The sequence below is a fragment of the Pseudomonas sp. F220 genome (genome assembly GCF_057813935.1).
The window spans coordinates 1-56,152 of sequence record NZ_JBVASJ010000021.1 but is presented as its reverse complement, the minus strand read 5'-3'; the positions used below and the strand labels follow the sequence as shown (position 1 = coordinate 56,152).

57 protein-coding genes and 2 pseudogenes (1 of these 59 cut by a window edge) are annotated in these 56,152 nt (G+C 58.4%); 23 read left to right on the top strand and 36 right to left on the bottom strand.

What is annotated here, in order from left to right; translation table 11 throughout:
• On the bottom strand, window positions 1–1,353 hold the 5' portion of the coding sequence (locus ACZYSM_RS18370) for a long-chain-acyl-CoA synthetase (protein WP_489073229.1). 486 nt of this gene lie to the left of the window's left edge; only the first 1,353 of its 1,839 coding nucleotides appear in the window; the start codon lies at window positions 1,351–1,353; the stop codon falls past the left edge of the window.
• A 408-nt stretch (window positions 1,354–1,761) separates the two neighbouring features.
• On the opposite strand from ACZYSM_RS18370, the gene ACZYSM_RS18365 reads away from it, so the two are divergent.
• Window positions 1,762–2,040, top strand: coding sequence for a DUF3509 domain-containing protein (locus ACZYSM_RS18365; RefSeq protein ID WP_489073227.1), 279 nt, complete (start codon window positions 1,762–1,764; stop codon window positions 2,038–2,040).
• Between the two features lie 235 nt (window positions 2,041–2,275).
• Here the strand turns inward: ACZYSM_RS18365 and mtnC are convergent, their stop codons facing one another.
• From mtnC to aroC, 5 genes are all read right to left on the bottom strand, one after another.
• Window positions 2,276–2,959, bottom strand: coding sequence for an acireductone synthase (mtnC, locus tag ACZYSM_RS18360; RefSeq protein WP_489073225.1), 684 nt, complete (start codon window positions 2,957–2,959; stop codon window positions 2,276–2,278).
• A 4-nt stretch (window positions 2,960–2,963) separates the two neighbouring features.
• Window positions 2,964–3,509, bottom strand: coding sequence for a 1,2-dihydroxy-3-keto-5-methylthiopentene dioxygenase (locus ACZYSM_RS18355; protein ID WP_489073223.1), 546 nt, complete (start codon window positions 3,507–3,509; stop codon window positions 2,964–2,966).
• A 99-nt stretch (window positions 3,510–3,608) separates the two neighbouring features.
• Window positions 3,609–4,229 (bottom strand): methylthioribulose 1-phosphate dehydratase, encoded by a 621-nt coding sequence (locus ACZYSM_RS18350; RefSeq protein ID WP_489073221.1) that lies wholly within the window; start codon window positions 4,227–4,229, stop codon window positions 3,609–3,611.
• The gene (locus tag ACZYSM_RS18345; RefSeq protein ID WP_489073219.1) at window positions 4,226–5,371 is read right to left on the bottom strand and encodes an MFS transporter; all 1,146 of its coding nucleotides are present in this window, start codon (window positions 5,369–5,371) and stop codon (window positions 4,226–4,228) included. The genes ACZYSM_RS18350 and ACZYSM_RS18345 overlap by 4 nt, the downstream gene beginning before the upstream one ends.
• Before the next feature lie 34 nt (window positions 5,372–5,405).
• Window positions 5,406–6,497 carry a chorismate synthase gene (gene aroC, locus ACZYSM_RS18340; protein WP_489073217.1) on the bottom strand — a complete coding sequence of 364 codons (1,092 nt, stop codon included), beginning with the start codon at window positions 6,495–6,497 and terminating at the stop codon, window positions 5,406–5,408.
• Window positions 6,498–6,859: 362 nt separating this feature from the next.
• Between aroC and ACZYSM_RS18335 the strand changes: the two genes are divergently transcribed.
• Entirely contained in the window at window positions 6,860–7,858 is a 999-nt protein-coding gene (locus ACZYSM_RS18335; RefSeq protein ID WP_489073295.1) for an alpha/beta hydrolase, read from the top strand.
• 99 nt (window positions 7,859–7,957) lie between these two features.
• Entirely contained in the window at window positions 7,958–8,749 is a 792-nt protein-coding gene (locus tag ACZYSM_RS18330; protein WP_489073215.1) for a hypothetical protein, read from the top strand.
• A 57-nt stretch (window positions 8,750–8,806) separates the two neighbouring features.
• Here ACZYSM_RS18330 and ACZYSM_RS18325 read toward each other — a convergent pair whose 3' ends face one another.
• From ACZYSM_RS18325 to ACZYSM_RS18305, 5 genes are all read right to left on the bottom strand, one after another.
• A complete protein-coding gene (locus tag ACZYSM_RS18325) occupies window positions 8,807–9,670 on the bottom strand; it encodes a DMT family transporter (protein ID WP_489073213.1) in 864 nt (287 codons plus the stop codon).
• 351 nt (window positions 9,671–10,021) lie between these two features.
• Window positions 10,022–10,960: an aspartyl/asparaginyl beta-hydroxylase domain-containing protein gene (locus ACZYSM_RS18320; RefSeq protein ID WP_489073211.1), complete on the bottom strand. Its 939-nt coding sequence runs from the start codon at window positions 10,958–10,960 to the stop codon at window positions 10,022–10,024.
• A gap of 267 nt (window positions 10,961–11,227) precedes the next feature.
• Window positions 11,228–12,202 (bottom strand): cysteine synthase A, encoded by a 975-nt coding sequence (gene cysK, locus ACZYSM_RS18315; RefSeq protein WP_489073209.1) that lies wholly within the window; start codon window positions 12,200–12,202, stop codon window positions 11,228–11,230.
• Between the two features lie 113 nt (window positions 12,203–12,315).
• The gene (locus tag ACZYSM_RS18310; RefSeq protein ID WP_489073207.1) at window positions 12,316–12,822 is read right to left on the bottom strand and encodes a DUF2442 domain-containing protein; all 507 of its coding nucleotides are present in this window, start codon (window positions 12,820–12,822) and stop codon (window positions 12,316–12,318) included.
• The gene (locus ACZYSM_RS18305; RefSeq protein WP_489073205.1) at window positions 12,810–13,040 is read right to left on the bottom strand and encodes a DUF4160 domain-containing protein; all 231 of its coding nucleotides are present in this window, start codon (window positions 13,038–13,040) and stop codon (window positions 12,810–12,812) included. The genes ACZYSM_RS18310 and ACZYSM_RS18305 overlap by 13 nt, the downstream gene beginning before the upstream one ends.
• 201 nt (window positions 13,041–13,241) lie before the next feature.
• Between ACZYSM_RS18305 and ACZYSM_RS18300 the strand changes: the two genes are divergently transcribed.
• Together ACZYSM_RS18300 and ACZYSM_RS18295 are read left to right on the top strand one after the other, a co-directional pair.
• Entirely contained in the window at window positions 13,242–14,087 is an 846-nt protein-coding gene (locus ACZYSM_RS18300) for an AAA family ATPase (protein ID WP_489073293.1), read from the top strand.
• A gap of 33 nt (window positions 14,088–14,120) precedes the next feature.
• Window positions 14,121–15,299 (top strand): vWA domain-containing protein, encoded by a 1,179-nt coding sequence (locus tag ACZYSM_RS18295; RefSeq protein WP_489073203.1) that lies wholly within the window; start codon window positions 14,121–14,123, stop codon window positions 15,297–15,299.
• 135 nt (window positions 15,300–15,434) lie between these two features.
• On the opposite strand, the gene ACZYSM_RS18290 is transcribed toward ACZYSM_RS18295, so the two are convergent.
• The 4 genes from ACZYSM_RS18290 to ACZYSM_RS18275 form a co-directional block, all read right to left on the bottom strand.
• Window positions 15,435–16,358: a 5-oxoprolinase subunit C family protein gene (locus ACZYSM_RS18290; protein ID WP_489073201.1), complete on the bottom strand. Its 924-nt coding sequence runs from the start codon at window positions 16,356–16,358 to the stop codon at window positions 15,435–15,437.
• Entirely contained in the window at window positions 16,355–17,059 is a 705-nt protein-coding gene (locus tag ACZYSM_RS18285) for a 5-oxoprolinase subunit B family protein (RefSeq protein ID WP_489073199.1), read from the bottom strand. Before ACZYSM_RS18285 ends, ACZYSM_RS18290 begins: the two co-directional genes overlap by 4 nt.
• Window positions 17,056–17,808, bottom strand: coding sequence for a 5-oxoprolinase subunit PxpA (locus ACZYSM_RS18280; RefSeq protein WP_489073197.1), 753 nt, complete (start codon window positions 17,806–17,808; stop codon window positions 17,056–17,058). Before ACZYSM_RS18280 ends, ACZYSM_RS18285 begins: the two co-directional genes overlap by 4 nt.
• A 70-nt stretch (window positions 17,809–17,878) precedes the next feature.
• On the bottom strand, window positions 17,879–19,177 hold the full coding sequence (locus ACZYSM_RS18275) for an MFS transporter (protein WP_489073195.1): 1,299 nt from the start codon (window positions 19,175–19,177) through the stop codon (window positions 17,879–17,881).
• Between the two features lie 143 nt (window positions 19,178–19,320).
• Here ACZYSM_RS18275 and ACZYSM_RS18270 point away from each other — a divergent pair, with 143 nt between their 5' ends.
• Window positions 19,321–20,235, top strand: a complete 915-nt coding sequence (locus ACZYSM_RS18270) for a LysR family transcriptional regulator (RefSeq protein ID WP_489073193.1) — start codon at window positions 19,321–19,323, stop codon at window positions 20,233–20,235.
• Window positions 20,236–20,411: 176 nt separating this feature from the next.
• Here the strand turns inward: ACZYSM_RS18270 and ACZYSM_RS18265 are convergent, their stop codons facing one another.
• The 3 genes from ACZYSM_RS18265 to ACZYSM_RS18255 are packed head-to-tail and all read right to left on the bottom strand — an operon-like array spanning window position 20,412 to window position 22,272.
• The gene (locus ACZYSM_RS18265; RefSeq protein ID WP_489073191.1) at window positions 20,412–20,954 is read right to left on the bottom strand and encodes a DUF2937 family protein; all 543 of its coding nucleotides are present in this window, start codon (window positions 20,952–20,954) and stop codon (window positions 20,412–20,414) included.
• Between the two features lie 11 nt (window positions 20,955–20,965).
• On the bottom strand, window positions 20,966–21,742 hold the full coding sequence (locus tag ACZYSM_RS18260) for a class II glutamine amidotransferase (RefSeq protein ID WP_489073189.1): 777 nt from the start codon (window positions 21,740–21,742) through the stop codon (window positions 20,966–20,968).
• Window positions 21,743–21,774: 32 nt separating this feature from the next.
• Window positions 21,775–22,272: an MFS transporter gene (locus tag ACZYSM_RS18255; protein ID WP_489073188.1), complete on the bottom strand. Its 498-nt coding sequence runs from the start codon at window positions 22,270–22,272 to the stop codon at window positions 21,775–21,777.
• A gap of 101 nt (window positions 22,273–22,373) precedes the next feature.
• On the opposite strand from ACZYSM_RS18255, the gene ACZYSM_RS18250 reads away from it, so the two are divergent.
• Together ACZYSM_RS18250 and ACZYSM_RS18245 are read left to right on the top strand one after the other, a co-directional pair.
• On the top strand, window positions 22,374–24,443 hold the full coding sequence (locus tag ACZYSM_RS18250; protein WP_489073186.1) for a S9 family peptidase: 2,070 nt from the start codon (window positions 22,374–22,376) through the stop codon (window positions 24,441–24,443).
• A 103-nt stretch (window positions 24,444–24,546) separates the two neighbouring features.
• Entirely contained in the window at window positions 24,547–25,020 is a 474-nt protein-coding gene (locus ACZYSM_RS18245; RefSeq protein WP_489073184.1) for a cyclic nucleotide-binding domain-containing protein, read from the top strand.
• Here ACZYSM_RS18245 and ACZYSM_RS18240 read toward each other — a convergent pair.
• Window positions 25,017–25,307 (bottom strand): hypothetical protein, encoded by a 291-nt coding sequence (locus ACZYSM_RS18240; RefSeq protein WP_489073182.1) that lies wholly within the window; start codon window positions 25,305–25,307, stop codon window positions 25,017–25,019. The two genes, ACZYSM_RS18245 and ACZYSM_RS18240, sit on opposite strands and share 4 nt — an antisense overlap.
• 98 nt (window positions 25,308–25,405) lie before the next feature.
• Here ACZYSM_RS18240 and ACZYSM_RS18235 point away from each other — a divergent pair, with 98 nt between their 5' ends.
• The 4 genes from ACZYSM_RS18235 (at window position 25,406) to ACZYSM_RS18220 (ending at window position 27,630) form a co-directional block, all read left to right on the top strand.
• Window positions 25,406–26,092, top strand: a complete 687-nt coding sequence (locus tag ACZYSM_RS18235) for a spermidine synthase (protein WP_489073180.1) — start codon at window positions 25,406–25,408, stop codon at window positions 26,090–26,092.
• Window positions 26,093–26,141: 49 nt separating this feature from the next.
• Window positions 26,142–26,516 (top strand): YajD family HNH nuclease, encoded by a 375-nt coding sequence (locus ACZYSM_RS18230; protein ID WP_489073178.1) that lies wholly within the window; start codon window positions 26,142–26,144, stop codon window positions 26,514–26,516.
• Window positions 26,517–26,703: 187 nt separating this feature from the next.
• Window positions 26,704–27,171: an RNA methyltransferase gene (locus tag ACZYSM_RS18225; protein ID WP_419115039.1), complete on the top strand. Its 468-nt coding sequence runs from the start codon at window positions 26,704–26,706 to the stop codon at window positions 27,169–27,171.
• Window positions 27,172–27,252: 81 nt separating this feature from the next.
• Complete coding sequence (locus ACZYSM_RS18220) at window positions 27,253–27,630, top strand: YgaP family membrane protein (RefSeq protein ID WP_489073176.1); 378 nt, start codon at window positions 27,253–27,255, stop codon at window positions 27,628–27,630.
• Window positions 27,631–27,753: 123 nt separating this feature from the next.
• On the opposite strand, the gene ACZYSM_RS18215 is transcribed toward ACZYSM_RS18220, so the two are convergent.
• Both ACZYSM_RS18215 and ACZYSM_RS18210 read right to left on the bottom strand, forming a co-directional pair.
• On the bottom strand, window positions 27,754–28,992 hold the full coding sequence (locus ACZYSM_RS18215) for a hypothetical protein (RefSeq protein ID WP_489073174.1): 1,239 nt from the start codon (window positions 28,990–28,992) through the stop codon (window positions 27,754–27,756).
• Between the two features lie 63 nt (window positions 28,993–29,055).
• Entirely contained in the window at window positions 29,056–29,505 is a 450-nt protein-coding gene (locus tag ACZYSM_RS18210) for a YcgN family cysteine cluster protein (RefSeq protein ID WP_489073172.1), read from the bottom strand.
• A gap of 279 nt (window positions 29,506–29,784) precedes the next feature.
• On the opposite strand from ACZYSM_RS18210, the gene ACZYSM_RS18205 reads away from it, so the two are divergent.
• Window positions 29,785–30,378: a nitroreductase family protein gene (locus tag ACZYSM_RS18205; protein ID WP_489073170.1), complete on the top strand. Its 594-nt coding sequence runs from the start codon at window positions 29,785–29,787 to the stop codon at window positions 30,376–30,378.
• Between the two features lie 138 nt (window positions 30,379–30,516).
• On the opposite strand, the gene ACZYSM_RS18200 is transcribed toward ACZYSM_RS18205, so the two are convergent.
• The 7 genes from ACZYSM_RS18200 to cynR all read right to left on the bottom strand — a co-directional run bounded on the left by ACZYSM_RS18200 (window position 30,517) and on the right by cynR (window position 38,350).
• The gene (locus ACZYSM_RS18200) at window positions 30,517–31,449 is read right to left on the bottom strand and encodes a D-2-hydroxyacid dehydrogenase (RefSeq protein WP_489073168.1); all 933 of its coding nucleotides are present in this window, start codon (window positions 31,447–31,449) and stop codon (window positions 30,517–30,519) included.
• Window positions 31,450–31,575: 126 nt separating this feature from the next.
• Window positions 31,576–31,869, bottom strand: coding sequence for a YcgL domain-containing protein (locus ACZYSM_RS18195; protein ID WP_489073166.1), 294 nt, complete (start codon window positions 31,867–31,869; stop codon window positions 31,576–31,578).
• A complete protein-coding gene (rnd, locus tag ACZYSM_RS18190; RefSeq protein WP_489073165.1) occupies window positions 31,866–32,999 on the bottom strand; it encodes a ribonuclease D in 1,134 nt (377 codons plus the stop codon). Before rnd ends, ACZYSM_RS18195 begins: the two co-directional genes overlap by 4 nt.
• Window positions 33,000–33,121: 122 nt before the next feature.
• On the bottom strand, window positions 33,122–33,808 hold the full coding sequence (locus ACZYSM_RS18185) for a class I SAM-dependent methyltransferase (protein ID WP_489073164.1): 687 nt from the start codon (window positions 33,806–33,808) through the stop codon (window positions 33,122–33,124).
• An 84-nt stretch (window positions 33,809–33,892) separates the two neighbouring features.
• Window positions 33,893–35,542, bottom strand: coding sequence for a phosphoethanolamine transferase (locus tag ACZYSM_RS18180; RefSeq protein WP_489073163.1), 1,650 nt, complete (start codon window positions 35,540–35,542; stop codon window positions 33,893–33,895).
• Between the two features lie 169 nt (window positions 35,543–35,711).
• On the bottom strand, window positions 35,712–37,094 hold the full coding sequence (locus ACZYSM_RS18175) for a glutamine synthetase family protein (RefSeq protein ID WP_489073162.1): 1,383 nt from the start codon (window positions 37,092–37,094) through the stop codon (window positions 35,712–35,714).
• Window positions 37,095–37,468: 374 nt separating this feature from the next.
• Window positions 37,469–38,350, bottom strand: coding sequence for a transcriptional regulator CynR (gene cynR, locus ACZYSM_RS18170; protein WP_489073161.1), 882 nt, complete (start codon window positions 38,348–38,350; stop codon window positions 37,469–37,471).
• Window positions 38,351–38,459: 109 nt separating this feature from the next.
• On the opposite strand from cynR, the gene ACZYSM_RS18165 reads away from it, so the two are divergent.
• From ACZYSM_RS18165 to ACZYSM_RS18155, 3 genes are all read left to right on the top strand, one after another.
• Complete coding sequence (locus ACZYSM_RS18165) at window positions 38,460–39,119, top strand: carbonic anhydrase (protein ID WP_489073159.1); 660 nt, start codon at window positions 38,460–38,462, stop codon at window positions 39,117–39,119.
• A gap of 35 nt (window positions 39,120–39,154) precedes the next feature.
• A complete protein-coding gene (cynS, locus tag ACZYSM_RS18160; protein WP_489073157.1) occupies window positions 39,155–39,625 on the top strand; it encodes a cyanase in 471 nt (156 codons plus the stop codon).
• A 261-nt stretch (window positions 39,626–39,886) separates the two neighbouring features.
• Complete coding sequence (locus tag ACZYSM_RS18155) at window positions 39,887–40,822, top strand: LysR family transcriptional regulator (protein ID WP_489073155.1); 936 nt, start codon at window positions 39,887–39,889, stop codon at window positions 40,820–40,822.
• A gap of 17 nt (window positions 40,823–40,839) precedes the next feature.
• Here the strand turns inward: ACZYSM_RS18155 and ACZYSM_RS18150 are convergent, their stop codons facing one another.
• From ACZYSM_RS18150 to ACZYSM_RS18125, 6 genes and pseudogenes are all read right to left on the bottom strand, one after another.
• Window positions 40,840–41,205, bottom strand: a complete 366-nt coding sequence (locus ACZYSM_RS18150; protein WP_489073153.1) for a 5-carboxymethyl-2-hydroxymuconate Delta-isomerase — start codon at window positions 41,203–41,205, stop codon at window positions 40,840–40,842.
• 71 nt (window positions 41,206–41,276) lie between these two features.
• The gene (locus ACZYSM_RS18145) at window positions 41,277–42,467 is read right to left on the bottom strand and encodes a low temperature requirement protein A (protein WP_489073151.1); all 1,191 of its coding nucleotides are present in this window, start codon (window positions 42,465–42,467) and stop codon (window positions 41,277–41,279) included.
• 97 nt (window positions 42,468–42,564) lie between these two features.
• Window positions 42,565–43,503 carry a LysR substrate-binding domain-containing protein gene (locus tag ACZYSM_RS18140; RefSeq protein ID WP_489073149.1) on the bottom strand — a complete coding sequence of 313 codons (939 nt, stop codon included), beginning with the start codon at window positions 43,501–43,503 and terminating at the stop codon, window positions 42,565–42,567.
• A gap of 234 nt (window positions 43,504–43,737) precedes the next feature.
• Window positions 43,738–44,133 (bottom strand): GtrA family protein, encoded by a 396-nt coding sequence (locus ACZYSM_RS18135; protein ID WP_489073147.1) that lies wholly within the window; start codon window positions 44,131–44,133, stop codon window positions 43,738–43,740.
• A 25-nt stretch (window positions 44,134–44,158) separates the two neighbouring features.
• Window positions 44,159–44,869 (bottom strand): class I SAM-dependent methyltransferase, encoded by a 711-nt coding sequence (locus tag ACZYSM_RS18130; RefSeq protein ID WP_489073145.1) that lies wholly within the window; start codon window positions 44,867–44,869, stop codon window positions 44,159–44,161.
• A 2-nt stretch (window positions 44,870–44,871) separates the two neighbouring features.
• A pseudogene (locus ACZYSM_RS18125) lies at window positions 44,872–45,095 on the bottom strand (glycosyltransferase); the annotation flags it as partial.
• Window positions 45,096–45,255: 160 nt separating this feature from the next.
• On the opposite strand from ACZYSM_RS18125, the gene ACZYSM_RS18120 reads away from it, so the two are divergent.
• The 7 genes and pseudogenes from ACZYSM_RS18120 to ACZYSM_RS18090 all read left to right on the top strand — a co-directional run bounded on the left by ACZYSM_RS18120 (window position 45,256) and on the right by ACZYSM_RS18090 (window position 54,088).
• Complete coding sequence (locus ACZYSM_RS18120; protein ID WP_489073143.1) at window positions 45,256–45,447, top strand: YegP family protein; 192 nt, start codon at window positions 45,256–45,258, stop codon at window positions 45,445–45,447.
• 424 nt (window positions 45,448–45,871) lie between these two features.
• Window positions 45,872–47,707 (top strand): DUF1302 domain-containing protein, encoded by a 1,836-nt coding sequence (locus ACZYSM_RS18115; RefSeq protein ID WP_489073141.1) that lies wholly within the window; start codon window positions 45,872–45,874, stop codon window positions 47,705–47,707.
• 24 nt (window positions 47,708–47,731) lie between these two features.
• Window positions 47,732–49,093, top strand: a complete 1,362-nt coding sequence (locus ACZYSM_RS18110) for a DUF1329 domain-containing protein (protein WP_489073139.1) — start codon at window positions 47,732–47,734, stop codon at window positions 49,091–49,093.
• A 161-nt stretch (window positions 49,094–49,254) separates the two neighbouring features.
• Entirely contained in the window at window positions 49,255–50,181 is a 927-nt protein-coding gene (locus ACZYSM_RS18105; RefSeq protein WP_489073137.1) for a LysR family transcriptional regulator, read from the top strand.
• 126 nt (window positions 50,182–50,307) lie between these two features.
• Entirely contained in the window at window positions 50,308–51,498 is a 1,191-nt protein-coding gene (locus ACZYSM_RS18100) for a M20 aminoacylase family protein (RefSeq protein ID WP_489073135.1), read from the top strand.
• A gap of 41 nt (window positions 51,499–51,539) precedes the next feature.
• A pseudogene (locus tag ACZYSM_RS18095) lies at window positions 51,540–52,835 on the top strand (MFS transporter).
• A gap of 143 nt (window positions 52,836–52,978) precedes the next feature.
• Complete coding sequence (locus tag ACZYSM_RS18090; RefSeq protein WP_489073133.1) at window positions 52,979–54,088, top strand: M14 family metallopeptidase; 1,110 nt, start codon at window positions 52,979–52,981, stop codon at window positions 54,086–54,088.
• Window positions 54,089–54,396: 308 nt separating this feature from the next.
• Here the strand turns inward: ACZYSM_RS18090 and ACZYSM_RS18085 are convergent, their stop codons facing one another.
• The gene (locus ACZYSM_RS18085; RefSeq protein WP_489073131.1) at window positions 54,397–55,737 is read right to left on the bottom strand and encodes an MFS transporter; all 1,341 of its coding nucleotides are present in this window, start codon (window positions 55,735–55,737) and stop codon (window positions 54,397–54,399) included.
• Window positions 55,734–56,024: a M20/M25/M40 family metallo-hydrolase gene (locus tag ACZYSM_RS18080; RefSeq protein ID WP_489073129.1), complete on the bottom strand. Its 291-nt coding sequence runs from the start codon at window positions 56,022–56,024 to the stop codon at window positions 55,734–55,736. Before ACZYSM_RS18080 ends, ACZYSM_RS18085 begins: the two co-directional genes overlap by 4 nt.
• Between the last annotated feature and the right edge of the window lie 128 nt (window positions 56,025–56,152).

The following is a 56,152-nucleotide window of genomic DNA, read 5'->3' as shown; positions in this document are numbered from 1 at the left end:
GAAGTAGCTATCGCCCTTCTTGAACACATCATGGAGAACGACCTTTTGGGTCTTCTCTGGATCGGTATAACCATCGAGCGGTGCCTTGTCATCAATCTTCGCCAGCAGCAGCCCCTGCCTGCCCTTGGCGACTTTTTGCATGAAGCCGGCCTCGTTTCGAATCGGCGCACAGCTGTCATGGGCATATTCCACCAGCGCCCAGGACATCAGGGAAAAACCGATGGTGTTGTCGAAGTTGAGAATGTTGGTGAAACCGATATTGCCGTCACTGGCGGCGTACAGCTCGCAGACGTGATTGACCGCAAAGCGCTTCTTGAACTCCCCCCACACGCCTGGGCGCAAACCGTTGCCGATCATTTTCACCACGCCGTTGCGGCTGTCGTCGGCGCTGGGTGGCTGGTCAATCAGGTAGCGGCACAATTCGCCGACATAACCGATGGTGGTGGCGTTGAATTTACGTGCGTCATTCCAGAACTGACTGGCGCTGAATTTGCGCCGAATGGCAAACCCTGACGCCCCGCAGATCGCTGAGCCCCAACACACGCAAAGCCCGGTAGCGTGGTACAGCGGCAAGGTGCAGTAGACGATATCCTTCGGGCTCATATCCAGGGCGATCATGCCGAAACTGACGGAGGTCTTCATCCAGCGTCCATGCTTGAAAACCCCGGCCTTGGGCAGCCCGGTGGTGCCTGAGGTGTAGATATAGAAGCAAGGGTCATCGAAATAGATCTGCTGGCTGCTCGCAGGGTTGTCTGTCGAGCAATCGGCACTGGCGGTCATCAGGTTGATAAAGCCTGCGGGTACCTCACCGGGGTCGCGAGAGGTATCCCGATCAGCAACACACCAGGTCCTGGCCTCATCGATCGCGACTTGCTCACGGACTGCCGAAAAAGTGCCGGCCAACTCCGCCCCAACCACGATCGCCAGCGGCTTCACCAGGTTCAGGCTGTGGACCAGCACATGCTGGGTTTGCGAGGTATTGAGCATGGCGCAGATACCGCCAACCTTGGCCACTGCCAACACCGTCACCAGCAACTCGGGACGGTTCTCGATGAAAATACCGACCACATCGCCCTTGCCGATACCTTGGGCAATCAGGTGATGGGCAATACGGTTGGCCCACTGGTTGACCTGTGCATAACTGAACGAGACATCGCCATAGAGCAGCGCCGGGCCTTGAGGATTTCGCAGTGTTGCTTGCTCGAAGGTCCAACCCAAGCCACAAGGCTGATCCGGTTTGTTGGCGTTGGCGATCTTGAGCCCCTTGACCACCCGTGGGATGGCTTTGGCAATGGACGGCAACTTACGGATCATCATGCCCCAGGTAATCATGTCGTTTGAGTTGCTGCTCATAGGTGAGGTCCTATTTTTTTATTATCGGGCGAACACAAACCCATCCGGCGGTGACGCAAAACCTATGGAGTTCCGTATACCGTTAAACACCAAAAAAACCCTGTTGGCATTCAACTAAATTGCTTAACAAGTCCGTTATGACAGGCTGGAAAATACGTCAGTCATTCTTGGGCTGTACATGGAGAATTTGAAAAGTTTTGTATCTATTGGCAGGACCACTGCCCTCCATGAAAACCACGCAAAATGCAGGATGCACGATGGCCATTCATGCAAATTGCACGAAATCGAGATTTCAAAAAAATAATAAGTTATTGATTTTAATAGATATTCAGTAAAACCAGATACTGGCACAATCACTGCAACTATCACTTCACGCTTGCCATTCAAGAGCTAACGGAGCTGATAGACATGAGCCTGATCCAGGAAAAATTCTCTTCTTTGTTCTCCAACTTCGAAGTCACCACCCAGGCCCGGCCTGACGGCGGTATTTTGCTCACGCTGTGCAGCAGCGACGGTCAACAGTTCAAACGATCGATCTCCTATGCGCAACTGCACGCCGGTGACCAACTTTCCTGGGTGATTAGCGCGATTCGCCGCGACCTGGCAAAGCAGGCCAGCGAACTGCCACAGATTTCGATGCTGCAAAGCCAACACCGCTTTGCGCTGCCGACCTATCATTCGGTCTGAATCATCACCTGCTTGAACTGATCAGGCCGTGAAGGCTTCAGGCTTCACGGCCTGATGTCGTTTAGGGGGCCGCTCAATAACCCCCGATAAACGACCTCACAAACAGCCATGACCTACAAATCAACACGCGTATTTCTACGCAATCTACAGAACACAACCTGGCCAGTTTTTAAAAGTCGACTGACGACTTACGCCGCGTGTAAGTCGTCAGCCGCTGTAACGTAGTCCCTTGAACTTAGAACTGTGACGGATCTATTTGCGCAAAACTGTTCACATTCAGATGCCCGGCCAGTTCACCGCCGTCGCGCACCAACCCGCAAGTCGCCATCCCCGCTTCTTGCGCCGCATCCAGCTCCTGGACGATATCGGACAAGAAAAGAATCTGCTCAGGCAGACAGCCTATCGCCTGGGTGATTCGCTGATAGGACTGCGCTTCGCGCTTGGGCCCCGACGTGGTGTCGAAGTAACCACTGAACAACGGCGACAAATCACCGGCGTCGGAACAACCGAAAATCAGCCGTTGAGCCTGGATAGACCCAGAGGAATAAACAAAGAGTTGATAACCTTCCCCATGCCAGCGTTTAAGCGCTTCTACGGCATCAGGATAAACGTGTCCCTTGAGCTGCCCGGCCTGATACCCCTGCTGCCAGACCATCCCTTGCAAGGCTTTGAGCGGCGTCGCCTTACGGTCTTCGGCGATCCAGTTCAAGAGGATCGCGATCACCCGTTCAACATCTGCTGTCAGCTCACCACTGTCCTGACGAACAGCCTGTAGTTGCTCAGCTACGTTGGGTTGTTCGGCATTCTGCCGGACAAACTCCGGAAGGTGCTTGGCGGCATAGGGAAACAGCACCTCAAACACGAAACTTACCGCGCTGGTGGTGCCTTCAATGTCGGTGAGAATGGCTTTGATCGACATCCGCTCAGTCCTCCAGGCCAGGAAAACGACTGGCAATGTCTTCGCCGGTGAATTTGGCCACCCAACCCTCAGGATTGTTGAACAGGCGGATCGCCACAAAGTGCGGGTTCTCGCCCATGTCGAACCAGTGCCGCGTACCGGCGGGAACCGAGATCAGGTCGTTTTTCTCACAGAGCACGGCGTACACGTAATCATCGATATGCAGGGTAAACAGGCCACGCCCGGCGACGAAAAACCGTACTTCGTCTTCGCCATGCTGGTGCTCATCAAGGAACTTGGCACGCAGTTCGGCTTTTTGCGGGTGATCGCTGTTGAGGCTGACGACATCGACCGTGATGTAACCGCGCTCGGTCATCAACTGGTCGATCTGCACCTGATAGGCGGCGATCACTTCTTCCTGAGTGGCCCCGGGCTGAATCTTTGTGGCTGCTTGCCAGCGGTCGAAACGCACGCCTTTTTCGGCCAGGGTCGAGGCAATGTCGTCGAAATGGGTCAGAACCTTGTTCGGCAGTTCCGGGCTGGATTCGTGGTAAACGGACAGGCTGCTCATGCTGGCAACTCCTCGGTATCAGCATCACCCGCAGGCTTTTACAGGCCGGTCAGGTGGTGCGATTCATCAGACAGTGGGCTATTTCAGAAGAAGTAAGCGTTAACGGTTAAGCACGGAGCGGGTCTTCAACTCGCACTCGAACAAAAACTCAAAGGCTTCGATCTGCCGCAGTGCATCACTCATTCGCGCGCCCCAGGTGTACAGACCGTGGCCGCGGATCAGGTAACCCACGCAATCGGGATGCGCCTCAAGCCAAGGCTGCACCTTGGCGGCCAGGCGAGCAATATCCTGATCGTTATCAAAGATCGGCACCCGCACGATGGACTCATGAGTGGAGATGCCACTGAAGGCCTTTTGCAATTCGTAGTCTTCGAACTCGATAAAGCCTTCAGCCGTCAGGCGCGACAGCACGGTGGCGTTCACCGAGTGCGTGTGCAACACCGCGCCGATCTCCGGGCGCCAGCTATAAAGCTGGGTGTGCAACAGGGTTTCGGCCGATGGTTTCTTGCCCGGTTCCAGGCTGTTACCAGACAGATCGGTGGCCAATACATCATCCAGCCCCAACTGACCTTTGTGCTTGCCGGAGACGGTCAGCAAGGCTTCGCTGGGCGACAGGCGGGTCGAGTAATTGCTGCTGGTGGCCGGCGACCAGCCACGACCATAGAGAAAACGCCCGGCGTCGATGATTTCCAGGGCTAGCTGTTCACGGGTAAGGCTCATGGCCTGTCCTCTTGCATTCGAGTGGCAATGATAACGGCTGCAGCCAGCGCCGCGAGGCTGGCAATACTAAAGGTCAACGTCGCCCCTAGGGCATTCCAGCTGTAACCGGAATACAACGCGCCCAGCGCGCCGCCGGTACCGGCCAGCGCAGCATAGAGCGCCTGACCCTGACCTTGCTGACGAGCACCGAAGCTACGTTGCACGAAATGGATGGCAGCCGCATGAAAGCTGCCGAAGGTGGCCGCGTGCAGCACTTGAGCAAACAGCAGCACCCATAGAAACTCAGCAAAGGAGCCCAGCAACAACCAGCGCAATGCGGCCAACAGGAAACTCGCCATCAGCACGCGGCGCACGGAGTACCGCGCCAGAATCTTGCTCATGGCCAAAAACATCAGTACTTCGGCGACTACGCCCAACGCCCAAAGCATGCCGATCACGCCACGGGTATAACCCAGTCGCTCGAGGTGCAGGGTCAGGAAGGTGTAATACGGCCCGTGACTCATCTGCATCAGCGCCACGCAGGCATAAAACGCCAATACGCCGGGGCTGCGCAATTGCTTGAGAAAGCCCTCGCCCGCCAGACGACTGCCCTGGACTGGCTGGGCATTCGGCACCCAGGCACTGCTGACGATGATCCCGGCCATGATCACCACTATCGTCACCGGGTAAATGTCCAGGCTCAGCCACTCGAACAAACGCCCAAGCACCACCACAGTGATGATAAAGCCGATTGAGCCCCATAGGCGGATCTGGCTGTAACGCGAGGTCTGGCCCTTCAAGTGCGCCAGGGTGATGACTTCAAATTGCGGCAACACCGCGTGCCAGAAAAACGCATGCAGGGCCATGACCATCGCCAGCCAGGCGTAGCTCTTGCTGACGAAGATCAGTGAAAAGGTCAGCAACGTGCAGACCGCGCCGAAGCGCACGATCGCCAGTCGGCGCCCGGTGTAATCACCGAGCCAGCCCCAGATATTCGGCGCCACACAACGCATCAGCATTGGGATCGCCACCAGCTCGCCGATGCGCGCGCTGGAAAAGCCCAGGTGATCGAAATACAACGCCAGAAACGGCGCCGTCGAACCGAGCAAGGCGAAATAGAACAGATAGAAACTGGATAACCGCCAGTACGGCAGCGCCGCCACGGCCGTCAGACCGTGGCGGCTTTAAGGTTTGCCATTACAGCTGGCCCAGCACCGGTGTGCTCACGCGCACGTCCGCGTTCTGCCCGCGATTGCGCAGCAAGTGGTCCATCAGCACGATAGCCATCATCGCTTCGGCGATCGGCGTGGCGCGGATGCCGACGCACGGGTCGTGGCGGCCCTTGGTGATGACCTCCACCGGGTTGCCGTGCACATCAATGGAGCGGCCCGGCGTGGTGATGCTCGAGGTCGGCTTGAGGGCCAGATGCGCAACGATCGGCTGACCCGAAGAGATGCCGCCGAGAATGCCGCCAGCGTTGTTGCTGAGGAAACCTTGCGGAGTCATCTCGTCACGGTGCTCGGTGCCACGCTGGGCGACACTGGCAAAACCAGCGCCGATTTCCACGCCTTTGACCGCGTTGATACTCATCAGTGCATGGGCCAGTTCGGCGTCGAGGCGGTCGAAAATCGGTTCACCCAGACCCGGTTTCACACCCTCGGCGACCACGGTTATCTTCGCGCCGACCGAGTCCTGATCACGGCGCAGCTGGTCCATGTAGGCTTCAAGTTCCGGCACTTTGTCCGGATCGGGGCAGAAGAATGCGTTCTCTTCCACCGAGTCCCACGTCTTGAACGGGATTTCGATCGGTCCGAGCTGGCTCATATAGCCACGGATAACGATGCCCTGGCTTGCCAGGAACTTCTTCGCAATCGCGCCGGCTGCCACGCGCATGGCGGTTTCCCGTGCCGAACTGCGACCACCGCCGCGATAATCACGTTCGCCGTATTTGTGGTGATAGGTGTAATCGGCATGAGCCGGACGGAACAGATCCTTGATCGCCGAGTAGTCCTTGGACTTCTGGTCGGTGTTGCGGATCAACAGACCGATCGGGCAACCGGTCGTGCGGCCTTCAAAAACCCCGGAGAGGATTTCGACTTCGTCGGCTTCCTGGCGCTGGGTAGTGTGGCGGCTGGTGCCGGGCTTGCGCCGGTCCAGATCGCGCTGCAGGTCGTCCAGCGACAGCTCAAGGCCCGGCGGGCAGCCGTCGACAATGGCGACCAACGCCGGACCATGGCTTTCGCCAGCGGTGGTGACAGTGAACAGCTTGCCGTAGGTATTGCCGGACATGCAGGGCGCTCCGCGAAATCAGCTTAAAAAACGTAGGGTTTGTTGACGTTTGGTGACGAACCGCGTTGCTGTGCCAACTTGTGCGAGGCAAGGCGCGGGATGCCGCCAATGGTTGTTCCCTTGGCAAATCCCGCAACGCAGCCTCGCGCAAGTTGGCGCGCAACCCGAAGGGACGGGACCCACTTGGCGCAGGGCTGCGTTGCTCGGAACTTATTTGGAACAACCAAACCACGTTCCTCGCGCCTTGCCCTGCGCCAAGTGGGCCGCCGTCGCGGTCGTCACCAAACGTCAACAGACCCTAGCCTGAATAACTAAGCGCGTCAGTATACGCAGGCTGCCAAAGTAGTTCATCCTCGAACCTTATCGGTGCCTGCGAGTCCAACCGGCACCTAGTTCATGATGGCGCGATGATGCTGCGAGTTCTTGCCTTGAGCCTTACCCTGTTTACCGGCCTGGTCCAGGCCTCCGTCCTGCAACGCCCGATCAGCCTGGACACCGGCAGCGGCGAGTTGTATGGCTCGTTGTTACTGCCCAAATCCGACACACCCGTGCCTGTGGTGTTGATCATCTCAGGCTCCGGCCCCACCGATCGCGACGGCAACAACACCGACGGCGGGCGCAACGACAGCCTCAAACGCCTGGCCTGGGTGCTGGCCAAACACAACATCGCCAGCGTGCGTTACGACAAACGCGGCGTCGCCGCCAGCCTCGCGGCCACCCCCGACGAACGCAATCTGACCCTCGATGCTTATGTGGCCGACGCCGTGGCCTGGGGCCAGAAGCTCAAGACCGATCCACGCCTGGGCAAGTTGATTCTCTTGGGACACAGCGAAGGCGCGCTAATCGCAAGCCTGGCCGCTCCCTCAGTGGATGCCGCGGCGGTGATTTCCATCTCCGGCAGCGCCCGCCCGATCGACCAGGTGTTGCGTCAGCAACTGAGCTATCGCCTGCCACCACCGCTGGTGCCGCGCAGCAATCAGTTGCTCGACAGCCTCAAGGCCGGCCACGTCGATGACAACGTGCCGCCGCAACTGGAAGTGATCTTCCGCCCCAGCGTGCAACCGTATCTGATCACGCTGTTTCGCCAAGACCCGGCAGCAGCCTTCGCCAAACTGAAAATGCCGGCGTTGATCATCCAGGGCAGCAATGACATTCAGGTCGGCGTCGGTGATGCGCAAATGCTCAAGGCGGCTAAACCGGATGCCGAACTGGCGCTGATCGGGGGCATGAACCACGTCATGCGCATCGTGCCCAACGATATCAAGCGTCAACTGGCCTCTTACAAAGACCCGCAACTGCCGCTGGCCGCCGAGTTGGGCGCGCACATCTTGAGTTTTATTGAAGGACTTAGCGCCAGTTAAGCTGCTTTTGCCCTCCAGTCCTGAAAAAAACGGCCGATAAGCCTTTGCCGACAGTTCACTTGCTGTCGGCAAGCAGAGCTTGGACAGGATCTCGCCGTTATGACTGACACCCAGGATTCACCCGAAGCCGCAGCTGATCAAACCGCCCCCGACGCGGTCGAGCTGCCATGGGCGGACGTCCACGCCGAGCACCACAAGATGCTCCGTCTGGCGCCGCTGCAAACCGATCGCGCCACCGGTGGGCGGCCCTTGCGCTTTGTCGAGTTCGGCTATGCCGAGCGCAACGACACGGAGCGCAGCCTGCTGCGGATGAGTATCCAGTTGCCGAACCAGCGGGTACGTAAAGAACAAAACCGTCTGGACGTGTGGGTCGATCACGCCACTCATCGGGTGCATTTCGGCCCGGAAAGCGGCTTGCAGATCGAACCTTGGAACCGTGGGATCGGCCGTTTCCTGATGGCCCAGGGCGTCACCTGGGCGCAGAGGAGATGGTCGCACTACCGCGTCGACGGCTTCGATCTGGCGAACAAGGACGCCCTCAACGAGGACACGCGCCTGCGCCGCGATCACTTTCTGCGCGTCCATGGTTTCGATGTGGTTTACGCCGATGCCCAGCACTTGAAGGGCAGTGTGAAAGACCTGCAAGTCAGTGAATTGCGGGCGGACTGGAACACTGAAAAGCTGCAGTTCGTGGAAATCCTCGAAGCCGCGCAGATGCTCCAGCAAGCCGAGCAAAACCTGGCGGAACAGGAAGTCAAACTGCGCCAACAGGAAGAGAAGGTCTCCAAGTTCAAGCGCGAAGATACCGGATTGCGCTTCACCATCACCTGCCTGGTGGCGTTCTCGGTGTTCCAGGCCGGATTATTGATCTGGATCGCGACCCATCGTTAATCCGATTGATCGGCAGGCACCTTCGACAACGTCGAAGGCTCCCACAGCCGTCTCGAATCAGCGCGTTTTACGGAACACAAACACCAGCCCGACAATGATCAACAGCATGCCAAGCATGCTCAACGTCGCGAGTTTGTTGCCGAAGAACAGATAGTCCATCACCGCCGTCACCGCTGGCACCAGATAGAACAGGCTGGTGACATTCACCAGATTGCCCCTGGCGATCAAGCGATACAGCAACAGCGTCGCCAGCACCGAGACCACCAGCCCCATCCACAGCACAGGCACGATGAAACCCGTGCCGGTTTCAAAATGAAACGGCTGGAACGGCACAAACACCCCACACAGCAGCAGTCCGGCCAGATACTGCACCGGCAGCGTGCCCAACGGGTTTTCGGTGATGCGTTTCTGCATGATCGCGCCAAAAGTCATGCTCGCCAGTGCCAGCAAACCGAAGAGCATCCCGGCCAGGGACATTCCCGCCAAGCCAATGCCTTGATAAACCACCATGACCAAACCCGCCAACCCAAGCGCCAGACCGAAGATCCGGCTCCAGGAACGCTGACGCTCCATCAGCACCACGGTGAGAATAGGTTGAACGCCCATGATGGTGGCCATCACTCCGGGAGTGACCTTCAAGTCGAGGGCCAGCAGATAGAAAATCTGATACGCCCCCAGCAATACCACACCAGTGGCCGCCGCATAGAGCATCGGTTTACCGCCACGGGGCAGTTTCAGCTTGAGCAACGGCATCAACAGCACCAGCCCGAACAGCGCAATGGCGAAGCGGATCAGCAGGAAGGCAAAGGGTGACGCGTGAGCCAACCCCCATTTAGAGAAGATCGCCCCGCTACTCCACAGCAGGACGAACAGGCTCGTCGAGGCCGCCGCGACCACGGATTTTTTCGAAATGACAAACATGGATACCACCTGTAATCAGGCAAAAAAGCCAACTCAGCAAACGCTGAAATTCAGTAGGTTTTTTCAGGCGGGCACAGGGAACAGCAAACGAAGCTGATCAGCCCGAAAAGCCAACGCCTGGCGGTGATACGACTGCGCACACCGGCGAGCTACTGACAGGTGGAGGGTAATGACTGATCTGCGCAGGCTGTTGATTCCCGCACGGCACGACGCCAGCGTTGACCGCTGAATCGACTACCGCGTTGATGAGGGAAACCGGCATGTGCTGATCTTTTTTGAGGGAAATCAAGGTGGATGTTGAAATGCACCGAGCGCCGACTATAACCAGCGCTCGATGCCTATTGCAACGACTTAGCCAAACAACCAGTAACCCAGCAACGTCAGCACCACCACCGCCAGCACAGGTCGCAGGACGCGATACAGCTTGGGATTGCGGCGTTTCCATTGTTTGACCACGCCACTGAAGCGGTCGCTGGAGTTCTTGGTCCAGGCGTAGGCCTGGTTGATCCCGCCGACGCGTTCGTCGTCGAGGTTCTGTGGTGCCGTGGCGCGGCCCAGCACGCCACTGACCCAGCGATTGATGCGGGTCATGAGGCGGCTGCTTAGCGGGCGCTCGATGTCACAGAACAGGATGACCCGGGTCTTGTCGGTTTCGTTCTTGACCCAGTGCACATAGGTTTCGTCGAACATCACGTCTTCACCATCGCGCCAGGCGTAGACCTGACCGTCAACGAAAATCCGGCAATCGTCGGAGTTCGGTGTCGACAGCCCCAAGTGATAACGCAACGAACCGGCAAACGGATCGCGGTGCGGGTTGAGGTGGCTACCGCCCGGCAGCAAGGCAAACATCGCGCCTTTTACATTGGGAATACTGCTCAACAATGCCACGGTTTTCGGGCAGAGCACATTGGCCGACGGCAGCGGCTTGTCGTACCACTTGAGGTAAAAACGCTTCCAGCCCTTCTTGAAGAACGACCCAAAACCGGCGTCGTTGTTCTTCTCGGCGGCGCGGATGTAGCCCTCGTCGAACAGGTGCATGGCTTCGTCGCGGATGACTTCCCAATTGTCCTTGAGCACGTCCAGTTCAGGGAACTTGCTGCGATCCAGGTACGGTTTGGACGGTACGCCAGAGAACAGGTACATCAAGGCGTTGTAGGGCGCGAACAATGCCGAATGGTTGACGAACTGACGCAACACCGGCAAACGCGCCTTGCCGCGCAAATGCACATAGAGCGTACTGCCCAGGAACAGCAGCAACACCGACGCCTTGGCGGCAAAGGAAAAGGTCATGCAACAACTCCTTGAAAATAGGCAACTCTGCACTGCGTCATTTACCCGACATGGCAGCCGGCCATGATAAACACTACTGGCCTCGGGAAAAACCCACTTAACTCAACATTCAGTGTTAAGGGATACGCAATAAAGCACTTATTAACATAAGGAAGCTGAACGGGGGCTGATGTGGGTCAGCACAACAGTGCGCAGATCATCCCCACGCAGAGCGTGGGAATGATCATCAAAAGATCGTCCGAACGCGGCCCGAACCTGCGGCAGCGCCTACGCCTGATTCTCCTGCTCAGTAAACAAATCACTGAACAACATGCTCGACAGGTAACGCTCACCCGAGTCCGGCAGGATCACCACAATAGTCTTGCCCTGCATTTCCGGAGTTTCGGCCAGCCGCACGGCGACGGCCATGGCTGCGCCGCAGGAAATTCCGCTCAAAATCCCCTCTTCCTGCATCAACCGTAGCGCCATGGCCTTGGATTCTTCATCGCTGACCAATTCGACCCGGTCGACCATCGACAGGTCGAGGTTGTTCGGCACAAACCCGGCGCCGATGCCCTGGATCTTGTGCGGGCTAGGTTTGATCTCTTCCCCTGCGAGTTTCTGAGTAATAACCGGTGAGCTAACAGGCTCCACCGCCACCGACAGAATCGGCTTGCCCTTAGTGTTTTTGATGTAGCGCGACACCCCGGTAATGGTCCCACCAGTACCAACACCCGCCACCAGCACGTCCACCGCACCGTCGGTGTCATTCCAGATTTCCGGGCCGGTGGTTTTTTCATGGATAGCCGGGTTGGCCGGGTTATCGAACTGCTGCGGCATGAAGTACTGGGCCGGATCGCTGGCGGCGATTTCCGTCGCTTTCTCGATCGCACCTTTCATACCTTTGGCAGCTTCAGTCAGCACCAATTCAGCGCCCAGCGCCTTGAGGACTTTACGCCGCTCGATGCTCATGGATGCCGGCATGGTCAGTACCAATTTATAACCTCGGGCCGCCGCGACGAACGCCAGGCCGATGCCGGTATTACCCGAGGTCGGCTCGATGATGGTCATGCCAGGCTTGAGTTTGCCGGTGCTTTCGGCGTCCCAGATCATGCTCGCGCCAATACGGCACTTGACCGAATACCCGGGGTTACGCCCTTCGATCTTGGCCAGAATAGTCACGCCACGGGGGGCGATGCGATTGATCTGTACCAGCGGCGTATTACCAATGGAATGGGCGTTATCAGCAAAAATGCGGCTCATGGCTGGGTCCTTATGCAGCATTAACGAAGCCTTCAAGGGTATGCCTCGTGCTCATGGGCGTCCAGTCGGCCGAACGTCAGCACCCGCTACGAACAGCCAAAGCCGTCCGCTGACTAATCTTTGCGTGTCACCTGATAACGACCGGTTTCTTCGGCCGCTTGCTGGGTGGCCGAGGCCTGATCCTGCAGCGAGTCCCAACCCAGACAGGCCAGCGCCAGCGACCGCGGCACCGATTCGCGGCCGTTACTGTAGCGGCTGATGCTGCGCGTACTCACCCCCAGAGCCTCGGCCGCCAATGTCAGTGGCAACCCGGTACGGGCTCGCCAACCGATGAAGATCCGGGTGTTTTCATCTGCTGCGTTTTGCGCCAGAGCATCCAGGTACAACGTGTCGGCGCCGATCTGGATGTCCAGCTCAGGCCACTCCACGCTCCAGCCGTCATCACCCAACTCTGCGCTGGCAAATGCTGGTCCGTCCTGCAATGGCAGTAGCCCGGGGAACTTTCCCAGATCGCTGCTCAAATCCAACGTCAACTCCTGACCATCAATAAAGGTCAGCGCCAGTCTGCTATCAGGCAATGCCTGCACGGCCGCCAAGCGTGGCCGTTTCATGGATGCCATAGTTTCCACTCCTCCAAAAGTTGCTCGCGATGCGCCCTTACCCATTCCTGCGCCTCCTTCACGATCAGCGCGGGAGCATTGCCCATCATCACTTCCACTGTTTCCAGACTGATCATTACATCCATCCCGCCACCAGTCAGATGAACGTGTGGAGGTAAATGGTCTCTTTCCCGCAACTGAATGCGGTATTTGTCGCGAAATCGATGTTTAGTAGACATGCCCGGCAAGCTATCGCCAAAATGGCGATATATCAATACTGGTAACAAGCTCTGACTGAGTCAACATGTGACGCCCCATTCAGAGACTGAATGAAGCGTCTGCGTTCACAGTCGACCGGGCGCCGCGTTATAGTCGGGCATGACATTTATTTCGCCCGCCCTGCTTTGCTCAGGTCGGCGTTACCGTTCGAGGATCTGCAGATGAAGTTCGAAGGCACCAGCGTATACGTCGCCACCGATGACCTGAAGCTTGCGGTCAACGCCGCCATCACGCTGGAGCGGCCTCTGCTGGTCAAAGGCGAGCCCGGCACCGGCAAGACCATGCTCGCCGAGCAAATGGCCGAGTCCTTCGGCGCGCGGTTGATCACCTGGCACATCAAGTCCACCACCAAGGCTCATCAAGGCCTCTACGAGTACGACGCGGTCAGCCGTCTGCGTGACTCGCAGCTGGGCGTGGACAAGGTCCATGACGTTCGCAACTACCTGAAAAAGGGCAAGCTCTGGGAAGCGTTCGAGTCCGAGGAGCGGGTGGTTCTGCTGATCGACGAAATCGACAAAGCCGACATTGAGTTCCCCAACGACCTGCTGCAAGAACTCGACAAGATGGAGTTCTACGTTTACGAGATCGACGAAACGATCAAAGCCAAAAAACGCCCGATCATCATCATTACCTCCAATAACGAGAAAGAGCTGCCGGACGCTTTCCTGCGCCGTTGCTTCTTCCATTACATCGCCTTCCCGGACCGCATCACCCTGCAAAAAATCGTCGACGTGCATTACCCGAACATCAAGAAGGATTTGGTCAGCGAAGCGCTGGACGTGTTCTTCGACGTGCGCAAGGTCCCGGGTCTGAAGAAGAAGCCGTCGACTTCCGAACTGGTGGACTGGCTGAAATTGCTGATGGCCGACAACATCGGTGAAGCGGTGCTACGCGAACGCGATCCGACCAAGGCGATCCCGCCTCTGGCCGGTGCGCTGGTGAAGAACGAGCAGGACGTGCAATTACTTGAGCGTCTGGCGTTCATGAGCCGTCGCGGCACTCGCTGATCCCTCTGTTTAACAAGATAGAGGGCGATAGCCATGCTGCTCAACCTGTTCAATGAAATGCGCGCGGCCAAGGTGCCGGTTTCGGTGCGCGAACTGCTCGACCTGATCAACGCGCTGAAACAGCGGGTGATTTTCGCCGACATGGACGAGTTCTATTACCTCGCCCGAGCGATTCTGGTGAAGGATGAAAGGCATTTCGATAAGTTCGACCGAGCGTTCGGTGCCTACTTCAATGGCCTGGAAAAGCTCGACGATCACCTTCAGGCGTTGATCCCCGAAGACTGGCTGCGCAAGGAGTTCGAGCGTTCCCTGAGCGATGAAGAGCGCGCACAGATCCAGTCCCTCGGCGGGCTGGACAAACTGATCGAAGAGTTCAAGAAACGCCTCGAAGAGCAAAAGGAACGCCACGCTGGCGGCAACAAATGGATCGGCACGGGCGGCACCAGCCCGTTCGGCTCCGGCGGTTTCAATCCGGAAGGCATTCGGGTCGGCGATGCCGGCAATCGTCAGGGCAAAGCGGTCAAGGTCTGGGATCAGCGCGAGTACAAGAACCTCGACGATTCGGTCGAACTGGGTACCCGCAACATCAAGATCGCCCTGCGCCGCTTGCGTAAGTTCGCTCGCCAGGGCGCGGCGGAAGAGCTGGATATCGACGGCACCATCGACCACACCGCTCGCGATGCCGGGTTGCTGAATATTCAGATGCGTCCGGAGCGTCGTAACACCATCAAGCTATTGCTGCTGTTCGACATCGGCGGCTCGATGGACGCCCACGTGAAGATCTGCGAGGAGCTGTTCTCGGCCTGCAAGACCGAGTTCAAGCACTTGGAGTACTTTTATTTCCACAACTTCATTTATGAATCGGTGTGGAAGAACAATATGCGTCGCGGTGCCGAACGGACGTCGACCCAGGACCTGTTGCACAAATACGGCGCCGACTACAAAGTGATCTTCATCGGCGATGCCGCCATGGCGCCCTACGAAATCACCCAGGCCGGCGGCAGCGTCGAGCACTGGAACGAAGAAGCCGGCTACGTGTGGATGCAGCGTTTCAAGGAGAAGTACAAGAAGCTCATCTGGATCAACCCGTATCCGAAAGACACGTGGAACTACACCGCCTCGACCAACATCGTGCGAGACCTGGTAGAAGATCAGATGTTTCCACTGACATTGCGTGGATTGGAAGAAGGGATGCGGTTTTTGTCGAAATAGTTTCTCGGTGTCTGTGACACCGTCATCGTCGGAACGCCGCCCGGAGCAAGCTCGCTCCCACATTTGATCTCTAGCGGCCACAGCATTTGTGTACGACTTCAAGTCAGTGTGGGAGCGAGCCTGCTCGCGATGTTCTTAGCGGTTCATAAACCGCTGCAAATACTCGACCTGCTGCTGATGCGCCGTCTCCTGCACCACCGGCGCCAAGCGCACCTGCGCTCCAGGCAAACACTGCGCCAACCGCGCCAGCGCCAACGGTGTCAACGCCCCCAACCTCGGATAGCCGCCAATGGTCTGCCGATCATTGAGTAGCACAATCGGCTGCCCGTCCGGCGGCACCTGAATGGCACCCAGCGGGATGCCCTCGGAGATCATCGGCTGGCCCTGATACTGCAACGCTGGCCCGAGCAGACGAATGCCCATGCGATCAGCCCGACTGTCGACAGTCCAGACCCTATTGAAGGCATCGAACAAACTTTGCCCACTGAACTCGCCGATCTGCGCACCGAGCACTACATCCAGTGGTGGGTTCTGCTTGAAATCCGGAATGAGTTCGCGAGGCAATTCGCGCGCATTCACTGCTGACTGCACATAACTCAGCTCAGAACCCTTAGCCAACGCCCGCCCAAAACCATCAAGGCCACCTAGCTCTTCTCGAACCACCGTGGCACAACTGCCCAGCACGCTGGACGCAGCGAAACCACCTGGTGCAGCGAGATAGGCTCGAGCCCCCAGCAGCGGTTGAGTGAACTGCAGGCGCTGGCCCTTCTTCAGACTGAAACTGCGCCACGGCGCCAGAGGTTGACCCTCAAGTTGCGCGCCAAGATCCGCCCCCGCCAATGCCAGGCAGCAATCGTCTTGCGCCAATAGAGTGAAACCACCGAGGGTCACTTCGATCACCGCCGCATCCAGCGCATTGCTTAGCAGCCAATTTGCCCAGGACATCGATACCCAGTCCAACGCGCCGCCCTGAGTCACGCCCAGATGCCGGACGCCGAAACGCCCTGCGTCCTGCAACAAGCACAACGGCGTGCTGGCTTCAATCAATAGACGGCTCATGCCACGCTCTCCAACGGCGAATCATCACCGCCCAGGTTGATGAACTCTGCATGGCCGACGGCCTCGAAGCGCACCGTATCGCCCGGTTGCATCAGGCTATAGCCGTCGCGTTCGCGGTCGAACAGTTTGCTCGGTGTGCGGCCGATCAGGTTCCAGCCACCGGGAGAGACCACCGGATACGCTGCGGTCTGCCGCTCGGCGATCCCCACACTGCCGGCCGCCACGCGCTTGCGCGGTGTACTCAAACGCGGCGCAGCCAGCACCTCTTCCACCAGGCCCATAAAGGCAAAACCCGGCGCAAAGCCCAGAGCAAATACCTGATACTCACGCTCGCTGTGGCGACGAATCACCTCGTCCACCGCCAAGCCGCTGCGTTGGGACAACAGAGTCAGCTCAGGCCCGACGCTCAGGTCATACCAGACCGGCAGCACATGGCAGTGGCCACTGGTCTGAGGGTTCGGCGTCAAATCGGTCAGGGCCTCCGCAATCAGTTCGCGGGCCTGGGCGGGTGTCAGCGCCGTCAGATCGTAATGCACCATCAAGGTCGTGTAAGACGGCACCAGATCGATCAGATGCCCGGCGAACCCGCTGCGCAGTCGTTCACTGGCAGCGAGCATCCACGGCATGTTGTCCTCGGCGATGACGTCGAACAGACGCACCATCAGGCAGTCAATTGCAACCACTTCAACCCGTGGCTTCATGGTTGATTCTGCTGGTTCAAGGCCTCGCGGATACGCTGCACGGCGGCGACCGAACTGGCGTTGTCGCCATGCACGCACAGGGTGTTGGCCTGCAAGTGCAACGCGCTTCCATCACTGGCGATCAGGTTTTCACCACGGGCAATGATCAGCGCTTGCTCGATGATCTTCTCGGGATCGTGATGCACCGCCCCCGGCAACTGCCGCGACACCAGCCGTCCGGCACTGTCGTAGGCTCGGTCAGCAAATGCCTCGAACCACAACGACACACCGTACTCATCGCCCAAAGCCTGAGCTGCACTGTTGTCGCGAGTCGCCATCAGCATCAACGGCAATTGCCGGTCATACGCGGCCACGGCCTGGATCACCGCACGCAGTTGCTCAGGGTTGGCCATCATGTCGTTGTACATCGCGCCGTGGGGTTTGACGTAACTCACGCGGCTACCCTGAGCCCGGCAAATACCATCGAGGGCGCCGATCTGATAATGCAGCAGATCCTGAATTTCCTGCGGAGTGCAGGCCATGGAGCGGCGACCGAAACCCACCAGGTCCGGGTAGGCCGGATGAGCCCCGATCTTTACGCCGTGGGCCAGCGCAAGGCTGACCGTCTTGCGCATGATGCTCGGGTCACCGGCATGGAAACCGCAGGCAATGTTGGCGCAATCAATGAACGGCATGACCTCGGCGTCCAGACCCATGGTCCAGTTGCCAAAGCTTTCGCCGATGTCGCAGTTCAATAGCAGGCGGTTCACGGTGAACACTCCTGTAGGCTGTTGAATATTCTTGTGCGGGACCTTTCGTCAGCATCCCGCAGATTATCAGTTACTGCGCGTCGAGTTGCTTGCCCCGAGTTTCCGGCAGGCTCAGGGCCGACAGAATCACCACACCGTAAGAGACCGCCGCGAACGCCCCGATCCCTATGCTCAACGGTACTTTCTGACTGAGCAGACCAATCAGCAGCGGAAATAATGCCGCCAGTGCCCGACCGATGTTGTAGCAGAAGCCCTGGCCTGAGCCACGAATCCGCGTTGGGAACAGCTCAGTCAGGAACGCGCCCATGCCACTGAAAATTCCCGAGGCGAAGAACCCCAGCGGGAAGCCCAGCCAGAGCATCACGCCATTGCTGACCGGCAGTTGGGTGTAAAGCAGGACAATAATGAAAGAGCCGACGGCGAACAGAATGAAGTTCTTTTTACGCCCCAGAATGTCGGTCAGATAGGCGCTGATCACGTAACCCACGTAGGAACCGACAATCACCATCGCCAGATAACCACCAGTGCCCAGCACGCTTAAACCGCGCTCATTCTTGAGGAACGTCGGCAGCCATGAGGTGATTGCGTAGTAACCGCCCAACGCTCCGGTGGTTAGCAATGAGGCGCGAATCGTGGTGCTGAGCATGCCCGGGGCAAAGATCTCGTAGAACTTTGCCGGGTGGCTTGGTTCCTGCCGGGCCTTAGCCTCGCGGTAGATTTCCGGGTCCTTGACCAGTCGACGGACGAAAATCACGAAGATCGCCGGCACGATGCCCAGAATGAACAACGCGCGCCAGGCGTCTTCTGGTGGCAGCAGCGAGAACAGCACCGCGTACAAAATAGCCGTCAGCCCCCAACCCAAAGCCCAGCCCGATTGCACCATGCCAACCGCCTTGCCGCGATCTTTGGCGCGGATCACCTCGCCCATCAACACCGCACCGGCGGTCCATTCACCGCCAAAGCCAAACCCCATCAACGTGCGGGAGATCAGCAATTGCTCATAGTTCTGGGCGAACCCGCAGAGGAAGGTGAAACAAGCGAACCACAGCACCGTCAGTTGCAGCGTGCGCACGCGGCCGATGCGATCGGAGAGAATGCCGGCGACCCAACCGCCAATGGCAGAAGCGATCAAGGTGCTGGTGTGAATCAGACCGGCTTCGCCGGTGGTGATGCCCCACATGGCGATCAGAGTCGGCACGACGAAGCTGAGCATCTGGGTGTCCATGCCGTCCAGGCCATAGCCAATCTTGCAACTCCAGAAAGTCCGGCGTTCCTGCTGATTGATATTGCGATACCAGTCGAAAGGACCGGGTCGGCTCTGGACTTTGCTCTCGAGCTTGGCGATGTCGAGGGTGTCGGGCGCACTCATGGCAAAAATCTCCACGCTAATTTTATTGGTATTGTTCTGAGTCCCGACGACGCTTATCGTGGGTTAGGCGCATTCTTTGGCGCAGGCGCCCTGCCCGTCCAACTAATAAAAACCACCTCAAGGCATAAGAAAAAGTTGATCCCATGAATTTCAAGTTTCTCGAAACCTTCGTCTGGGTGGCCCGACTCAAGAGCTTTCGCCTGACCGCGGAAAAGCTCTTCACCACTCAGGCCTCAATATCCAGCCGCATCGCCGTGCTCGAAGGCGAGCTGGGGGTGAAGCTGTTTCTGCGTGATTCGCGCGGGGTAAGTCTGACGCCAGAAGGCTTGAAAGTGCTCGATTACGCCGAGCAGATGATGGACACCATGCAGGCGCTCAAGCAGTCGATCTCTACCCGCTCGAGCAAGGTCGGGCGGATTCGTATCGGTGTGATGGACACGGTGATCCATACCTGGCTAAGCCCGCTGGTGGCGGAAATGACGGACGCCTACCCCTTGGTGGAAATCGAACTAGTCGCCGATACCTCACTCAACCTCTGCGATCAGCTGCAAAAAGGCTTTCTTGATCTGGTGCTGCAAACCGATCTGTTGCGTCAGGAAACCATCCGCAGCCTGGAGCTGGCGAGTCATCCCATCGGCTGGATCGCCGCCACCAATTCGATCTACAACCGCGAATACTCAGGCGTCGCCGACCTTGCCCGCGAGCGGATCATCACCTATTCGAAAAACTCTCATCCCCATCAGGACGTGCTCAGTCTGATGCAGGCCAACGGCGTGATTGCACCACGACTCAACTGCGTGAATTCGGTGTCGGCGATCACTCGTTTGCTGCGGGACGGTTTCGGCATTGGCGCGCTGCCGCCGGTACTGGTCAGTGAGGAATTGGCGCGAGGGGAATTGACCTTGCTGGCGATCGAACAGCGCCCGCCGAACCTGCAAGTGGTGGTGTCATGGCGGGTCGGGGTGGAATTGGTCGAAGAGATTGTGGCGTTGTGTCAGAAGGTCTTGCGCAGTTATGCACAAAAGGTGGGTGAGGGTTATATCGTGTTAGCAAACTGATCTACAGGAGGACCGAAAACCCTATAGCAGCTGGCGAAGCCTGCGTTCGGCCGCGTAGCGGTCGTAAATGCCAAGAATGCGTTTTTCAGAGCTAATGAGTTCACCCGATTGCGAGGGCTTCGCCCTCGAACGCAGCCTTTGGCAGCTGCTACAAGTAATACGTCCTGCTCAGAAGTTTACAAACCCTTCAAATCCCGCTCTTCTATCGGCCGGCTCTGGCGCAGGCGTTTACCGCCCAGCACCACCCAATCGATCAAGCGAAACAGGCATTCCAAACCGAACGACAGCAGCAACGCGCCCCCCATGCCCCAGCTCATTGCTTCGGGTGTCAGCAGGATCTGATAGCTGTAACCGTTCCAGGTTTCCTTGCGAATGTCCGGGTCGGCGGCCAAGGCCACCTGCAACGCGCGGATGTACCACGGGCCTTGCATCGCCTGGAACTGTTTATCGAGTGCCAACTGGCGATTGAGCAGGGTGCTCAAGCTGTCGGCATCGCTGCGAAACACCGGGTCCTCACTGGCGCGGTAATGAGCCACCAGCGCTTGCAGGTCACCCTTGAAGAACTGTTGCGCGGTGCCCTGAAAGCCTTGAAGCCCGGTCTGCGCCTCGATCAAGTGGGCTTCAACCCGCTTGGCGTAGTCGCTGATGAAACCCGGCACCTGCACACCAACCAACAAGCCAATGGCAAACAACACCAGTCGCAGATAACTGAGCAACATAGGGGACGTCCTTATTCGGTCTGGCCCTGGCTGACGCATTCGCCGCGTCGCCACAGGCTCCATTGGCCCGGTTCGTAGCGGGTCCAGGTCTCGTTTTCGGTCAAGGGCTCGGTGGCAATCACGGTCACCACGTCGTTGGGCGTCGTTTCTGCCTGAAAATCGACGATCACATCGACATCCTTCAAACGCGCCGGGCCGAACGGCGCACGACGAGTGATCTGCGCCAGCTTGGTCGAGCAATAGCAAAACAGCCAGTCGCCATCGCTGAGCAAGCAGTTGAACACGCCTTTGGTTCGGTATTCGGCGCAGGCGGCCACCAGGTCCGGGAGCAATTGCTCGACGTCCACCGGCTCGGGAAATGCGTGGCGCACACGGTTGAGCACATCGCAGAACGCTGCTTCGCTGTCGGTATCGCCGATCGGCCGATAGAAACTGGCGGTGGGCTGGAAATCGGCCAATTGGCCGTTATGGGCAAAACACCAGTTGCGCCCCCACAGCTCACGAACAAAAGGGTGGGTATTGGACAGGCATACCTTGCCGACATTGGCCTGACGGATATGGCCAATCACTACTTCACTTTTGATCGGATAACGCTGCACCAGTTGCGCGACTTCGGAGTCACAACTGGCTGCCGGGTCCTGAAACAAACGCAAGCCACGGCCTTCGTAGAAGGCGATACCCCAACCGTCACGGTGCGGACCGGTGCGGCCACCGCGCTGCATCAGCCCGGTAAAGCTGAACACAATATCGGTCGGTACATTGGCGCTCATGCCCAATAACTCACACATGCTCGGACTCTCGCTTCAATGCCGGGGCAAGGTTACAAACGCGGTTCGACTCGCGAACGCTGGGGGTTGCTGGGGACGGGTGGGCGGCCATAGCGGTCATCACCGGCACCACCGAAAGGCTGATCATCCTCAGGGCCCGGCGCTGACGCCGCAGCCTGCGCGGCAGCAGCCTGGTCGCGACGGGCTTTGGAAGCACGCTCGATCGGCCAGCGGATCAACACGAAAACAAGGTAAATGCCAAAGGCGATCATGCTGTACATGAGCAGGTCAGAGATCGCACGCCAGACGTTGTTACCGACCTTGAACAGCATGTCCAGAGCAGTAATGGCCACGGCCGGAGCGAACTTTTCCTTCACCGGGTCGATAATGGTCGGGCTGAACAACAGCACGGCCATCAGCAAGCGCAATGGCTCGCGCAACCAGCGCCACATCCAGCGGGTCATGCGCATCCATACCAACAGGCAGCCTAAAGCGGCGAAGGCGTAGAGGCCCCAAGCGATCAGATAGTCGTTCTCGGTCATGGTGTCCATGGCAAGGCAGGCAAAGAGACGCTTATGATAACGGCTTTTCGCATGTCAGGCTGCACCGCTGTCCGCGAACCTTTCTTTTGTACTACGTCCGAGAGCCATTCATGCCCCTATCCGCCAACGTTCTCGCCGCCCCGATAGCCCACAAGGCCGACGGCACTGACCCTTATGCCTGGCTGCAGGACCGCGACAGCGCACCGGTGCTCGATTACCTCAAGGCCGAAAACCGCTATCAAGAAGCGCAATTGGCCGATCAGGCCCAACTTCGCGAAACCTTGTTCGAAGAAATCAAGGCACGGATTCAAGAAACCGACCTGTCGCTGCCCTCGCCTTGGGGCCCGTATCTGTATTACACCCGCACCACGGCAGGTGATGAGTACGCCCGGCATTACCGCTGCCCGCGCCCGGCCGATGACAGTCAGAAGGTTGATGAAAGCCTGGAAGAGCTGCTGCTCGACCCGAACGTGCTGGCCAACGGCGGCTTTTTCTCCCTAGGCGCCTTCAGCATCAGCCCGGACCACCAGCGCCTGGCCTATAGTCTGGACACCAGCGGCGAAGAAACCTACACCCTGTTCGTCAAGGAACTGTCCAACGGCAAAGTCAGTGAGCTGCCGTTCGAGGATTGCGACGGCAGCATGACGTGGGCCAATGACAGCCTGACGCTGTTCTTCGGTGAGCTGGACGACACCCATCGCCCGCACAAGTTGTTTCGCTATCGCCTGGATGGCACTGCGGCCGAGGAGGTGTTCAATGAGCCTGACGGGCGTTTTTTCCTGCATTGCTACCGCTCAAGCTCCGAACGCCAACTGCTGCTGTCCCTCGGCAGCAAGACTACCAGCGAAGTCTGGGTGCTCGACGCCACACAGCCGCTGCAGCCGTTCACCTGCCTGGCGCCGCGAGTCGAAGGCCATGAGTATGACGTCGACCACGGCAAACTCGACGGCCAATGGGCCTGGCTGATTCGCAGCAACCGCGACGGTATCAACTTCGCGCTGTATGAGGCTGCCGACAACGGTGCCGTACCGTCCCAGGATGACTGGCAGAACCTGATCCCTCACAGCGACAGCGTGATGCTCGACGGCATGAGCCTGAACGCCTCGGCCCTGACCCTGAGCCTGCGCGAAGGTGGCTTGCCGATCATTGAGGTCCGCCCCCAAGGCTTGCCCGCCTACCGCGTGCAACTGCCCGATGCGGCCTACAGCCTGCATGTGCAAAACAGCCTGGAGTTCGTCAGCGACAAGATCCGTCTGCGCTACGAAGCCTTGAATCGTCCGGCGCAAATTCGCCAGCTGGAGCTTGCGACTGGCGAACAGATAGTCCTCAAGGAAACCCCGGTGCTCGGCCCGTTCGATCCAGACGCTTATGTGAGTCAACGTCTCTGGGCCACGGCCCCTGACGGTACTCAGGTACCGATCAGCCTGGTGGTCAAACGCGAAGCCTTACTCGAAAACCAAGAGCGCAAGCCAACACCGCTCTACCTCTACGGTTACGGCGCCTACGGTGAAAGCCTTGACCCGTGGTTTTCCCATGCGCGCCTGAGTTTGCTGGATCGCGGCGTCGCCTTCGCCATCGCCCACGTACGTGGCGGCGGTGAACTGGGCGAGGCCTGGTATCGTGCCGGCAAACAGGAACACAAACAGAACACCTTCAGCGACTTCATCGCCTGCGCCGAACACCTGATCGCCAACGGCTTCACCACCTCATCGCAACTGGCGATCAGTGGCGGCAGCGCCGGGGGATTGCTGATCGGCGCGGTGCTCAATCAGCGTCCAGAGATGTTCCAGGCAGCGATTGCCGAAGTGCCGTTTGTCGACGTGCTGAACACCATGCTCGATCCGGACCTGCCGCTGACCGTCACCGAATACGACGAATGGGGCAACCCCGAAGAGCCTGAAGTCTTTGATCGGATCAAGGCTTACGCGCCCTACGAAAACGTCAGTGCCCAGGCTTATCCGGCGACTCTGGTGATCGCCGGCTACAACGACAGCCGCGTGCAGTACTGGGAGGCCGCCAAATGGGTAGCCAAACTGCGGGCGACCAAGACCGACGACCATCTGCTGCTGCTCAAGACCGAACTGGGTGCTGGCCACGGCGGCATGAGCGGTCGTTATCAGGGATTGCGTGACGTAGCGCTCGAATACGCATTTGTTTTTAAGGTTTTGGGCATTGCCTGAGGAACTCCGCCCCTCGTCCCGGTCTTAACACTGGGCCACCGGGCTTTGGCCTCCCACCCAGAGCCCGGAACAGCAACAGACACAAGAAAAAGACCGTGATGACATGTCAGAACCGACCTTACTGAACAACGAAATCCGCGACTGGCTGATGGACTGCGGCATGTTCGATCAGCTGCTGCCGGCCGACTTCAATGCCGCCGCCGGCTACTTCAGCATCAGCACCATCGCCCAAGGCGAAGAGATTTTCCATGAGGGTGATGCCGGCAGCTTCATGTGCATCATCCACACAGGCCAGGTGTCGGTGCAGAAGAGCAACAACGAAGGTCAGTTGGTGACTATCGCGACCCTGCGCAGTGGCCGGGCCTTCGGTGAGATGGCGGTGCTCGACGGCGAACGGCGCTCGGCCAGTTGTGTCGCCGCCAGCGGTTGCCAATTGCTCAATCTGGGCAAGGACTCGCTGGAAAAGATGCTCAACGACGCTCCGAAAATCGCCGCCAAGATCATCCGCGCCGTTGCCATCGCACTGTCCAAACGCCTGCGCATGGCCGATGGGCAGCTGCTTTCGCAGCAGGTCTAACCGCCGGGCGTCTTGTTTTTTTGCTGGTTTTGCTCCAACGCTGGCAAGGTCTGATCCTTGGGTGGATTGGGCATTTCAATCGGTGGCAGCAACGGCGAGCTGGCGCTTGTGCCTCCAGCCTTGGGCACACTCATCGGCGTGATCTGTGGATACGGCGTGGGTGTCGCGGTGCCAGGAGAGCCCGAGGCCGGCCCTGGAGTCACCGGGACAGATTGTAGCTCTTGTGCCTGCGCTGCACTTATCGAGAGCGCGGCCAACACAATGGCCGTTAGAATGGTGCACTTCATCAATGGCTCCGTTGCCCTTGTCGTCTGTCTTCAGGCTACTCTCAACCGCGCAAATTTGCCTTTCTCAATGCCAGTTTTCCCTCCTTAATGAGAGTCCCATGAAACGTTTCGTTCTGCTCGACACCACCCCAATCCCCGAAAACGGCGGTGCCTTGTGCCTGTTCGAATACGGAGAGGATTTCGTCATCAAGATCCAGGGCGGTGACGGCGGGCAGCTAATGAACACGCGCATGCACGGCTCCGAAGACGCCCTGGCGGAGATTCCCTGCCGCAAGGTGGCGGGCCGTCCGGGCTCTCGCGTGTTGATCGGTGGCCTGGGCATGGGCTTCACCCTTGCCGCGGCCCTCAAGCACTTGGGCAAGACCGCCGAAGTCGTGGTCGCTGAGCTGGTACCCGGCGTAGTCGAGTGGAATCGTGGGCCGCTGGGGGAGAAATCCGGTCGACCGCTGCTCGACCCACGCACAGTGATCCGTATGGACGACGTCGCCAAGGTGCTGCAAGCCGAACCGCAGGGTTTCGACGCGATCATGCTCGACGTCGACAACGGCCCCGAAGGCCTGACCCAGAAGGCCAATAGCTGGCTGTATTCCTCTGGAGGCCTTAGCGCCTGCGCCAAGGCCTTGCGCCCCAAAGGTGTGCTGGCCGTGTGGTCGGCCAGTGCTGACCGGCAGTTCTCCGACAAGCTGCGCAAAGCCGGTTTCAAGGCCGAGGAAGTGCAAGTCTTCGCCCACGGCAACAAAGGCACGCGGCACACCATCTGGATTGCCGAGAAGCTCAAGGCCTGAGCTAAACTTGGTTCATAACCGTCATTAGTCTTTTTACAAAGGTGAACCCATGAGTTCGTCAACGCCACCGTCCAACACCGCCAAGCTGGACCGCATCCTCGCCGACGCTCAGCGCGACCGCGAGATGGGCTACCGCGACAAAGCCCTGAAGATGTACCCGCACGTCTGCGGTCGCTGCGCCCGTGAGTTTTCCGGCAAACGTCTGAGCGAACTGACCGTGCACCACCGCGACCATAACCACGACAACAACCCGCAGGACGGTTCCAACTGGGAGCTGCTCTGCCTGTACTGCCACGACAACGAGCACTCGCGCTACACCGACCAGCAATATTTCAGCGAAGGCTCCACCAGCTCACCGAAAATCGCCAAGGCCACCCACAACCCGTTCGCCGCACTGGCGGGGTTGATGAAGAAAGACGAGTAAGCCCTGCCAAATTTTCTTTGATAGTTCCGGCCTCTCGCGAGCAAGCTCGCTCCTACAGGTTATGCGCAATCCATGTAGGAGCGAGCTTGCTCGCGATGGCAATTGACCAGGCAACACACATTTTCTAACTGACCGCCCCTTGAGCAATCCCCGTATAATCGCGGTTTTTCTCGAAGGCACCCGGCTCGTGGCAAACAAACGGTACAGCTGCATTGGTTTGTATAACCCCAAATCACCGGAGAACGTCGGTTCGGTGATGCGCGCCGCTGGCTGTTATGGCGTGGCGTCGGTGTTCTACACCGGCAAGCGTTATGAACGCGCCCGCGACTTCGTCACCGACACCAAGAAAGTCCATCAGGACATTCCGTTGATCGGCATCGAAGACCTGAAAAAAATTCTCCCTCTGGGCTGCGTGCCAGTCGCTGTCGAACTGGTCGAAGGCGCCCGCTCGCTGCCGGAGTACACCCATCCGGATCGCGCGCTGTATATCTTCGGCCCGGAAGACGGTTCCCTGGATAAAGACATCCGTGACTGGTGCGAAGACGTGGTGTACATCCCGACCACCGGCTGCATGAACCTCGCCGCGACCGTCAACGTGGTGCTTTACGACCGCATGGCAAAAGGCAATAACACACGCTCCGGTCCGAAGTTCTAGTTTGCAACTATAAAAACGGACGGAACAAGCGACGCGCTCGCGCAGTCAGCTTTATATCAATCACCCTTCTGGAGACAGATCATGAGCGACAGCAAAATCGTAGAGCGCATCGAATCCACCCCGCTCCAGACTCAGCCGACGCAAAACGTCCAGGGCTGGGAGCGCATTGGCTCGCTGGCCGGTGGCGTGGTGATGATGGGCAAAGGTCTGCGCCGTGGTGGCGTTTTCGGTTTGATTCAGGTGGCGATTGGCGGCGTAGCCCTGGCCCGAGGCATCACTGGCCACAGCTCGGCGAAAGACCTGCTGGAAAAAAGCCGTCAGGACATGAACAACGTGCGCTCGAAAATCGAACGAGCCGGGAAAGAGTTGAGCCGCTTGAAAGCCAATGCAGAGGCGGCGAATCGTACTGCGACGGTGACTGGCAATGATTCGGTGAAATCGCCTAAAGCCGGGGTTTGATGGCGCTGGTGTACCAACAAAGTCTTCATTGACCCAAAAAGATCGCAGCCTGCGGCAGCTCCTACGCCGACCGCGTCCCCCTGTAGGAGCTGCCGCAGGCTGCGATCTTTTGATCTCTTGCGACTACTGCAACAACTCGCTATCGAGCACCTTCGACGGCTCGCCGAGGATGCTTCCACTCAATTGCACAAACTCCTTGGTGCTGACGCTTCCCAAGTGCATGACCGCGCGCATCACATCATCCAGTGAACGTTTGTTACGGGTTTTCAGGCGTATCTCACGGTCCAGCTCCTGCAACAGCAACACCGCTTTGGCAACCGCCGGCCCGCTGATTTTCTCACCGCGCAAGGTGGTGACTGCGTGGCTGTCCTTGGCCAGTCTGGTCTCCAGGGCCTGATAACGCTCGTCACTCATGCCACCCGCCCGGCGCACCAGTTCGATCGCGTAGTACTCAGCAAAGCCTTCTCTGATCCAGTCGCTGCGCTGGCTGCCGTTAATCCGGCCAAAGACCTGAACCAACTCGCGCACCAAGGGGCTGGCGCCACTTTCGCTGACCAGCGGTACGCGACTGTGCAGGTAGATCGAATCTCGCCCGGCCAGGCTGCCGCGCCACATCGGGTCGGCGGCGCCGACAATCAGCAACTTGTTCGGGTGACGCGGGAATACCGCCTGCACTTGCGGCCAAACGAAAGTCAGCAGCGTCAGCACGTCCATACGCCGCATGCCCTGCCCTAGCGGCGAGGCGACCGTGACTTCGGTTTCTCCCAGGCGAGTGCGGCGACTGCCCAGGGTTCCAGCGAGCATCCAGCCGGTCGGCCGGTCAAGCAGGCGCGAAACGTTGTCGATCCGAAAGCGGTTTTTGCCAATACGCGGCCAAGCGGTTTCGACGCTTTTCCAGCCTGTCGGCAATTCGAATTCCAGACGCGACACCAGCTCGATGCCGTCCTGTTGATCCAAACGCGCTGCCGGCACCAGGTCTTCGCCGCGCAGCAACGCCCAACTCGGGGTCATGCGCGTTTCGAAAGTGCCATTCTTGCGGGCATGGCTGATACGTACACGGTAGGTGAGACTGGATTTGCCACTGGCAGGTCGCCAGATACCGCGCAGATTTTCGAGCGTTTTGGGCGTAGCGGATTGCCACTGACCATCGGCCTGGAAATCGCTGTAATCACCGCGGTTGCCCAGATCGAAGTCCAGACTACGCACCGCAGCACCGTCGGCCAGTGTCAGCCGCACTTCGGCCTGATCACTCTGCGGCAACAAACGTACGTGGTAATCCAGATCGACTTTCTTCGCCGCCCACAGCGGCGAACTCAGCGCCAACAGCAGAAAAGCTAACGGCAGCCTTGATCCCACAGCCATACACACTCCCTGGTGAGTCAACGTTGAAACGCTTAACCCGCTCGGCTCTCAACCAGCACGCTCTTAACCAGCACGAAATATCAGATGATCTTCCCAATCTTCTTCGGCGACGCTGCCTTCGGCGAGCATGCGCCCGGATTGAGAGATGCGTTCGTGGTGCACCGCATCGCGGTCACCACAGACCAAATGGTGCCAGAGCGGCAAGTCCTTGCCTTCGCTGACCAAACGGTAGCCGCACGTTGGCGGCAACCATTTGAACTGATCAGCCTTGCCCGGCGTGAGCTGGATGCAATCGGGCACCGAGTCGCGACGATTGGTGTAATCGGTGCACTGACAGGTTTTCAGGTCCAACAGCTTGCAGGCAATTCGCGTGTAATAGACGCTGTTGTCGTCCTCATCCTCGAGCTTTTGCAGGCAGCACAGGCCACAGCCATCGCACAACGACTCCCACTCCTCTTGATCGAGTTGTTCGAGGGTTTTGCGTATCCAGAAAGGTTCGACTTTGGCGGCCATGGCTCAAACATCAGTATCAGGGAGTGAAAAGGCCGCCAGTCTAGTGCCCAAGGCCCCGCGGGCCAAGCGCTTACGACTGCCGGTAGATCAAGACTTGTCAGTTTACACGCCGCGAAGTAGCTTTGCGGGTCGCACAGGCCCATGCCCAAGTGCCATTAACGCTCAACCGCGTTGCACCCGGCGAACTGCAAGAGGGCCAGAAAAACCACCTCGCACAGCTCAACCGCGCCCGCCGGTTTTTACCCTTTTTTCATTCATAAACGTAGCCAGGAACTCTTCATGAGCGCTAATCCCCGCGTTGCCGAATATGCGATCCACCCACAGTTCACCGACCGCTGGTCTCCCCGCGCCTTCACCGGTGAAAGCATCCCGCAAGAAACCCTGCTGAGCTTTTTCGAAGCCGCGCGCTGGGCACCATCCGCCTACAACTCGCAGCCGTGGCGCTTTCTCTACGCGCGTCGCGATACGCCGAACTGGGAGCGTTACCTGGGGCTGCTGAATGAATTCAACCGCAGCTGGGCACAACACGCCTCGGCGCTGGTGATCGTGATGTCGAAAACCACCTTCACGGCGCCTGGTGCCGAGGAAGAAACTCCGGCGCTGTGGCACACCTTTGACACCGGCTCGGCCTGGGGCCATTTGGCGCTGCAAGCCAGCCTCAGCGGCTGGCACTCCCACGGCATGGCCGGTTTCGATCAGGAGCTGACCCGCAAGGAGTTGAATATTCCTGAAGGCTACGCGCTGCATGCCGCCGTGGCGATCGGCAAACTGGGGGACAAGGCGACCCTGGCCGAGTACCTGCAAGCCCGGGAAACCCCAAGCCCGCGCCGCCCACTGAATGAGTTGGCGGCTGAGGGTGATTTCAGTTTGTAAGCCACACTGCAAAACCAACTGTGGGAGCGAGCTTGCTCGCGATGGCGGCGTGACAGTCAACAGTGATGCTGAATGTGATGGCCCCATCGCGAGCAATCGAGCGTCGACCGGCTGCTCCCACAGTTGATCACCGCGACTTCAATACCCGCGATTGAAATCCACTTCCCCGCGCAACGCCGTATCGGCCTGATACGCCCGCAGGTTCTCGACAAACAACTGCACCATCATTGACGGTGAAGTCGGCGCCGAACTGTGGCCGGTCAGCAGCAAGCCCCAGGCCGTCCAGAACGGGTGACGCTGCGGCAACGGTTCCTGACGGCAGACGTCGATCACCGCCCCCGCCAAATGCCCTTCCTTCAACGCTTCGACCAGATCCGCGTCGACCACCGCCACACCGCGCCCGACGTTGATGAACAACCCGGTCGGCTTGAACTGCTTGAAAAGCGCCGCGTCGTACAGATCATGGGTGTTGGGAGTATTGGGCAGCAGGTTGACTACATAATCGACCTCCCCGACCAGACGCCCCAAATCCTCCAGCCCGGCAACTTCGATAAACGGCGACTGCTCTCGAGCTTCGCTGGCGATGCCGTACAACTCGACGCCGAACGGCAGCAGGAACTGCGCCACGCTACGGCCAATATCGCCGGTGCCGACAATCAATACCTTGCGTCCCGCCAGGCTCTGGCCCAAGCGGTTGTCCCACTTGCGCTCGACCTGGCTGACCAGGCGTGCCAGTACTTCGCGCTCGTGGCCGAGCATATAGGTCAGCACGTACTCGGCCATGACCTGTCCGAAAATACCCACTGCCCGTGTCAGCCGGTAATGCCGAGGCAAACCCTCGGCAAGCAACGGGGTGATCCCCGCCCAAGTCGATTGCAGCCACTGCGGCTCGTGGCCCTGACGCAGCAGGGTCGCCAGCAAATCCGGCTGGCCGAGCCAGATCGGACAATCAGCGGCAAGGCTCGCCAGCTCGGCGGAGTCGCCACTGGTGAGCACTTCTAGGTCAGGAGCAGCCTGACGCAACAATTTGGCGTAAAGAGCGTGGTCGTGTTCAGCAATCAGAACGCGCATGGTTCAAACCTTTCAAAAACAGTGCAGGTGATCGTCGACGGGGTTTTCCCCATCACTAACGGCCACCGCCAGATTATTCAGTTCCATTTGTAAGAGTGCTCTGGACAGAGCACCCGGACCGGTCCGTCAGAGCGGATCATTACGCCGCAGCAATTCTTCGGGCAAATGCTCAATGTACTCGTCTTCGGCTGGCGGCATTTGCAGGTGATAGCCCTGCTTGTCGAGGTTTTCCAACACGATGTTGATGTCCTCGCGGGACAACTTGCGCTCCGGGCTAAGCACCAGATCGAAGGCATGATGCGGTTTGCCGAACGCCAGCAGCAGGGTTTCCGGGACGCGCTCCAGGGCATCGCTTTTCAGCACGTAGAGGTACATCTCGTTCTTGCGCAGGCTTCGATAGATGGAACAAATACGTTTCAAGGCTGTTCTCCGGCGGTGGCCAGGCTGTCGAGCAGCGCCTGGCCCATCAATTCGCGGCGCCAGCCACGCAATGAATCAGGTAATTGATAAGGGCCCTCGGGGAAGCCGCTTTTGAGCAGGGCTTCCAGGGTTTTCTTGCGCAGCATTAATTCCGGCGCCATGTCCAGGCGTTCAGCTTCAGCCTGACCGAGTGCCCGCAAACGCTTGATCAGCGCCGCAGCCTCCACTGGCAATGGCTCAGGCACCGCTGGGGGCCATTGATCTGGCGATACACTGCCAGCCTGCTTGATCAGATCAAGCAGAAACTCGCCGTCCTGACGCACGGTACGCGGGTGCATGTCCTCGATTTTTGCCAGCGCCGCAAGGTTGTCCGGCTGAGTCCGGGCCAATGGCCACAACGAGTGTTCACGGACAATCCGGTTACGCGGCAAGTCACGAGCGCGGGCTTCGCGCTCACGCCAGGCGCAGAGTTCACGCAGCACGGCGAGTTGGGCGCGGGAGAGTTTCCAGGCCAGTTTGGCCTCGCGATAAACTTCGTACGGGTCGACTTCGCGGCGCAGATTGGCCACCAGTTCAGCACCGTCGTCCAGTACCCAGGCGTACTTGTCGTCAGATAGTTTCGGACGCAACCGGATGTAAACCTCAGCCAGATGCACAGCATCTTCTGCGGCATAGCTGATTTGGGTTTCAGACAACGGGCGCTGCAACCAGTCCGAACGGGTCTCGCCCTTGGGCAGGTCGATGCCCAGCACTTCCTGGACCAGGCGTGAATAGCCCATAGAGAAACCCAGGTTCAGGTAGGCGGCGGCCAATTGCGTATCGAACAGCGGCGCTGGCAGGCTGCCGGTCAGACGCAGCAATACTTCCAGGTCTTCGCTGCAGGCGTGTACGACCTTGATCACCGCCGGGTTTTCCAGCAATGCGGCCAAGGGTTGCCAGTTGTCGATCGTCAAAGGATCAATCAGGTAAGCGCGCACGCCATCGCCAATCTGAAGCAGCCCGGCGATTGGATAAAAAGTGTCGACCCGCATGAATTCGGTGTCGAGGGCAACGAATGGCAGCTGCTGCCACTCGGCGCAAAACTGACCGAGACTATCGTTGTCGCGAATCCAGTGAATATCGATGGCCACACGGCTCTCCCTTGAAGAATGGCGCGCAGTATATATCGCCCTCGGCGATTTCCGAGCATCCACTGCATAAGAGCATGAGGGAAAACACCTGTCGGACGATCAGAATAGTCGAGAGATCAGGACTAGCTGCCTTTGCGCAGTACGTAAACCCGCGACAGGGCAAAGCCGGGTAGGAAATTTTGATAACTGAGAATCTCGAAACCCGCCTGTCTGAACTCGCTCTCCACCTGAGCTTTACTGGCCAGCGGGTGCTTCGCAACGCCCGTCGACGACTCCTCGTCAGCGCCTTGCCCCTGGCCCCGGCGAATTTTCAAGCCGCTGTCGACGTCCACCGAAACGATCACGGCGTCACGACTGACACGGTGAAATTCACGCAGCAGGAGCATTCGGTGCTCACTGCTGACAATGTGCCGAAACAACTGCATGCAGAAAATGCAGTCCACCGCATTGGCCGGCAGTCCAATGGTGAACGCCGAGCCCTGAAAGGTTTTTACCCGTTTGAGCAGGCCAGGCGAGTGATGGGTCTGGGCATGGTTGAGCATGTCCTGAGAGTTGTCCGTCGCCAGGATTACCCGATTGGCATGCCCGGCCAGCACCGACCAGAAACGCCCGACACCGCAAGCCACATCGAGAACCAGCCCGGGCTCGCCCGCCGCTTTGAGGGCGCGCCGCACCAACTGCTCACCTCGCCAAAGCGAGAGTCGCCGGGCCAACCCGGTCGGCCGTGTCTCCAGGCAAACTCGAGCGTGCTCCTGGTCGTAACGCTTGGCGAACTCAAGCTCGATGGAGGATGGGGGCTGCGATGACATGACTCGCGAACTCTTGTGAAGGAATCTACTGGCGACAGATTAAAGGCTGGCGCGTGAAAAAAAAGTTGAACGGTCGTGAGGATCTCACTGAGTGGCCACAACTCCGTCTATCACATTGCCCCGACAACCGGCGAACATATCCAGGTTGGCGTTGTAGACACTGCTATTGACTTCCAACAGGCCGAGCATCGAATGGAACAGATTGTCCTGGCTCAGTGGTTTTTCGCGACTCAGCTGCAGACAACGGGAGTCCACCGAGAACGCCTTCTGATAACTGTCCGAAAACCAGGCCAGCATCGCCACATGCTTCTGTTGCTCCGGCGCCAGCAGGTAAGGCGTGCCATGCAGGAACAGGTTGTATTCACCGAGCGACTCGCCGTGATCCGACAGATAGAGCATCGCGGTGTCAACCTTGTCCTGATTACTGCGCAGCAAGTCGATCAACATCGACAACACGTGATCGGTGTACACCAGGGTGTTGTCGTAACCATTGACGATACTGTCGCGACTGCAATCGTTCAGCGCATTGCTTTCACAGACGGGGGTAAAGCGCTCGTACTCTTTGGGATAACGCTTGAAGTACTCAGGCCCGTGGCTGCCCATCTGGTGCAGCACCAGCACGGTGTCTTTATCGAGGTTGTCGATGAAGTGCTGCAAGCCTTGCAGCAGGATTTCATCGCGGCACTCGCTATTGGCACACAACACTGGATCCTTGAGGTTGCTCACATCGTCGACCGTGACCCGATCGCAGGTGCCTTTGCAGCCTGACTGGTTATCCCGCCAGATCACTTCCAGCCCGGCGCGCTTGAGCACATCCAACAGGCCTTCTTCATTCTTCGCCTTACTGGCGTCGTAATCCTTGCGGCCCATGTTGGAGAACATACACGGCACGGACACCGCGGTTTCCGTACCGCAGGAATGCACATCGGTAAAGGCGATCAGGCCGGCCTCTTTATCCAGTTTCGGCGTTGTATCGCGGTCATAACCCAGAATGCCGAAGTTCTCCGCACGGGCACTCTCGCCCACCACAAGAACCGTCAACGATTTGCGGGTATGGGTTTGCCAGCTCGGACTCTTCTGCGCATCTTCACCGATCTTGATGAACGGTTGCCGGGCAGACACCACCTGCTCGCTCAGATAACCGACAGCAGCACCGATGTAATTACTCGGAACCACCATCAAACGCAATTCGTGATGATTGCGGAACAATGAAGACAACCCTTGGTAGTTGAGCAGCGCCACAACGCCTATCACGCCAGCCGAGACAATACCCACCAGAGCTTTACTTAATAACTCACGATGCCAACGACGATAGTTAATAGGGGTTTTCCATAACAGCAATGACGGCAGCACCCCCAAAAAAACAACATAGGCAAACCACTTCAGTGACAGCAAGTCGCGCACTTCAGTCGCGTTGGTTTCTGCGAAGTTGCGCAACATTCCGGCGTCGATCAAAACACCGTACTGCGCCATGAAATAAGCCACGCTCGCACTGACTAAAAACATCAGTATCAGCACTGGCTTGAGGACATAACGAAAGGCCAGTAGGGTCAATATGATATTGAACACACACAAAATCATTACACCAAACGCCACACACATGGCGATGCCTTGCCCGTCGGATGGGATAATGTCAAACAGGTGTTGCCAGAGAACAAAATTGAAGCCCAATAATAAAAAAGTACTGGCAATCAACGTCACCCACTCAGGGCGCACGGCTTTAACATTCAACATCACGGTCTGCTTAATCCTTAAAAGAAGTGCCATCGAGGAATCATGCAAATATTACACGCCCACGACAGCACAAACTTTAAGCATCCGACCATCAATTTTTCGTGAAAAGAAGCCAACAAATAGTTGATCACTGGCAAATTGCCAAAATCTCTGCCAGAACCCGGACGCTTTAGGCCTGGTGCAAATACCAGCGCCAGTCCTGCTCACCCACTTCCCCCATGAACTGACGGTACTCGGCACGCTTCACCGCCAGATAAACCCCAAGAAACTCGGCACCGAATGCGTCCCGCGCCCAGGACGAGCCTTCCAGTGCGCGCAAGGTGGTCAACCAGTCCGTAGGCAGCAGCTCTTTGGCCTGAGCGTAACCATTGCCTTCAACCGGCGCACCAGGGTCACGCTGTTCACGAATACCCCGATGAATACCCGCCAGAATCGCTGCCGCCGCCAGATACGGGTTGGCATCTGCACCACAGATACGGTGTTCAATATGCCGGGAAAACGCCGGACCGCCGGGCACTCGCAGGCTGACAGTGCGGTTGTCCACACCCCAGGTAGCGGCCAACGGCGCGTAGCTGTTGGTCTGGAAACGTCGATAGGAATTGGCATTCGGGCAAAACATCAGCAACGAATCAAGCAAGGTACTGAGCATGCCGCCGACCGCCTGCCTGAGCAGCGGCGTGCCGTCGGGTGCTTCGCTGGCGAATAGGTTATTGCCGTCCTTGTCCGCCAGACTGACGTGCATGTGCATGCCGGTGCCGGCCAGGTCGTCGAACGGCTTGGCCATGAAACAGGCGGTCATTGCGTGCTTGTGCGCCACACCCTTGACCAGGCGCTTGTAACGCACTGCCTCATCCATCGCCTGCAAGGCGTCGCTGCGATGTTCAAGGGTGATCTCCACCTGCCCCGGCGCGTACTCGGAAATTGCCGTGCGCGCCGGAATGCCCTGGAGTTTGCAGGCGTTATAGAGATCCGCGAGAAACGGTTCGATCTGCTCCAACTCACGTAGGCCATAGACCTGTGTCGCCAGCGGTCGACCGCCATCGACATCCCGTGCAGGTTGTGGCCGGCCGTTGCTGTCGCGTTGGCGATCAAGCAGATAAAACTCCAGCTCCGCAGCCATCACCGGATAGTAGCCATCGGCTTTGAGCGCATCGATCACCTTGGCCAGCAAGTGCCGTGGATCCGCCACCGTCGCCGGCATCCCCTCTTGCGGGTGCATGCTGACTTGCACTGCTGCCGTAGGAATCTGCCGCCATGGCATGCGCTGCAAACTGCCGCTGAGCGGATACGCCCGGCAGTCGATATCACCGACCTCCCAGACCAGCCCGGAGTTTTCTACATCGTCGCCATTAATGGTCAAACCGAGGATGGTGCTCGGCAGCGGCCGTCCGCTGTCATACACCGCCAGCAGTTCATCGCGATGCAGCAGCTTACCCCTCGGCACACCGTTGTTGTCGAGAATGAACAACTCGAACATCTCGATATCCGGGTTGTGCTCAAGAAAGGTCAGGGCTTCTTGTTTGGAGGCAAAGGCGGTCGTGGCAAAACTCATGGGAACTCTCGTATTTCCGCGTCAGGCAAACGCGCAGGCGCCGCCGGTTCGATCCAGTCCACCGTATAGGGCGACGTGCGATCCGTATAAAGACTTAACGGGAAATGCGGATATCCGGTGGGCGCGCATGACGACAGTGCCACAGCGCCCAGAAGGCCAGTTCAGAAGGGAGTGCAGATAAGCTCGGCGCGGTGGCGGGCGTGAATCGGCGACGGGGCTGAAGGCTTGACGCGCAAGCGCCAGGCGAAGCCTCATGTTTGATTCCGACTAGCCATGCGTCCATACAAAAAACCGCAGTAAACAGATGCCAAGCAGCGTCACACGGGCGGATAAGCCGTTAAATCCAGACTTGATGAAGTTTGGTTGCAGATTGACTAAACATTTCCGCGCTGTTCGACTAACTCGACAAACGCCCCACACGCCGAACTTCGGTAAGCGCCCTTGCGGCTGAGCAGCGCCACGGTGCGTTGTAGCAACGCGGGGTCAAGTTCCAGCGACTGCAATCCCGTCTGCTCGCGGGCAATAGCTTGCGGAAGGATGGTCGCCAGTTGGCTGCGGCGCACAATCTCAATAATCGCGCTGATGGAGTTGGCTTCAATCGCGATGCGTGGCGCGATGTTTTGCTCAAGGCAGTAACGGTCAATGTGCTGCCGAGTGGCGAAGTCGCCGCTGAGCAAGACCAACGTCTGCTCACCCAGAGCGTGAGCACTCAGCGACTGTTGCCCGGCGAAACCCGGATGCGCATCACTCACCACCAGGCTCAAGGTTTCGGCGAACAGCGACTGACATTCGATATCGGCCAAATGTTCACCGCTGAAACCGATACCGATATCCAACAGGTCTTCAGCCAGCGCCGCCTCTATACGGTCCTGAGTCATTTCCTCGACGCTCAGGTCGATCGCCGGGTAGAGGCTGTTGAAGCGGGTAAGCAACGGGCCGATCAGATAAGTGGTGAAGGTCGGGGTCATCGCCAGGCGCAACGAACCTCGACTCAGATCCTGCACGTCATGCATCGCCCGCTTGGCCGCCTGCAGATCCTGCAGGGCCTGTCGCGCATAACGCACATACGCCTCACCGGCGTCGGTCAGGCGAACGCTACGCCCCGAGCGGTCGAATAACGGCGCACCAAGGGAGTCCTCCAGTTGCTTGATCTGCTGCGACAGCGTCGGCTGGGACACATGCAGAGCTTCAGCAGCTCGAGTGAAGTTGCGATGCTCGGCGACCGCGAGCAGGTAGCGAATATGGCGTAAGAGCATGAGCGTTCAACTATAGGCCTGACTTATGGAAACGATAATAAGCCGATCTTGGACGCTATAGCTGAAAACTTTCATCCTTGCCCCCATCAGCAACGCAAGGAGAACCACCATGCAAGACATCATCGACGGCTTCCTCAAGTTCCAGCGTGACGCCTTTCCGGAGCGCAGCGAACTGTTCAAACAACTCGCCACCACGCAAAGCCCCGGCACGTTGTTCGTCACCTGCTCAGACAGTCGGGTAGTTCCGGAGTTGCTGACCCAACAAGAACCCGGTGACATGTTCGTGATTCGCAATGCTGGCAACATCGTCCCGTCCTACGGACCTGAGCCGGGCGGTGTCTCGGCCACGGTTGAATATGCAGTCGCCGTACTCGGCGTCAGCGACATCGTGATCTGCGGCCATTCTGACTGCGGCGCAATGACCGCTATCTCCACCTGCAAATGCCTCGACCACTTACCCGCCGTCGCCAATTGGCTGCGTCACGCCGAGTCGGCCAAGGTGATCAACGCCTCTCGTACTCACGCATCAGCTGAAGACCGCCTGGATTCGCTGGTACGGGAAAACGTCATTGCCCAACTGGCCAACCTCAAGACCCACCCCTCGGTCGCCCTGGCCCTGGAGCAAGGTCTACTGAACCTGCACGGCTGGGTCTACGACATTGAAAGCGGCTGCATCGCCGCCCTGGACGGCGCGTCCCAACGCTTCGTTTCGCTCGCCGAACACCCGAAAACCTGCGCGCTGTCCAGCCAATTGCAACACGCCGCCTAACCGACATTTCTTACGAAACTAAAGAGGAAATCATCATGCTGCAATCCCAATTCTCTCAAGCTCCGCGCCTGGCTCTGGCTGACATCATCATCGACACCAAGGCACGCAAGAACCTGTCATGGCAGGACCTGACTGACGGCACCGGCTTGAGTCTGGCTTTCGTCACCGCCGCCCTGCTCGGTCAGCACCCCCTGCCAGCCGACGCGGCCGATGTGGTCTGCGACAAACTCGACCTGGACCAGGATGCCAGCCGCCTGCTGCAAAGCGTGCCATTGCGCGGCAGCATTCCAGGCGGCATCCCGAGCGACCCGACCGTTTACCGCTTCTATGAAATGCTGCAAGTCTACGGTTCGACCCTTAAAGCCCTGGTCCACGAGCAATTTGGCGACGGCATCATCAGCGCCATCAACTTCAAACTGGACATCAAGAAAGTCGAAGACCCAGACGGCGGCTCCCGCGCGGTGATCACCCTGGATGGCAAGTACTTGCCGACCAAACCGTTCTGATAAGCCGCCAGGAAGGTTCTTTGAACCTTCCTGGCACTCAGCATGTTCGCCACCACCAGCCTCACCTGATTTATCAATAACAGCAGAGCGTTGTTGAAGGCCTTGTGCTGGCGATGGAATCCGTAGGTCGCCTTACCTACACGCTGTGTCCCACAACTGACCATGAAACCTCCCAGAAGCCATTCTCTTGGGACTATCGTTCCGTTACCCTTTTACTTATGTGTTGCGCTCAACCGGCGCAAGGAGCTTGAGACGGAACGGATGCTGAACAGCAACTTGCTTAGAAAGCTCGACATGCAGGACCTCATGGTGTTTATCGCTGTTTATGAACAAAGCAGCGTCACCGGCGTGTCCGAAACCCTCCATGTCAGCCAGTCCACTGTCAGCTATTGCCTGAAAAAGCTGCGCACCAGCTTCGAGGATGAGTTGTTCATCAATACCCGAACGGGTATGCGTGCGACCTACAAAGCCACCACGATGTACGGGCATGCGCTGAAGATTCTTGAAAGCATCAACCTGTGCCATTCCGGTGCTCAAACCTTCGATCCGACCCAGAATGCCGTGACATTCAACCTTTGCGCGCCGGAATACTTCGAGCTGCTGATATTGCCGCGATTATTGAGAAACTTCGATTTCGCCGACCTGCCAGTGATCGTCAATCTGCAAAAGCTCGAAGCCGATATTCCCACCGATAAACTGCACGACGGCAGTCTCGACCTGGTGATTTGCTTCGGCCCCGACTTTCACCGCGACCACAACACCTTCAAATCCCGGATCCTGGTTGAAGACGACTTGGTGTGCGTCCTCGATAAACGCGCGACCCCGCTGGAGCCGCGCTTCAGCCTGCAAACGTTTGTCGAGCGTGGTCACGTTTTCCCCACGCCCTGGACGTCCGACACCAACATGGTGGATGGCTGGCTGGCCCACCAGGCGCACAAACGGCAGATTGTTGCGCGAGCCAATAGCTACAGTGCGGCACTCAAGATGATCACCGGCACCGACTTCATCCTGACGCTGCCACGGCGCATTCAAACATTGTTGGCCAATGATGCGGTCTTCAGCCACTGCGAAGCACCGAACGGCGTGCCGGGATTCACCCTCGACATGCGCTGGAGTGAAGCCAGCGATCAGGACTGCGCCAATACCTGGCTTCGTGAGCAAGTGCTCAAGGTCTGCGCGGAACAGGGCTTGATCTGAACCGAAGACCTGGCCTGTCAGTGGCCGATAGCCGTCTTGGTGTAGGACTCACGATCGATATCCAGAATCTCCGCGCACAACTGCACGTCTACATCGGCCGGCCATTCACACAAGTCCTGCAGCACTGCCAACAGGCTTTGCGACAACTGCTTCTTGATCTCGGCCGAACGCCCGCTCAACAGCGCCAACTTCACATGCACAAAAGCACGCTCGCCCATTCCGGTACCCACCCGAAATGTGCCCACCTGCACTGCCCGGCTCTTGATATCGAACTCCGCTGCAAACTGCCCGGAAGCCACCAACGCATGGTTGAGTCGCAACAACGCCTTGTCGGCATCGAGCGCTGGCAGGTTGGGGGTGTATTCCATATGCAGGTGAGGCATGTCTGTGCTCCTGAACGGGTAAACGAAAGGTCGTACATATACCACAGACCTGTCCTGCCCCTGACCGCGTGTTAATGCTCCGGGGCATCCACTGCATCGCGCAGCGCAAGGTTTTCCCAAGCAGCAACCATGATCACCACCGCCGTGGTCAGCGCGCCCAGGACCAACGCCGAAAAAAGATGATTCAGCGCCACGGGCAGCAATGCGAGCAACAAGGCCAAACCGACCAGGTGCGACAGCGGCGGCAGAATGCGATCGGCCATCACCCACTTGAACAGCGCAGTGCCGAGCAAAAACAGCCAAGGTCCGGCGATGATTGCGATGATGCCGGCGTCGGAGGCATGGTCCGGGTGCACCAACACCAGTTCATCGGCCACCGCACTGACGATAATCCCGGCCACGATCAACGCATGCAGATAGGTATAGGCAATCCGCGCCTGGCGACCGGGATCTGTGGAGTGGGCAATGCGATGGTGAGCCCGCTCGGCGCCGCTGTCGAAATACACCCACCACATCGCCACGCTGCCAAGCACCGCCACCAAAAATGCCATCAACCCCAGCGGGCTCCAGGCCTGTTCGGAGAAGGTCGCGCCGGTGACCAGCAGCGATTCACCCAAGGCGATGATCACGAACAATCCACAGCGCTCGGCCATGTGATTGCCTTCTACGTTCCAGTCGGTCAGCGTCGAGCGGCCGAGCCCCGGCACCCAGAAATACAACGACGGTGAGATCAGTTCGATCAACAGCGCCAGCGTCCAGCAGGCCAGACGCTGATCGCCTTCGAGCAGCCCGCCGCTGATCCAGAAAATTCCGGAAAGTACCATCCAGGCCAGAATGCGCTGGAAGTTGCGGGTCATGTTCAACGGCGCGCCACGCACCGCCCAGATCGCAAACAACGTGCGCCCGACCTGCATGAACACATAGGCGCCGGCGAACAGCAGACCGCGATCGGTGAAGGCCTTGGGAATCGAAGACGACAGCAACAACCCGGCGACCATCAGCCCGAACAAGCCAATGCGGACGGGGATCCGTTCCGGATCGAGCCAGTTGGTGACCCAGGAGGTGAATATCCACACCCACCAGACCGCCACCATCATCAACGCGACCTGCACCGCACCACCGATGGAGAGGTGGGCCAGCAAGGAGTGCGAGAGTTGGGTGACGGCGAACACAAACACCAGATCGAAAAACAACTCGACCATGCCGACCTTGCCACTGTCGTGGCTGCCACGCCCACGCAACAGAGAACGGGAACTGCTCATGGGGTGAATCTCCGGACCAATCCTGGGAAGTAACGCTACACAGCAAAGTAGCGCAACGTCGAGATATCAAGCAGACCCGCGGCACATTGCGTTGGTTTCAGAGCGACTTGAGGCTCTCTACATCGGACAACCCGTTCTCACTCATAAACGCTTCCAGGCGCGAACGCAGCCAGCGCTCGGCCGGGTCGGTATCAACGTGGCTCAGCCAGACCATGGATAAATCCAGCGTCGGTGTCTTGAACGGGAACGGCTCTTTGAACAGTTGGCCTGAAGCCGCCATAGCGGTGGCCGTGTAATCCGGCAGACTGGCGATCATGTCAGTGCCAGCCAGCAATGCCGGCAACGAGCTGTATTGCGGTACGGACAGCACCACGTGGCGCTTGCGGCCAATTTCGCTCAGCCACTCATCAGCAAATCCGCTGACATTGGCCGTGTGAGAAACCAGCACATGCGGCCGCGAGCAATACTCGTCCAGGGTCAGAGGCGTTTCAGAGGCGTCCGCGCGCAACACGCTGGGTTGGATATGCCTGAGCAATTTGCGCTTGGCATTGGCCGGCAGGCCGCGGGTCTGACTGATCCCGACGGTGATATCGCCGGACGCCAGCAAGTCCGGGATACGCCAGTAATCAACGTGCTGGACAACGAACACCACCCGCGGCGCCTCCTGGCGCAACGCACGCAATAACGGTGGCAGCAAACCGAATTCAACATCATCGGACAAACCAATTCGAAAGGTCATGGTGCTGCTGGCGGGGTCAAAATCGTGGGTCAGACTCAGAGCGACCGACAACGAATCCAGCGCCGGCGATAGGTGTCGAATGATCTCCTCTGCCCTCGCCGTCGGCTCCATGCGATGACCAACCCGAATGAACAGCGGGTCGTTGAACATCGTGCGCAAGCGATTGAGCGCCGAACTGATGGTGGGTTGCCCGAGAAACAGCTTCTCTGCCACCCGCGTCACATTGCGCTCCAGCATCAGTGTTTCGAACACGACCATCAGATTGATGTCGGCCTTGCGCAGCTCATTGCGATTCATCTACTGCCCCCAGTCTCCAAGACTGCGGGCAGTGTAAAAAGGCCTGAGGGCCGGCGTCTACCCGTCGGCGCAGAAGATCTCCCTGACCGTCTCCCTCCGGATCCCGGCGAACTTGAGACGCAGCGGAAATGACCAGGATGAATGCCTGAAAAAAACTAGCCCAGGTGATTCAAAACGCCAGCCCCCCCATAAGAACAGGCAGCAGGGTGATCGCCAGATTTTTTCCGGAAAGCTTCATCGATAAGTCCAATAATTATGCAGTACAAAGGTGAAGGCAGGGATGGTCAGCGCTACCGCCCCGATCCCTAGCAGATAATGAAGCCCGGCCATTTGGGCGGCCCAGGCCACCAGCATCGCCAGTAAAAAACCTGCCCCCGAGACCATCATGAAACGCACCAGCATCCGGCCATGCAATCGGCTGGAAAAACTCCAGGTGGTGTTCACCACGTAGGAAACCACGGTCGCAACGGCGAACGCCACGCCGTTGGCCAAGGGCGGCAGGGGCAACACATAGTTGATGAACAGCACGGCAATGAGTGCATGAAGGGCCGTGACGAACAATCCGGTCACAGCAAAACGCAGGGCACGCTTGATCAAGGCAGACTTGTCGGCGCCTGTCTCGCGGCTCATTGCTTGTCACTCAAGCAGCATGGCGTCACGGTTTCTGCGCCAGACAGAACGCCGTCAGACCACCCAGACGGTTCGCGCCCATGAAGGGAAGCTCGACACTGCACAACGTCTTCAACAACGTATTGACCAGCGGATGATGCCGCTTGAGTTGCGAGCGCGGTGGCGACGGTTGTGCACCTTTTGGCAGCAGCCGCAGAGTTGCCGCAATGGGGAAGACCAGACCGAAGTAGTAAGCCCCGTGCTTGACCGTCAAACCTGCGTCCCTGGCCACCGTTTCCAGTTGCGGCAGGGTGTAACGCCGTTTGTGTTCGAGAAAGTCATCATGCCCGCTCCAGAGGAACTGGAATGCCGGAACCGTCATCAGGAAACGGCTGCCGGACGGGACTTTATCGACGTAAGCCTTGAGCAATCCAACGTCGTCATCGACATGCTCCAGGACGTCCATCAGGAGCACCAGATCGGCATCGACCGAGTCGATTGAACGACGGTAGTGCACCGGTTTCCCGGTGATTGTGGCGTCCGAGTCCGCCTCATAGCTGATGTCCACGCACCAGGCCTCACTGGCAGGTGTATGGCTCAGCAGATAATGGGAAAAGAACCCCGAACCAGCGCCTACATCAAGGATCTTGCGGTCCTCTGCGCCCTGGAGCAGTCGGATCATCGCCGCCGCTTTTGAACAGTAATACCAATGCTGCTCGATGCTTGAACCGAGGATGTCGGTTTCCTTGAGATCCATGGTCAGTCCTTGGCGTTGTAGACGCGACGCACCAGGAAAACCGGGCGGCGTTTTGATTCGATTGCCCAGGTACTCACCCAGCACCCCGATACCGATCAATTGCAGGCCACTCAGAAAAGTGACGGCAACTATCAACGATAGCGTAGCCCGGTACATTGATCCCGGTAAACAACGTCCGCAACACAATGAAAGTGGCGAACGAAAAAGAAACTGCGGCGGTTTTGGCCATCCAACGTACCGGCACATCAGCGTCAGTTGCACTGCCGAAAAGACTTTCCAACTATTAGAAACAAAAACCTGACAGCCAAAAAAACCACCTCCGCTATGCTTGCTTCGATGCGTCACATAGGCTGTCGCAATTAGATCAATCGCATGGAGCGAGCAGTATGTATTTTGAGATTTACAGGCAATCCCAAGGCACCCCAAGCACCGGAAAAGGACAATGGCGCTGGCGGTTGAGGGCGGGAAATCACGAGACAATCGCCAGCGGCGAATCCTACGTCAACAAGGCTGATTGCTTGCACGCGATTGGATTGATCATAGGCACGCAGGACGAAACCCCGGTGAAAGAAATATAAGACGCATCACCGCAAACCGGAATACCTGGAAAATCATCTACCCGTAGCGCCAACAGCTTGCTTTACAGCTCACCTGCCGAAAACGGCGGCGCTACGGGCTTACCCTGTTCCACATGGATTTCTGTTCCGCAGGTTAACGCCCTTGTTGTAGTGCGAGTCGGGCCTCAGCTCCGGCGCACCGCGCTGGTAATAACCCGTTCAATCAGTGCCTCAGCAATAGGCCTTCGTCCTGGTGTTGACCCAAGATTGGGCGCACCCCGCCCCTCACTTCGCGTTTAGCTATAGGCATAAGAAATTCCTAGAAGGCAGAACGCCGACGGCTCCCTACCATGCACCACGATCTGCAACACAGATCACAACTGACACTGGCCAGCGGGCATTCGACCCACGTGCCTTTGACATGCAGTTACTGGCGGAGAGCACCATGGAAAGAACAAAAAATACGGGGACTATGTATCCCCAGACCCTGGCAGTCGCAGTAGCAGTCGCACTGGCGAGCGCGCTACCGGCACATGCCGCAAACTTCAACATCGGGGAAATCGAGGGGAGTTTCGATTCGTCGCTGTCCATTGGCACCAGCTGGGGAATGAGTAATCCTGATCGCGCCTTCATCGGGGTGGCCAACGGTGGTACCGCTTCGTCGCGCACGTCCGACGATGGGCGACTGAACTTTCACAAGGGCGAGGCGTTCTCGAAGATTTTCAAGGGCGTTCACGACCTACAACTGAAATACGGTGATACCGGGGTATTTGTCCGTGGCAAGTACTGGTATGACTACGAACTCAAAGATGAGCATCATCACCTGTACGACATCGACGACAACCGCCGCGATCCCGCCGCCAAATCTTCGGGCGCGCAGTTTCTCGATGCCTTCGTGTACCACAACTACAGCATTGCCGATCTTCCCGGTAGCGTGCGTGCCGGCAAACAGGTGGTCAGCTGGGGCGAGAGCACCTTCATTGGCAACTCGATCAACAGCATCAATCCGGCCGACGTTGCCGCCCTGCGCCGTCCAGGGTCTGAGATCAAGGAAGGCCTTATCCCGGTCAACATGCTCTACGTCTCCCAGGGCGTGAGCGACAACCTCTCGGTCGAAGCCTTCTACCAACTGACGTGGCAAAAGACCGTACTGGACAATTGCGGCACATTCTTCGGAGGCGATATCGCGCCCCACGGCTGCGACAAGGGCATGACGGTCAACGGCAGCGACTTTGATCGCAATGCCCCGAGCTACGGCTATGTCCCGCGCCTAAATGACAAAGATGCCCGAGACAACGGCCAGTTCGGCGTGGCCCTGCGCTGGACAGTACCGGAGCTGAACGAAACCGAGTTTGGGTTCTACGCGTTGAATTACCACAGCCGTGCCCCGGAAGTCTCCTGGGTGACCGGTAAGGGCGCACTAAAGGATCCGGTCGGTGGGCTCATCGGCCAAGGGGGGGTCAGCACCGCGCGCTACTACCTTGAGTATCCGGAAGACATCCACCTGTACGGCATTAGCTTTGCCACCAACATCGGCACCACTGCGGTGTCCGGCGAGATCAGCTACCGGCCGAACATGCCGCTGTCGCTCAACGGCACTGACGTGTCCGCCGCCGCCACCCTGGGCGCTGCTGCGACCAATCCGAGGGTCAATGCCGGGCTGCCGATCTTTACCACCAACTGGGCCAGCTCCGCCTACGGTTCGGTGATCACAGGCTACAAGCGCATGCCCTACACCCAAGCCCAGATCACCGCGGTGCGCACCTTCGATCAGGTGCTGGGCGGCGATCGCCTGAGTCTGGTCGGTGAAGCCGGGGCAGCGCATATCAGCGACCTGGGCAATACCGACGGCTCGGACCTGCGCTTTGGCCGCAGCGGCGTCTACGGCAACGGTGAACTGGCCGATGCCGGTACTGCAGCCCTGCTCGGTGGTCTGTCCGGTAATCAGATCTGCAGGGCACTGAACTCGGCCAACCCCAGCCAGTGCACCGACAAGGGCTTCTACACGCCGTACTCCTGGGGCTACCGCCTGCGTGCCGTGCTGGAGTTCAACAATGCGTTCGCCGGGGTCAACCTCAAGCCCAACATGTCGTTCGCCCATGACGTCAACGGCAACGGGCCGACCTTCACCGAAGGCAACAAGGCCGTGAGCATCGGCGTGGACGCCGACTACCTGTCCAAATACACCGCCAGCCTGAGCTACACCGATTTCTTCGGCGGCGATTTCAACACCAACACCGATCGTGACTTCCTCGCCATCAGTTTCGGCGTGAGTTTCTAAGGCCCGCTGCCCATGAGGTTTACCATGACACACCAGCAACTGATGCAGATTGGCTGCTTCACCCTCAGCCTGATCGCCGGCCAGGTAATGGCCGCCGTCCCGGCCGACCAAGCGGCCCGCCTGGGCGCCGACTTGACCCCCGTCGGCGCTGAAAAAGCCGGTAATGCCAATGGCAGCATTCCGGCCTGGACCGGCGGGTTGCCGACCACCACTGGCAAGATGGACGCCGACGGTTTCCTCCCCGACCCGTTCGCCAGTGAAAAACCGCTTTTCATTATCACCGCCAAGACCGCCGAACAGTACAAAAGCAACCTGACGCCCGGCCAGCTGGCGATGTTCAGCCGCTACCCGGACACCTACCGTATCCCAGTCTACACAACACATCGAAGCGTCAACCTGCCGGAAAAAAGCCTGGCGGCGACCAAACTTAACGCCACCGAGACCACCTTGATCGAGGGCGGCAATGGCCTGGAGCACTACCTCCCCGGCGCCGTGCCCTTCCCTATTCCCAAGGACGGCCTGGAAGTCATCTGGAACCTGATCGGCCGCTACCGCGGCGAAAGCTTCAAACGCGTCGTTGTACAGGCTTCGCCGCAAACTAACGGAAACTTCACGCCCAACGTGGTCAAGCAGGAACTGGCCTTCCCCACCGGATTGAGTGATTACCAGCCTGAGGAGATGGCCAACATTCTCAGCTTCTACCGCGAAGAGTTCCTCTCCCCGGCGCGCATGGCCGGTAGCGTGTTGCTGGTGCATGACACCATTAACCAGGTCAAGGAGCCGCGCATGGCCTGGCAGTACAGCGCCGGCCAGCGCCGCGTTCGCCGTGCACCGCAGATTGCCTACGACAGCCCCGCGGCCGAAGGCATGCGTACCCTCGACGACTTCGATATGTTCAACGGCGCGCCGGATCGATTTAACTGGAAACTGGTCGGCAAGCAGGAGCTGTACATTCCCTACAACAGCTACCGTCTGGAATCGCCGAAACTCAAATACACCGACATCATTCAGCCCGGCCACATCAACCAGGACGACACCCGCTACGAACTGCACCGGGTCTGGCATTTGCAGGCCTCCCTCAAGCCCGGTGAACGCCATATCTATTCGCGTCGCGACATCTACATCGACGAGGACAGCTGGCAAGGAGCCGAGGCCGACGCCTACGATGGTCGCGGTGCGCTGTGGCGGGTGTCCGAAGGCCACGCCAGTTTTTTCTATGACGTGAAGGTGCCGTCCTTCGCCGCCGAAACCCACTACGACATCCTTTCCGGGCGCTATGCAGTGAACTCGCTGCGCAACGAAGAAAAAAACAGCTATGAATTCAACGTACCGGTCAGCCGCAAGGAATTCACCCCTTCTGCACTGCGCGTGACGGGTATTCGCTGAGTTTTTTTTGCTCCAGCAATCCTAAATTCGGTGGCCCATGGGCCGCCTTTTTTTGCGCACAAAAACGCCAAAACTAGTGATATAGATGCACGTTCGCTGCCAAACGGATCAAATTTTGCATTAAATTCAAACACTCACGTTCGAAGTCCAATGGAAATCCTATGAAGCTTCATCAGCTGCGCGCCCTTGTCTCCATCTGCGAAAGTGGCAGCATCCAGGAAGCCTCGCGCATATTGCACATCTCCCAGCCGGCGCTATCCAAGGGTATCAAAGAGCTGGAAGCCGAGCTCGGCGTGCCTTTGCTGATCCGTTCCAACCGCGGCATCACTGCCACCGAGTATGGCGAGCGGCTGGTCAGGCGCGCCCGGTTGATCCTTGAAGAAGTGCGCCGGGCCAGCGACGAAATCGACACGCTCAAGGGCGTGATGGACGGCCAGTTGTCGATCGGTGTGTCACCGGTCACCCCAGGCGCGCAGTTCGTCAACAGCCTAAACCGTTACCGTAAGCGTTACCCCAAGGTGAAAATCCAGATCCACGAACTGCGCCCGTCCAAGTTGATGGAGGGGTTGCGTGAAGGCCTGCTCGACATGGCCTTGACATCCCTGCCCAAGGCGCGCAACACCGATGGTTTCCACTGGGTCGAGCTGTACGCGCAACCGACCGTACTGGCAGTGCGCAAGGGGCACCCGCTGCGTCATGCCACCTCCCTGACCCAGCTGCGCGAACAGGATTGGCTGCTGCAGGACTCGCTGGAGCAATCCAGGGTTGGGGGGATGTTCGAAGAGAACGGCATCGCCTGGCCGGAGAGCGTCATCGAATGCGCGTCGGTGGTGCTGTTCGCCGAACTCGCCGCTACAAGCGACGCGGTCAGCTATTGGTCGCTGCGCATTCTGGAGCACGCCCAGAAGCTGACGGAGGGCATGGATGTGCTGGACATCGTCGAGCCGGTGCCGCCCATGAACATCTCCCTGGTGTGCCGCGATCAGGAGCTGATGACTCGCGAGGCCAAAGCCCTGGCCGACGAGTTGATCTATGTGTACACCCGTCCCCAGACCGCCAAGGCAAGCGAATCACGCGCCATTGCTTGAGTCGCGCCACCGCCGTTTCCCTTCTTGATAACCAGCCCTGATAAGCATGCGCAGAGGTGATTATTCAGTTGCACAGGCCTGGGGCATGCTGCGGGCCCTCGTCACTGGATTGGACAAGACACCCCCATGAGTCAGCACGCATCGCCTCTGGTACCACAAATCCTGGCCTGGCAAGAAGAGTTCGCGCAGATCCGCCGGCAGATCCATCAGCACCCCGAGCTGGGCTTTGAAGAACACCAGACCAGCGAACGGGTGGCCGAACTACTGCGCGAGTGGGGCTACGACGTACACACCGGCGTGGGGGGGACCGGCGTGGTCGGCGTGCTGCGCAATGGTCATGGCGCGCGCTGCATCGGCATCCGCGCAGACATGGATGCCCTGCCGATCCTCGAAGAAAGTGGCGTGCCGTGGCAAAGCCTGCATAAAGGCACCATGCATGCCTGCGGGCACGACGGCCACACCGCGATTCTGCTGTGCACGGCTCGCTATCTGGCGCAGACCCGACAGTTTGACGGTACCGTCAATTTGATCTTCCAGCCCGCCGAGGAAACCCTCGGAGGCGCCAAGCGGATGATCGCCGACGGACTGTTCGAGCGTTTCCCCTGCGATGCTGTGTACGCGCTGCACAACATGCCGACTCTGCCAGTGGGCCTGTTCGTCACCCGGGTCGGCGCCATGAGCGCGTCTTCCGATATAGCCACCATCCGTCTCAACGGTGTCGGCGGTCACGGCGCCATGCCGCACAAGGCCAAGGATCCAGTGGTCGCGGCGGCGGAAGTGGTGCTGGCCCTGCAATCGATCGTGGCGCGCAATGTGCCCCCGGGCGAGATCGGGGTGATCACTGTCGGTTCGTTGCATGCGGGCGAGGCAGTCAATGTGATTCCCGATCACGCCACGATGAAACTCAGTGTGCGTGCCACCGATCCAGCCATCCGCGCCCTGTTGAAAAAACGCATTGGCGAAGTCGCCCATGGTGTGGCCGCCACCTACGATCTGGATCTGGACTACGCCTATGAAGAGCGCATTGGCGTGCTGATCAATACGCCCGCCGAAACGGCGCTGCTGCAACAAGTCACCCGCGACCTGCTGGGGCCCCAGAGCCTGCTTACCGAAGTGCCTAGCGGTTACCTTGGCAGCGAAGACTTTGCCTCGATGCTCGAGCACAAACCCGGCTGTTACATCGCCATGGGCAACGGCACCAGCGGCCCCCATGGCTGCATGGTGCATAACCCTGGCTACGACTTCAACGACGCTGCCATCCCCTACGGAGCCAGCCTTTGGGCGCGGCTAGTGGAAACCTACCTGCTGGTAGCCTGAACACGGCCGCTGTGAATTTTCCAGAAGGAACAAGAGCCCCCATGTCAATATCAGCCGCAAGATCCCGGAGCCTGGTCGTCGCCCTGCTGATGGCCGTGATGGTCATCAGCGTGCTCGACAAGACCATCTTCGCCTTCGCTGGCGTCCAGATCATTGATGAGTTGCAGCTCAGCCCGGAACAGTTCGGTTTCGTCGGCAGTGCGTTCTTCTTCCTGTATTCGATCTCCGGAATTCTCGTAGGCTTTCTCGCCAACCGTTTCCCCACCCGCTGGATTCTGACGGTGATGGCGCTGGTCTGGACCAGCGCGCAACTACTGGTGACCTTCGCCACCAGCCTCGCGGCGCTGACCGCCAGCCGCCTGCTGCTGGGTGCCGGTTGCGGGCCAGGAACGGCGGTGACCCAACATGCCAGTTTCAAATGGTACGGGCCATAGGAGCAGGTTTTACCAGCGTCGTTGATTCAGGTATCAATCATGCTTGGCGGCCTGTTCGGCGCGATCACCCTGCCGTTCGTCATCAACCACTTCGGCTGGCGATCGGCCTACCTGGCTCTAGCGGCGCTGAGCCTGGCCTGGGTACTGGCCTGGCTGCTATTCGGCGCCGAGGGTAACCACTGCGACGAGCAAAAAGCCACGCAGGCACCGGCCGAGGCGCCGCTCAAGTACCGTCACTTGCTGCTCAACCGCACCTTCTTGTGGATCTCACTGATGTGCTTCCTTGCCTACCTGCCCAACGCCCTGTCCTTCAGCTGGTTGACGGTGTACCTGCAAAAGGGCCTGGGACTAAGCCCTATGCAGACCGGCTACCTGATGTTTACCGCTACCTTCAGCATCATCGTGCTCAACCTGCTGGTGTCCGCGCTGTCGCAGCGCTTGCTCAAGCGCGGCGTCAGTCTGCAGCGCAGCCTGGTGCTGCCGCCCATGGCCTGCTGCGTCGTCGGCGGCCTGGCGCTCTGCGCCATGGGCACGCTGTTCACTGGCTTGCCTGCTAAATTGACGCTCTATGTGATTGGCGGGGTACTGCTCAACGCCGTGTTCGCCTTCGGCATGACCATCACATCGCACATTTCTCCGGCCCGCCAACGCGGGGCAATGCTGGCCATTCACGTTGGCAGCATGACCTTCTCGGGCATGCTTGCGCCATGGATGGTCGGCAAGCTTATTACGCTGTTCAACAACGACATCACCAGAGGCTTCGAAACGGCAGTGCATGGCATTGGACTAGCGACAGTGATCTGCGCGGTACTCGGGCTCTACGCCATCACCCCGGCGGCCACCCGCCGGCGCCTGCTAGCACGTTCGTCGACCAACCTTGAGGAGCCGATCAGAGCACTGTAACCGCGCAGTACCTGGTAGATCCACCCAGAACCCACCCGTTCCACCTACCCCCACAGCGCGCTGGCTGCGGCCTGCGCATGGTTTCCCTGCGCCCAGGTTTTACCGTCGAACGGCGGCAGCCCATTACTTATCAGGAACACTCCATGAACCTTTCAGTCTTTTCCGAAAGCTACGCACAGGCTCGCCAACAATTCCTCGACAGCTGCGCCCGCCGCAACCTGGCGGTGGAATCCTATACACATCCCCTCAAGGGCTGTGATCAGGAAACCTTGGCCATCGACGTCTGTAGAGCTGGCCCGGCTAACGCGCGCAACCTGATGGTAATCAGCAGTGGTTGTCATGGTATCGAAGGGTTCTGCGGCTCGGCCGTCCAGGTCGATCTATTGAACGATGACACCTGGGCCGCAATGATCGATCAGCCAGACCTGGCCGTGCTGTATGTGCACGCCCTGAACCCGTACGGGTTTTCCTGGCTACGCAGGGTGACCCACGAAAACGTCGACCTGAACCGCAACTTCCTGGACTTCGACCAGCCGCTGCCGGACAACCCGGGGTACCGAGCCATCGCTGAGCTACTGGTGCCCGCGCGCTGGCCGGCCAGCCTCGCCAGTACGATACAACTGATGCTGTTCGTCGCCCGCAAAGGGCGTAAGGCGCTGCAGTCGGCCATCTCCAGCGGCCAGCACAGCCACCCGGACGGGCTGTTCTTCAGCGGCACCGAGCCGACCTGGAGCAATCGGCAGATACGCGCCATCCTGCGCCAGCATGGGCAACAGTGCCAACGCATCGGATGGATCGACGTCCACACCGGGCTTGGTCCCCAGGGTGTCGGCGAGCGGATCTACAAAGGCCGCGACAATGCTCAGGATCACGCACGCGCGCGCGCCTGGTGGGGGGCCAAGGTTACCAACAATTTCGATGGCAGCTCCACCTCGGCCCAGCTCAACGGCACCTTGGACATGGCCGTGATGGAGGAATGTCCGCAGGCACAATACAACGGCCTGACCTTGGAGTACGGCACCCAACCTGGCGCCCAAGTACTCAATGCACTGCGCGCCGAACAGTGGTTACAGCGCAACCCCCAAACCGGCCAGGAACTTCACGCGCAGATCAAACAGCAGATACGCGAAGCCTTTTACGTACAAACCCCGGAATGGAAACGCAGTGTGCTGGAACAGGCCCGCGAAGTCTGTTGGCAAACGGTTGAGGGGATGCTTGGCAAGCGAGAACTGAAGGAGCCAGTTCCAGGTTGAAAGGTGTTCTTCAGGTGGGTTGTCGTAGGAATGCGGTCGTGATGAACTGGTCACTGTAATGCGCCAATACGGGGCATACCTACAGGGCGATCTCAATCAGGCCAGCCAAATGACGGCAGATACTGGACTCAACGATGCCAGTGGCCATTGAGACTACGCGCACCCACCGGACTTGTATCAGTGACGCAATCGTCGCGACTTTCGGGCAGCAATAAGCGAACCCAGCGATGAAATCCTCAGAAATCACAGCTGGGTTCGCTGAAGCCCTTTTATACACTCTGCATCACTTAGCGACGCTCTTACAGCTTTTAGTCCTGAGGCTGCTCAGGGAAGGCGTGTAGAGCAATAATACTGATGACAAGACAACTAGACAGATACCAAGCGGGGGCCATTGGATTTCCCGTGACACTGATTAGCCAAGTGACGGTGAGTTGAGCAAAGCCACCAAAAATCGTCACACCCAGACTGTACACAATAGCCAGACCACTAACCCTGATAGCACGAGGGAAGCCCTCGAGCAGGAGCAACGTACCGGCGGGAGCAATCAACGACTTGAGCATCACCACCACCCCAACGACAACTAAAATGACCGGCAACGATGGGTGTTCCTGAAATAACAGAAATGCTGGATAGATGATCACTAAAAGCAGGATCGACAGGAACATTATTAGCGGTTTACGCAAGCGCATGCGGTCGGCAAGGATGCCGCCGAGCGGCGCGAATACGAGCATGATTGCACCCGACAAACAAGACGAAAGGAATGATGTCTGTGCTGACAGGCCCAAGGTCTTGATCATGTAGGACGGCATGTAGAACACCATAATGTACATGGTTGAAGTACCGCCGATCATCATGCCGATACCCAGCAGCACACGCTTCCAGTGCCCTAAGATCAGATCTCGGAAGGCACTATGCTGACGCTCTTCTTGGGTATGGGTCTCTTCTAAATGGCGACGAATAAACAGGCCAACTGGGCCGATTGACAAACCAAGTAAAAACGGCACACGCCAACCCCAGCTTTCCAACGAAGCAGGCGATAGTTTAGTGGACAGGAGAGTGGCAAAGAGCGCACCAGCCAAGGCGGCAACGCCTTGGCTGGCCAACTGAAAGCTGACCCGATAACCACGCCCATGATTGCTGCCGGATTCCATCAGCAGCGTAGTAGCGGCACCAACTTCGCCTCCTGCTGAAAAACCTTGAACCATCCGCCCGGCAAGAATTAACAAGGGGGCCGCAATGCCGATCTGCGCATAGGTTGGGGCTAGGCCGATCAACGCGGTACCCAAAGTCATCAATATGATGGTCAAGGTCAGTGCAGCCTTGCGTCCATGCCGATCCGCATAGTTGCCAATCAATATTGCACCGATAGGACGGGTGATAAAGCCCACACCAAAGGTAGCTAACGACATCATCAGGGATGTGTATTCGCCTTCCGCCGGAAAAAACAGCTTGCCGATCAGCAATGCGAAAAAACTGTAAATGGTAAAATCGAATAACTCTAGCCCGTTACCTAGTGAGGTGGCGATGATCAGTCGCCGCTGCTTCCCGACTCTGACGGTAGGAGTTGTCGCCGGGGTAGACGCTGCATTTATTATCGTTATGTCGTTCATTTTGCTCGCGCACTCAGCAATTGTTTGAATATAGATCAATCTTTTTTCAAGTAGTGCTCTACCAAGTTGGCCCAGTAACTAGCTCCAACTGGCAAGGCTTCATCGTTAAAGTCATAACCCGGGTTGTGGTTCATGCAACCGCCAAATTCGCCCACACCATTACCGAGAGCCACGTAACAACCCGGTACTTTTTCCAGCATCCAGGAAAAGTCCTCCCCTCCCATGTTTTGCATGTTCCTAGGCGGTGTGAAGATGTTTTTCTCGCCCACTTGGGCGAGGATGACTGCACGCGCAATCGCTGTTTCTTTCTCGGTATTCACCAGCACGCTAGTGTCCTGTCTCTTAAATAAGTTTCTAGCCTGAGCTATGCTTCTGTGGTCAGTCAGTACTTGGAGTGATCACATGAACTCTCAGGACATCGTGCTCAGTGAAGACGAACAAATTGAACTGAGTC

Coding starts and splice junctions, on each gene's coding strand:
- ACZYSM_RS18155 (WP_489073155.1), top strand. CDS start 39,887: ATGCTGAACAGCAACTTGCTTAGAAAGCTCGACATGCAGGACCTCATG.
- ACZYSM_RS18145 (WP_489073151.1), bottom strand. CDS start 42,467: ATGAGCAGTTCCCGTTCTCTGTTGCGTGGGCGTGGCAGCCACGACAGT.
- ACZYSM_RS18215 (WP_489073174.1), bottom strand. CDS start 28,992: ATGGCTGTGGGATCAAGGCTGCCGTTAGCTTTTCTGCTGTTGGCGCTG.
- ACZYSM_RS18255 (WP_489073188.1), bottom strand. CDS start 22,272: ATGGACACCATGACCGAGAACGACTATCTGATCGCTTGGGGCCTCTAC.
- ACZYSM_RS18130 (WP_489073145.1), bottom strand. CDS start 44,869: ATGGATCTCAAGGAAACCGACATCCTCGGTTCAAGCATCGAGCAGCAT.
- ACZYSM_RS18120 (WP_489073143.1), top strand. CDS start 45,256: ATGTATTTTGAGATTTACAGGCAATCCCAAGGCACCCCAAGCACCGGA.
- mtnC (WP_489073225.1), bottom strand. CDS start 2,959: ATGTCGATCAAAGCCATTCTCACCGACATTGAAGGCACCACCAGCGCG.
- ACZYSM_RS18135 (WP_489073147.1), bottom strand. CDS start 44,133: ATGAGCCGCGAGACAGGCGCCGACAAGTCTGCCTTGATCAAGCGTGCC.
- ACZYSM_RS18185 (WP_489073164.1), bottom strand. CDS start 33,808: ATGTCATCGCAGCCCCCATCCTCCATCGAGCTTGAGTTCGCCAAGCGT.
- ACZYSM_RS18090 (WP_489073133.1), top strand. CDS start 52,979: ATGAACCTTTCAGTCTTTTCCGAAAGCTACGCACAGGCTCGCCAACAA.
- ACZYSM_RS18180 (WP_489073163.1), bottom strand. CDS start 35,542: ATGTTGAATGTTAAAGCCGTGCGCCCTGAGTGGGTGACGTTGATTGCC.
- ACZYSM_RS18265 (WP_489073191.1), bottom strand. CDS start 20,954: ATGTTGCTCAGTTATCTGCGACTGGTGTTGTTTGCCATTGGCTTGTTG.
- ACZYSM_RS18110 (WP_489073139.1), top strand. CDS start 47,732: ATGACACACCAGCAACTGATGCAGATTGGCTGCTTCACCCTCAGCCTG.
- ACZYSM_RS18240 (WP_489073182.1), bottom strand. CDS start 25,307: ATGAAGTGCACCATTCTAACGGCCATTGTGTTGGCCGCGCTCTCGATA.
- ACZYSM_RS18200 (WP_489073168.1), bottom strand. CDS start 31,449: ATGCGCGTTCTGATTGCTGAACACGACCACGCTCTTTACGCCAAATTG.
- cynS (WP_489073157.1), top strand. CDS start 39,155: ATGCTGCAATCCCAATTCTCTCAAGCTCCGCGCCTGGCTCTGGCTGAC.
- cysK (WP_489073209.1), bottom strand. CDS start 12,202: ATGAGCCGCATTTTTGCTGATAACGCCCATTCCATTGGTAATACGCCG.
- ACZYSM_RS18320 (WP_489073211.1), bottom strand. CDS start 10,960: ATGACCTTTTCCTTTGCCGCCAAGGCGTCGGTGTTGCTGCTGTTCCTG.
- ACZYSM_RS18175 (WP_489073162.1), bottom strand. CDS start 37,094: ATGAGTTTTGCCACGACCGCCTTTGCCTCCAAACAAGAAGCCCTGACC.
- ACZYSM_RS18230 (WP_489073178.1), top strand. CDS start 26,142: ATGAGTTCGTCAACGCCACCGTCCAACACCGCCAAGCTGGACCGCATC.
- ACZYSM_RS18260 (WP_489073189.1), bottom strand. CDS start 21,742: ATGTGTGAGTTATTGGGCATGAGCGCCAATGTACCGACCGATATTGTG.
- ACZYSM_RS18355 (WP_489073223.1), bottom strand. CDS start 3,509: ATGAGCAGCCTGTCCGTTTACCACGAATCCAGCCCGGAACTGCCGAAC.
- ACZYSM_RS18235 (WP_489073180.1), top strand. CDS start 25,406: ATGAAACGTTTCGTTCTGCTCGACACCACCCCAATCCCCGAAAACGGC.
- ACZYSM_RS18275 (WP_489073195.1), bottom strand. CDS start 19,177: ATGAGTGCGCCCGACACCCTCGACATCGCCAAGCTCGAGAGCAAAGTC.
- ACZYSM_RS18330 (WP_489073215.1), top strand. CDS start 7,958: ATGACTGACACCCAGGATTCACCCGAAGCCGCAGCTGATCAAACCGCC.
- ACZYSM_RS18210 (WP_489073172.1), bottom strand. CDS start 29,505: ATGGCCGCCAAAGTCGAACCTTTCTGGATACGCAAAACCCTCGAACAA.
- cynR (WP_489073161.1), bottom strand. CDS start 38,350: ATGCTCTTACGCCATATTCGCTACCTGCTCGCGGTCGCCGAGCATCGC.
- ACZYSM_RS18350 (WP_489073221.1), bottom strand. CDS start 4,229: ATGAGCCTTACCCGTGAACAGCTAGCCCTGGAAATCATCGACGCCGGG.
- ACZYSM_RS18205 (WP_489073170.1), top strand. CDS start 29,785: ATGAGCGCTAATCCCCGCGTTGCCGAATATGCGATCCACCCACAGTTC.
- ACZYSM_RS18270 (WP_489073193.1), top strand. CDS start 19,321: ATGAATTTCAAGTTTCTCGAAACCTTCGTCTGGGTGGCCCGACTCAAG.
- ACZYSM_RS18115 (WP_489073141.1), top strand. CDS start 45,872: ATGGAAAGAACAAAAAATACGGGGACTATGTATCCCCAGACCCTGGCA.
- ACZYSM_RS18325 (WP_489073213.1), bottom strand. CDS start 9,670: ATGTTTGTCATTTCGAAAAAATCCGTGGTCGCGGCGGCCTCGACGAGC.
- ACZYSM_RS18305 (WP_489073205.1), bottom strand. CDS start 13,040: ATGTCTACTAAACATCGATTTCGCGACAAATACCGCATTCAGTTGCGG.
- ACZYSM_RS18165 (WP_489073159.1), top strand. CDS start 38,460: ATGCAAGACATCATCGACGGCTTCCTCAAGTTCCAGCGTGACGCCTTT.
- ACZYSM_RS18285 (WP_489073199.1), bottom strand. CDS start 17,059: ATGAAGCCACGGGTTGAAGTGGTTGCAATTGACTGCCTGATGGTGCGT.
- aroC (WP_489073217.1), bottom strand. CDS start 6,497: ATGTCCGGCAATACCTACGGCAAGCTGTTCACTGTCACCACCGCTGGC.
- ACZYSM_RS18245 (WP_489073184.1), top strand. CDS start 24,547: ATGTCAGAACCGACCTTACTGAACAACGAAATCCGCGACTGGCTGATG.
- ACZYSM_RS18295 (WP_489073203.1), top strand. CDS start 14,121: ATGCTGCTCAACCTGTTCAATGAAATGCGCGCGGCCAAGGTGCCGGTT.
- ACZYSM_RS18365 (WP_489073227.1), top strand. CDS start 1,762: ATGAGCCTGATCCAGGAAAAATTCTCTTCTTTGTTCTCCAACTTCGAA.
- ACZYSM_RS18250 (WP_489073186.1), top strand. CDS start 22,374: ATGCCCCTATCCGCCAACGTTCTCGCCGCCCCGATAGCCCACAAGGCC.
- ACZYSM_RS18220 (WP_489073176.1), top strand. CDS start 27,253: ATGAGCGACAGCAAAATCGTAGAGCGCATCGAATCCACCCCGCTCCAG.
- ACZYSM_RS18140 (WP_489073149.1), bottom strand. CDS start 43,503: ATGAATCGCAATGAGCTGCGCAAGGCCGACATCAATCTGATGGTCGTG.
- ACZYSM_RS18150 (WP_489073153.1), bottom strand. CDS start 41,205: ATGCCTCACCTGCATATGGAATACACCCCCAACCTGCCAGCGCTCGAT.
- ACZYSM_RS18290 (WP_489073201.1), bottom strand. CDS start 16,358: ATGAGCCGTCTATTGATTGAAGCCAGCACGCCGTTGTGCTTGTTGCAG.
- ACZYSM_RS18100 (WP_489073135.1), top strand. CDS start 50,308: ATGAGTCAGCACGCATCGCCTCTGGTACCACAAATCCTGGCCTGGCAA.
- ACZYSM_RS18310 (WP_489073207.1), bottom strand. CDS start 12,822: ATGGCATCCATGAAACGGCCACGCTTGGCGGCCGTGCAGGCATTGCCT.
- ACZYSM_RS18300 (WP_489073293.1), top strand. CDS start 13,242: ATGAAGTTCGAAGGCACCAGCGTATACGTCGCCACCGATGACCTGAAG.
- ACZYSM_RS18105 (WP_489073137.1), top strand. CDS start 49,255: ATGAAGCTTCATCAGCTGCGCGCCCTTGTCTCCATCTGCGAAAGTGGC.